We start from the raw sequence: 57,671 nt of genomic DNA on the forward strand, positions 1-57,671 counted from the left end.
AGATGCACACCGGGCAGTTGTTCCTGCAACAAAATGCTCCATTAACCGTAATTGCTTAGACCAACTTATTCGACTCTTTCTCATGCAACCCTTTATAACACTTCTTGGCGTTATCTAGGACAGCCCCAGATTTAATTAAAAATCACTATAATAAACTTTTTGCAGAACAAAAATTTACTTTTCAAAATGATGGGGAAATTTGGGAAGTGAGCGTCGCTGAGGTAGATCCCAGATTGGATATTAAAGCAATTAATGACTCCAAATTATCTTATTTTTTTAATCATACATCAGATTGGTGTATTGTTGATTTTATTATGGAAAAAAGCATAGAGTGTAAATTTGGAACCATATTGATAGACCCACAAAAAATATTAACTCTTAATTTTACTCAACAATATTGGATACCTCCAGGAATTTAAAAGAGCGTGTTCAGCCATAATGTCTCAATGCTCAGTTAAGCAACAAACTCTAGTTGGTATCTTCTTGCAATGATTACCTCAAACCTTAAGATGTTGTCTGATCTGTTCCCTTTGCATTATTTCCTGTTGTTCTTGTATTTGTTTCTCTTGCTGCATTTGAGTTTTTGATTCTGGTGTATCTCCTTGGGGCTTTTCTTTTTGAAGTTGGGCTGAGAATTCCTCATAGGCCTTGATGGAAATATCAGCAGTTGTTGGAAAACTATGGTCTTTGATGGCTTGTTCTACAAACAACTCCCCCGCGATCTTGGTGAGTTGCTCAGCCATTTTGCTGATGGTACCCTTATCGGCATCGGTTGGATTGCGTCCATATCGTTCAGAGAAGTGAAAGAACTGGCACACCGCTTGGTACTTTTCATGGTTCTCCACTTCAAACTTAGAGCGTGCTTCAGATAGCCCTTCGCTAATTTTAAACAAATCATTCGAACGCTTTTCCTCCGAATGATCAAACGAGCGATAAGGCTCTTGTGGGGGCTTTGTTTCTACTGGTTCATACAAAAATTTTGTAAGTGCTTCCTTAGCTGTGACTTTCACAGCGTTCCACAAGTCACGTCCTTGCTGTAGTTTTTGGGCTGACCACAGAATCTTCACATCGGCTTTAAGCTGTATTTGAACCTCATTTTCATTGAGATAGTCCAAGCCCGATATCTTTTCTTGAATACGCGATAGACGATCGACGTACTTCTCAGGACGCCAGAAGTCTAGGGAAGACCCAAAGACCTCAAGCGTTTGACGATGACGGCTCATACCAACATAAGTGAGATTACGATACTGTTCGTAGGACGCGAGCATCTTCACATGATCGACACTTATGCCTTGAGTTTTATGGATTGTGGTTGCCCAACCATTATCGATATAGGGATAGAGTTTAGGAGCAAATGACACAACCTTATCAGAGTCATCGGTTTTAACCGTAATGTTATTCTGATCAATCTTTACAATCGTCCCCAGTGTCCCATTCTTAACTTTTAGCCCATTATCATTCCGCGTAAATAGAAGACGGTCTCCCTCAGCAAAAGTCTTATTCTCGTATGTTTCGATCTCCTTCCCAAAATCATCGTGAGATAGGTGACAGGTCTTGTAGGTAAAATCTTTTCCTGTAACTACTCCTTGCGCACGCATCATATTGCGGGCTTGTTGGTTTAAACTCGATACATCTTTGTTTGTGAAAGCTAACATGATATGTGATTGAGAAAGGTTGGCCTCTCGACTCCTAGCCCATGCCACGATCATGGCCTGCTTCGTCTCGAGCCGCGTATCCGCCACGGTGTCATAACTCATGGGGCGCAGGGTGTTTTCGACCCGTTTGATGAGCGCTTGGTGTTGGGATGGCTCTGTGGCTTTATCATAATCATATTTAAGCGTCCGGAGATTATTCATATAAACCCCGTGGTGCTCTAATTTATCCGCATATTGGTCAAGGTTCAGAAGAATATCCTGTACGGCGTCTTGCCGGATTTTCTGCCACTCACAATGCAGAGAGATATCAGGATGATTGACATCGGTCTTTTGATCATTAATATCGCGTTGTACCTCCCTATTTATATCATTCTGCATCTCCCTCCAAATCCGCCCCGATACCTGACGCGCCAAGCAAAACCTCTCAAGCGCATCCCTTTCCTTTCCCGGGGATTCATCAATGGTTTTAAAGATGCCTTTATCCTGGTAAATCTCCAGAGCTTTTCGGGTGTTAAGACTCCCAAAGAGGCGTGTTGCATCCCGCTGCCAATCCTCTTGTTGACGAACAATGGTCTCAAGAACAGCTGGTTCTACACGGTTTGTCAACAGACGAAATGCGGGACCAGCTTCGATGGCTTGCAGCTGGTTGGCATCCCCCATGGGGACAATCTTGGCACCAGCTTGTTCAGTAATATGCAGGAGTTGGGCGAATCTTCTGCTGTCCACCATCCCAGCTTCATCAAGAACAATCACAGATTTGTTCGATACCCGTTCACGTCCTTGTTCTTGCGCCCATAAAAACTTATGGACCGTCATAGAGCGTATCCCACACTGAGCCATATTGTCGGCCGCGCGCCCTGTGGGCGCCAATCCGATGACCTTGTATCCCGCTTGTTCCCAAGCATCCTTCGCTGCTTCAAGAGACGTTGTCTTTCCCGCGCCTGCAAATCCTACCACACAAGATATTTGTTCGCTGGAGAGCATATGGCGGATGGCCTTGTGTTGATCAATACTCAATCCTCCATAGGGCTCTAGCAACTTGTTTTGAGCAGCAATCGCACTTTCCACATACACGATATCAACTGGATGTGTTCTTTGTGCTGCAAAATTTTCAGCTCTTTGTACTAGGCCCGTTTCAACGCGCAACATTTCTCGTGTTGTAAAAACTTCTTCCCCCTTATACATATCCAATTGCACCAACTCAATCGATGTCTTGAGCCGGTTATAGAGGTCTTGAAATTGCTCTGGATCATCAATATACCGATTCAAGACCTTGGCAATGTCTTTTGCTGTAAATGTGGAATGATTCGATGTGACAATGGACAATACAAGTTCCGGGTTCTTGAGAATCTTGAATTGATTCTTCAACCTCACAATATCAAACATTTCCATCTTGTCAACTTTGTGAGTGCGGTGATTCTTATCATGGGGAGACACTCCCAGCTTCGGTTGGGGTTCCAAGTCTAAATCTCTATCAATATAAGATCTATGATCTACACGAATGTCGAACCCATGCTCCCTCAAAGCAGCATTTTGATACATGGCATATTGTTCACGCCATTCTTCAACCATTTCTGTCTTATCCCAATCTCTGACTTTATGAGAGCTAAAACCTTCTTCTGTTAATGCACGCGTAGAGAGGAGTACATGACAATGAGGTTTTTCTTCCCCTGTCTTCTCATCAATCTCAAAGTGGTAATTCATGATGGCGAGCATGCCCTTGGATACACAAGTGTCATGAATATATTTTCGCGCCCATTCAATATTTTGTTCTTTGGTAAGTTCTCGAGGCAAAGAGAATTCGATCTCTCGATAGACTCTCGCATCTTTACGTTTCTCAACACCTTCAAAAATATCTGACAATTTCTGTAATGCAGTTTGACGAGACGTTTTACATTCTTCTGAAAGTTCTTGTATCCACAATGGTGCATATTTTGAAAATAATATTTCAACGTTTTCTACATTATGTTTATTTCTATAATCATAGGTTTCACCATTACCTTGATCTATCAGCATTGACGCAGATCGATAGGCAAGCGCAGAGACGCATGAACGCCCACCATTCCTTGAGAAAACCTTAACCGTGAGATGGTAATTTGCCATAACTTCATTGTACATGAATTTAACAAAATTTATAAGATATGTCGCTTGCGAATAAGCGATATTGCAACACAATGTGTAAGCGCGCACTTTGAAATTTTCAAAGAGAACGATAGAACAAAATTATATATTTTGATATACTACATACACAATAAAAGACGCAACAGGGGTGTTAGGGGATGGTATAATCCCCTAACTAAAAAACTTCTTATATAACCGATAGATAGGAGAAAAATAGTGGATCCAATCTTAGAGAAGCTTAAAGCCACAATTAACAAACTTACTGAACAACAACATCAAATTGAAGATAAATATATCGGCGTCGTCTCAAATTTGGTGAAAGATCTCACACAAAAGGGGATTGATCTTCCGGTGCTGACTGGAATGCTTTTAAATGTGGATAATATTATCCAAGACTCCTCAAGCAAAGTGGAGGCATGGCAAGTCGCCGGACAAAAATTTCTGTTCAGAGCAAAAAATAAATATGAGAAAAAAAAGCAAGCTAACTCAAAAAATCAAGCAACTCAGACAGTGCTACCACCAGAAACAGGAAAGGCAATTATATAGGAAAGGGCTCGACAGCATGAGTTTACGCAAAAGCCGAACGCGAACTCTAATACAAGCCGGTGGATTGGTGGAGAAAGCCGGACTATTGGCGATGTTAAACCTTCATTTAGGTGATGATCTTCAGAAAAATGAGTTACATTTTGATGCCGTCGCAACCCTCATAGGGGCATTTTGCGATCTTACGCAAGCGCTTCAAGAAGACGATGCACTAAAACTTTTGTGGCGTGAGAGAGGAAAGAAAGCTTTATCTTCCTAAACCCCCACATCTTAGATTCCCTATATGAAAACCCTAAACAGAGGAAAGTCTTAAAATTCTGATTCAGTTCCTTCCTCGTCAAGCGTTCCTAAAATCGTTTCCAATAGAACATACTTCATGGCGTAGCAATAATCAAAGCACCAGTTTTTAATGACCTCTGCCACATCAAGTTCAGTTGTGACAATCAATTGTTGTGGAGTTAGGTCTCCCGTATAAATCTCAATTAAGTCCAAATGGTTGATGCAGGCCTCATGCTCGATCTCGGTGCACTTGATTCGCTGATCCTCATAAAGGGCTGAGAGTCTTCTATGGGAGTAGTAGACAAAGTTCCATTTCCCTTGGCTGCGAAGGCTGTTGGGATCTAAAACTTTTATATTCTCTTGGCTATTAAAAAAATCCATAACGTCATTAAAGCTCTTGAACTTCCCAATTCTGCGGTGTTTTTCGTCAAATATTTGTATCATCGAAAATTCCATTCCTTAAAAAATAGGTTTTTGAAGCCATAGAGTATTGCTGACGTTTTTAAGGAAAAGAGAGATGTACGGGCCCGAGAGTAGGTCATGAGAAGTTCAAGACATACCCATAAAATGGCATGAGATTACCTTTGAGCCCGTGAGAGTTGCCCTTAAAAACATCAAAATAATGCTATAAACAAGCTTTGATCTTGTCCTAGCCTCGATTATTCGAATATGTTTTAAGGGGATATACCTCTGACGATGCGAGATTTATATGTTTTGAAATCTTCTCTTGCTTGGAAAAATTGCTCGTCTTGAGCTATAGTCATTTTAGCCATGATTAACTTCCTTTGCAGTTAGTTGTGGTTAGCGGCGTACGGGTGTTTCAGCATCCGTGCGTCGCGCTTAATTGAGGAAAAGAAAAAAGTTAAGTCTTACCTAGTTGATTCTTAGACCCTCTCTTGTAGATTAATTTATGAGAGAACAAGAAGCAAGAAAAATTTTGCAAAAAGTTTGCTAAAACGTTATTTCTTGTGGGTTTTATCCGTGTCATCCAAAATGAATGATACTTCTACAAAGATTCGCACTATCCTAATCCTCTATGATCTTAACCCTAGATATCATTAAATTGATATAAAAATACAGTTAATTCATCAAAAAAACGAATATGTAAGCAAAAAATATAGCAAACATATCCGAAAAGTGATATAAAATATTTATGAATTCATCAAAATAATGAATTTTGATAAAATATATGTTAATAGGTGCTCCATGACTCAAAAATCACATATCAGGCAATTGGCTCATGAATTGGGACCCACCTTTCATGTCAAAGAAGCCGCCAAGTCCCTTAATATCACCCCTAATGATGCTTCTAAAACATTGTCTCGTTGGACAAAACAGGGGTGGGTAAAGCGTGTTTGTCGTGGGCTCTATACCATAGTGCCACTGGATGCTGCCAGCCCAGATCAACCTCTTGAAAACATATGGCTTCTTGTGCCAGAAATCTTTTCACCCGGCTACATAGGAGGATGGTCAGCTGCAGAACATTGGGATTTTACGGAGCAAGTATTTCAGCACATTTGTGTTCTTTCAGAAAAAAGGACGCCAACAAACAAGCATGAATACCTCGGTGTTTCCTTTTTCATAGTTCATATTCCCAAAGAGATGAATTTTGGAACAGAAGTTGTGTGGATTGGAAGCAAGAAAGTGCTTATATCAGATCCACATAAGACGATTCTAGATATGCTCTATAGAGTGAAATTGGGTGGAGGCATTCAGCATACGATAGATTGTTTCAAGGCTTACGCAAAGAGTAGGGAATTTGATGCTTTGCGTCTTGTCTCTTATGCAAAACGAATAGGTAATGGGGTTATTTTTAAGAGACTTGGCTTCATATGTGAAAATATCCTAGGGAGTAAACATGACCTTACAAGGATATGTATGGCAGAGATCACTAAAGGTGCATCCTATATTGACCCATCCCATAAAAAAGGACGCCTAGTCCGTAGATGGCAGCTCATTGTACCGAGCACGTTACAGTTTTGAGGAATTCAAATGATAGATAAGAGAGAAATTTTGGAAGCCGCTAGAGTTGCAAAACTTAACCCCCATATTGTTGAAAAAGACTACGTCCTTGGATGGATTTTAGCTGGCATTTATCAAAACAAAACTCTGTTTGATAACTGGGTTTTTAAAGGGGGAACGTGTTTAAAGAAATGTTACTTTGATTCCTATCGTATGTCGGAAGATCTGGATTTTACCTTAAAGGATGCAGCTCATTTGGATAAGGAGTTTTTAGAGACAAACTTTGCCCAAATCAGCAAATGGATTCATAAGAATTCTGGCATTAGAATACCCGAAGAAAGACTGGAATTTGAATTCTATAAAAATCCGCGTGGGAAGCTATGTTGTGAAGGCAAAATTTTCTATAATGGTCCCATAGCACCCAAATCACCTAGACAAATCCCTCGTATTAAAATCGATCTGATGGCAGACGAATATCTTGTGGAGCCATCAGCACTAAATAAAGTTAAACATGGGTTCTCAGATGTTCTGTCAGGCAATAGTCATATACCATGTTATTCTTTTGTTGAGCTATTCGCCGAGAAAATTAGAGCGCTATCAGACCGGACACGTCCCCGAGATTTATATGATGTTATACATCTTTATCGAAGCAAAGAATCCCAGGGAATAGCTCCTGAGGTTAAAAGAGTTATGGCTCTAAAGTGTGATTTTAAGAACATAACCATCCCAACTTATAAAATACTTAGTGAACAGAAAGACTTTTGTGGTGCTGGATGGGATGACCAACTCTCTTATCAAGTCAGTGTTTTGCCAAGTTTTGAATTATATTGGGATGAGCTTTCCCAATTTTTTGACTGGCTTAATGGTGAGGTTAAGTAACGGTATAGATTTGGTCGCTAAATAGTTCCGCTGCTTGGCGCAAAGGTTCATCGGCGAGATGGGCATAGCGTTGCGTAGTTGATGCTTGTGTATGTCCTAAGAGTTTTCCAACAATACTCAGGCTGAGCCCTTTAGAAACTAAGTAAGAGGCATGTGTATGACGCAAATCATGGATACGAACGTTTTCCAATTTTGCGTCTTTGAGAACTGTTTTCCAAAAACTCTGGACCTCTTTGATTGGTTGGCCATCTACTCGTCCTGGAAAAACGTAATTATTGGGCTTAGATTTCATTTGGGCATTCATCTCCCCATGTATCTTTTTTATTTCTTGTAGAACGCTTAAAGCTTTGCCGGATAGGGGCAAATACTCAGTCTTCTTTTGCTTGGTAAGATGGGAAGGTTTTGTCCAGATTCCCTTTTCTAGATCAAATTGATTCCAGGTTGCTTGCATTACCTCACCTTTGCGAGCTCCCGTTAGTAGCAAGAATTTAAAAATATAGGCAGTTAAGTGTTGAGGATACTTATCGAGAGCCGTCCATAGACGTTGGGTCTCGTCCTCACTCAACCAACGATCACGTTTTTCTTCTTGATACTTCTGGATTCCTATTACGGGATTCTCTTTGCACCATCCCCAGGATATAGCAAGTGAGAACATTTTGGATACGAGAGCGATAACCCGGTTGGCTTGATATGGCTTTTTCCCAAGATGTTTATGAAGATCTTCAATGTCTCGACGAGTTATTGCAGTAACTTTTATGGATCCGAAAGCTGGAAGAAGATGGTTTTTTAAGAGTCTCTGATCTTCTTTGAGACTTTTGTCTCTTTTTCTAATGGCATGACGCTCAATGTAATCCTTTGCAAGGTCTGCAAAGGTCGGAAGGTTGCGAATCTGCTTGTTGGTATGTGCCAAGTCCTCTCCAAAAGTAACCTTGCTTAATTGCCTTTTTGCCAAAATCCTTGCTTCTTCAGGTGTTAATTGGCCATGAACGCCAATCTTAAGACGTTTTTGAACATGATTAGCATTCCTATATTCAATACAGTATGTTCGTCTGCCGCTTGGAAGAACAATTACCCCAAACCGTCTAACTTCGTCATCCCAAAATTTGAGGGTTTTTTTGGAATCAGGTACTATGGCGTCTATAAAACGCTTTGTTAACTTTGGCATGTCAAAATCCTTAAATTATCGGTAAGGTAGCTCTATATACCATAATATCCCTCACTTTGACATCAAAAAATTGTCGGCAAATTGTCGGCAACAGAGAGAGAATTTACGGGTATAAAGGGGTATTTTGGGGCTTTTGAGCGCACTGTATAATTCCCTTGCACGCTATAAATAAAGCCAAATTCAAGGGATTTCAAGGAATAGTGGGTTTAAACCATAACTGATTCGTAATCAGTAGGTCGGAGGTTCGATTCCTCTCTTCAGCACCAGGAATTCTGCGGATTACGAGCCATTTGAAAAAACTTAAAATAAATCCGGAAGCATATCGGAAGCAGTTGATAAGGATTGTGTCTGTTTTTGACGAAGTTATATCTGTTTATTTAAACCATTTTCCTGAAGAAATTTCTCGATCCCATGATTTAAGGGTGTTCTCGTGTTCGGCCCAAAATTTATCAAGTGTATCAAGGTTTGCTGTAAGGCAGAAGGCCTTATCCATATTGATTGAAGCGCTACCAAGAAATTCTGGCATCAATGCTGAATGCTTTATACCAAGCAAATGGGCGCTAATAAATTGAAAGAGTTGACAAATTTCTTTATGACATTGGGATATTCTATTTAGAGTAACTTTGTATGACCTCTTATTCGTGCCCTTGTCATCGTCAGCATGTGCAATGAACTTATTCACAACAGGCGCCAAATTATTACAAGAGCCAAGCTTATTAAGCATCTTTTCAACGATCTTGAAAGGTACAGTTTGTTTCCGATTTTTTACTTTTGTTAGTGTTGCTTTGCAGAGATGGTCAAATTGATTATGACGCAAGTCAGAGAGTAAGTTATTATTCAAGCCCATTGATTCAAATGGCAAGCCATTATAGCAAACATAATTTTCCCTTGTTAAAAGGTGCTGGTTCTCCGTTATATCCATAATTAATCTTCTTAATGAAATGACATCTGAGCGTGTGTCGCAAGCAAGCTTACGAATCATACTTAATTGAGATGACGCATATCCATAATTATAGGATTGGAGAAATAACCAATTAAAACCTACATTTTCGTTTGGAACATTTACTGAGAGCTCTCTTGCTAAATTTATCATTCGAAATGTGGCATCATATTGCAGCATTCTCAAAATTTGATTTACGAGAGCATTATGCGGAGCATCAAATAGCCATCTATTCCACCTTAATAGACATGCTCTATATTGTTTTAAGCTCTCTTTATCTTCTACCTCACATGATTCTATAGGGCACAAATCCATGTTTACAAAGACTCCGTTTTTAATTCTTCTTGATACTATAACGAAAATTAGGAGAAAGAGGCAGACACCATTTATTAAGTTATTTCTAACTATCGAGTTGAAAGAAAGTAACAAATTTTTTCTTGATTCTTTCAGGCACCCAACCTAAAGTAGTGGTGAGGTTTGAGATTAAGAGAAATTACGTGCTCTTCTTTGCCTCATTGTTAAGTAAGCGTGGCATCCAGGTGCTTGTAACACCTGAACGCCACTAACCACATCAACCCGTGGAGGTTAATCATGGCTAACGACACTATAGCTCATTCTGAGCGTATTTTCCAAGAACTGATCAAAAAAGATTCCCATAAGTCTGGGCCACCCGAAGTGTGTCTCTCTTAAACATGTGTGTTTGAAGGAGGCGAGGGGCTCCCTTGCTTCCTTATTCTAATCAGGGTTTATCAGGACTCAGATTTTCAGTTAAAAGGATGCTCTTGGCAAGAGCCCGGATCACATAAAGAACCAAACAAATTTACGGAAAAAAAGGCTCTGCCAAAGAGAAAACTTTACTAAAAATTAAGATTATAAATTTCATAATATCTTATAAAGAGTAACGAATGGAGTAAAAGGAGACATGGGATGTTTAATAAAAGTAAGTTCCTAGAAGTTTTCATCATTATTTTCAACCGGTCATTTTTAATATCTCCTCGTACGAGCGCTTTGAAAAGTTTCAAATCATTTGGGAATGCCGCTTCTAAATCAGCCTCTAATCTTTCTCATGCTTATAGTAGGGTCGCAGAACAATTAAAAAGTTTGAAAGTTTGGCAAGGAGAAGCCCAGGAAATATGTGACCATTTCGGTTTTAGGAAAGTATCAGCTGTATGATGAGGAAAAAAATCTTATTTCGCAAGGGAGCATTGCTCGTTATCTCCATGCTGGATGCAAGGTGCTATCCTATCGACTTTGAAAGTAGTGGAAACGATTGTAACGCAACGCAAAACTAGCATCTGGAGTTGTTTGAAAAAAGGGTAAGATTTGGTTCTATTGTCATTTTATAAGAGACTGATTTTTCAAGTTATTGCAGAGAACTTCTTTTGATTTGGATGTTTTGAGGTACGTATGAAAAACAAAACAGATGATGAGCATATATTAGTCGAATTCAAATATATTATTCTAGCAATAGTACTTGGTTCTATAGCTGGACACTTCCTAAGTGGCTTAGGTGATTATTTTGTTACAATCGGAAATAGCTATTTAGCATTAATGCAATTATGCGTAATACCAATAGTTCTCGTAACAGTTATTTCAAGTTTTGAAAAAATAATACGGCACAAGTCAAATTTCCCGAGTGTAGGTAAAATATTTTTGTTATTTATAATAGGTGCATTAATAGCGGCTCTTTGGGGGTTAGCAGTTGGATATATTGCTAAGCCTGGTCTATTGGGAGAGGAGGATAAAATTATATTAGGGAAGGCGTTGATTTCTTTTAAAGAAAACTCCTCAGTGACCTTTAATGTAGATAAAAATTCATTTATTGAATTTTTGTCAAAAATAATACCCAAAAATATATTTGAATCTTTAAGTAAGGGAAATATAGCTTCTGTTATTATATTTGGCATACTATTTGGTGTAACGTTAGGTTCATTGCCTTCCAAGTCTGCAAAATCAATGGGGAAAATTTTTGATATTATATTTGAAACATTTTATGTATTAGCAAAAAAAATAATAAGATTTTTACCTGTTGGTGTGTTCTTTATATTTTCTGGTCAAATTTCACACTTAGGTTTTTCTATCATAAAACATTTATTAATATTGATTTCAGTCATCTATCTAGCGCTTTTAATGCTTGTTATATTGTATACTTTTCTAATGCAATTTTATTACAAAGTCTCATTTTTAAAAATCATGGATGCATTAAAAGAAGCTTTGGTTGTTGGGTTTAGTACGTCAAGTAGCTTTATAGCGATGCCTATAGCTTTGAATTGTTTGCAAAGTCACCTGAAAGTTAACAAATTATTTTCAGACCTTACTTTTCCAGTCGGACTTTCCATTAGCCCTCAAGGAAGCATAGTTTTTATAGCTATTACCATTATGGCATTTTCACAAATGTTCGAGGTTGCTTTGGGATTCGAAGGATATTTAATTGCCATTATTGGTTCTGTAATTTTTGCCGCCTCATCTGTGGGAATTCCTGGGGGTGTTGTTGCATTCTATCCTATCTATTTGGCTCTTGGTATTCCCCCAGAATTAGCAATTTCAATTCTGCTGATCATAGACCCGTTTCTGGATCAGATGATAACATTGACAACAATTCATGCAAACTGTGGTGTAACAGCCATTGGAGAGAAAACCCTTAATATAAAAAATAGAGAATATACAAAATAGAGATAAAACTTATAATGTGAGAGTGTGATGTCGATGGCCAAATTATTTATGTATTTCATAGGACTATGCAATAGGGTTGCTGCATTATTTATCGCATTTTCTATTGTTTATGGTTCTGCCTATTGCTGTACAAAAGGAAATATTTCCTCTCCTCCGGATATTAAAAGAATTCTAGATAGGGGATATTTAATAGTAGCTATGTCTTCAAGCGAAAGAATTCCTTTCTTTACGGCTTCGGATCAGGGTAAAGAAGAACCTCAAGGGCTTGATATTGATCTTGCTAAAGAAATTGCTAGAAATTTAGGTGTGGAAAAAGTTGTTTTCTTAAGAGATACAAGTTCTTTTAATGATGTTGTTAACAACGTTTCAAACTGTAAAGCAGATATGGCAATTTCCAAAATAAGTTTTACCTACAATAGAGCAACAAAGGTTAAATATTCTAAAAGATATGCAACGCTCTATAAAACTCTTATAATTAATAGGACTTCTTTTCCTGAAATATCAAATATTACAGATGATGAAATTAAATCAACCTTTAATGATCCTAAAATAAGTATTGGTGTTATGCAAGGAACTTCTTATGCAGCTTTTGCTAAGCTTCTTTTCCCCAAAGCGCAAATTATACCCATGGAAAAGTGGGAGGAAATCATTGAGGCAGTCCTCAGTAAAAAAATTTCTGCGGCTTTTTGGGATGATCTAGAACTTGAAAAGTATATAGATTTAAATGCTGGTAAATATTTGTTTTTAAAATCACTAAAGTTCAAGGAAGAAAAGGATACACTTCACATTATAATGCCTTGGGATAGTCATCAATTATCTAATTTTATTGAGCTATTTATTGCTTCTAACGATATTAATTACCGCACAAAAGACATTCTCCCAACTTTGAAAAAGATACGGTCAAAGAAAGGCGGGGGATAGAAACATAAGGATATCGCTCCAATGGTCGATTGCGCCAAGGACACCCGTAGTGCCCACTTGAGTTATTCTATAAGTATTGAGCTCATGAGGAATCTGAAAATTCTCACATCCGAGCATGAATTTGCAGCCCTTTACGTGTTAGTTCAAAAGCGTGAGTTGCAATTGTATCACATGACCCCATGGCTTGCTAGGCAGAGCTCTCCTATGGAGTCGCATTTAGTTTAAAAGTAAACTTTAAAAAGTCTCTACCCAGAATAATATTTTTGGTTTTATATGACTTGTTAGGGAAAGAACTCAAGGAGTTTAAGTCCTCTGAACCAACCTCTATTCCAAAATTTTCTATTTTCACTAATTTTGGTGTTTTTTCTCTTTTTGTGAAAGGATTAGTAGTTCTATAGTGAGTAGCGTTTACCCCTTTAATCTTATCTGGATTGCCAGCTGTAGAAACTATCACTCTTAGCCCCCAATGGGGGATGATACATTGTGTATTAAGCAACTTGTTCCATTTCCCAAAACCATAGACCATAGCCTTCCTGACCTCATAAGGAAAGATAACAAGTGATGCTTGAAAAACAAATTCTTTTGATCTGTTCTGGGAGAATATGCTCAGTATGAGCTAAGATGCTTTTAGCCATAATTAACCTCCACGGGTTGATTGTGGTTAGTGGGGTGTAAGTGTTAGTAGCACTTTGGCTCCACCTTTACTTATTTTGAAGTTATGTGTCGTGTCGTTTTGACATCTTCTCTATGAACTCCTAAACTGTAATATCTAAACTGTAATAAATCAATTTTAGCTTAATCATGGAGCCCGTCATGTTGCGTTACATATACTTATTATTTTTTGCGGTTAGTGTTACCGCTATGCACGCCTCTGAAGAAGGGGGAAGGCGGGATTCTGCCTATGTACCTCTTAATGCAACGCGATTGGTAACGGATGCAGATCATACTCGATTTCTAAAGGATACCCTCGCAACGGCAACAAACACGGTCATGATTTCCACCTACAATGTTTCCCCTAAGAGACTCTTTGGGGAAGGTATAGGGCAGGCTATCATAGATGTGGCTGAACGTGGAGTGGCCGTATATATCTATTATGAAAATCGACCCTTCTATTCAAAACAAGATTTTGCAGATTTACAAACAGTAGCTTCTTGTTGTGCCAAATTTGAAGAAAACGCAAATCACTCCAAGTGCGTTGTAAAAGATAAATCTCTTGTCGCTATTGGATCTCATAATTGGCTCTCTGATACCCGAGAGAGTTCATCAAACGGAACTTTGGTTGTTACAGGCGGGTTAGCACTTGGGCTTGTTAACGATGTGTGGCAGGGGATTCGCTTTTACCAAAGTTTAGAATATGGTAACGAACTTGGATTAAAAAAGTTCTTGGGTGATAGAGATGCCTTTTCTACAGGGGAGTATCAATTTGCAACAGGACAGTTTCTTTATACTCTAAGAACACCAGAAGCTCATGGTATACTTTTGAATGAAGCCCTTGAAAAAGCAGAAGGGAGAGTTTTGTTATTTTCTCCTTTTATAAGGCTTCAGAAGCTCCGGGCGACATTCTCTGGGCAGGTACTTAGTAAGCTTGAGCAAAGGGGTGTTGCCATCAAGCTGATTACCCTTCCTTCCCCTTGTGATCGTGTCCCAGGAGAACAGAAAGACATCTTTTCCGAATTAGATGGATTATCTGTACTCTATCCGAATTTTTCCTATATGACGCACTCTAATTTTCATGCAAAAACCCTTATTGCGGGGAATCTCATCTGTGAAGGTTCTTTCAATTGGCTCTCAGCTGTGACTCAAATTGACCATGTTGCCAATAACTTTGAGATGTCCGTTGCTTTAAGAGGGGATATTGCGTGTGAATTAATTCGTTCCTTTGAAGCAACTAATTTTGGAAAACTCGTTTTAGCAAAGCCCGTGGCAATCCCACACTCACCTTTTCTAGTCCAATCTCGAATTGAGAAGGGGTCTCAGCAACAGCTGCCAGCAGAAAAGAAAGCCTCTAGAGTGCGAGATGCATCTGATGTAGATGAACAACCCGCTGAGCAAAGGAAAAAAAGCAGAACTGTGCAAGCGCAAGTTCCTGTAACTTTTGAGAGGGAGATTAGAGTTTTTTCAGGTGAAAAATTTGGTAAAGCTGGGTTCTGTGTCCGTTTTAACAGAGGTGACTATCTGAAAGAAGGAAAGGATACACTTTATTTTGAAACACCTGATGTAGCTAAGCAAGCTGCTTATGATTTCTGGAAGAAGTAAAAAACAATGAAAAAATGCATGTGGATCCTTTTAGTATTTTGTTCACTAAGCAGCTCTGCTATGGCTGCACAGCAACCGGAGATTTCAATATCTGGTCCTGAAGGGGCTTCAAGTAAACCCAAGGAAAGCTTTCTCCTTGTGCGAGAAAAATTTTCAAATTCACAAGACATTGACTACGATGGCTTGGAAGACCACATTCATTATAAATTTAGTAACAGAGAATTGTTGAGGGATGCTCTTTACCCATTAGTTCCAAAGAGACTGAACGCAGCTAAGCTAAAGTTTGAGCATCTTGAATTTGTGGGTGACTCTGTTCTGGGGCTTATCATAAGAGAACGGCTGGTTACTTTATTTCCCAGGGAAGAACGAGGAATTCTAGCCGAATTATATAGCTTATACGTCTATGGACTGATAGGCCCACATATGAGGTATGTGTTAAAGTAAATGCAGATAGAGTACCAAGCTTTTCTGCAATTGTTTCAGGTGCCCAAATTGGAAGAGTTTTGCAAGGGGAGGGGAATACAAGTCAAGAAGCTGAAGAAGAGGCGGCACGTAATGCTCTCAACTTTCTTGCGAAAAGAGAGTTATTGCAAAAAAAGAATCAAGAAATAGTCCCCAAGACATTTAGGACGCGCCTGAAAGAGTATCTTGATATATTAAACTATAATTGGGAATTTGAAAATGTGACGCCGCAAAGCCTTTTTAGAGTGCAGATAAAGTTTAAAGGTCGGGTTATTAGTGAAGGTACCGGAAGCTCTCAAGAGGAAGCTAAAACAATGGCTGTACAACAGGCCTGTCATTTTTTTGAAACGACCTCAATTTCTCATGAGGACGGACTTCAAGGGGGGAAAAGTTATAGAATTTTATTGAAAGAATTTTTTGAGCTTTCAGGGCATTCAAATTATAAAATTGGTGAACCCATACTTTCTCAAGGCGCCTATAATTGCCAAATTGAAGTGGATGGTATTGTTGTTGCAACCGGCGCAGGTCCTAGTAAAGTTGATGCAAGAGAAGACGCTGCAAAGAAAGCCTTCTTATTTTTAAGGCAAGAGAAGGCCTCAAAGTTTAGCCCATTGTTACAATTGTTTTTAAAGTTGGAAGGGCTTGATCGTTGTGAGTTTAATAATATCACTTCGTGCCAACCTTTCTTATACAGAGTCATTGAAGGGGATAAAGTTATTTGCGAAGGAACTGGTCCTTCAAAGATTGAAGCTAAAGAAAATGTTGCACGTGAAGCATATTTTCTCCTCATAAAATTAGAAACAGAGAAAACCGAGTGCCGTGAAAAGTTGAAAATTGGTGTGCGACCAAAGCCTCCCGCTTCAAGGGTCCCAGCTCCAATAAAACATCCTTTATTAGACTCAAGTTCATCCGTGACAACTGCCTCTCAAAATCCTTCCGGTTCGGGTGCTATTTCTTCAGGAGAAGCCCCAATTTTAAGTTCTACATCTACTTCCTCTTCCTCTTCCTCTCCCTCTCCCTCTCCCTCTAAGCAGGGTCAAGATGGAAGCACTCGTAAAAAAAATATAAGGAAACGTACAGGAAAAGCTGCGCAGTCACAAGAAAGACCAAAACTTGATGAGCGGGCCAAATCCTCTGCCTCCAAATTGCCATCGCCCAAAGCATCTGCTGGAGGAAAACCTCCTTCTTTTTCTGCTCCAAATTTATCTCAAATACCAATCCCGAGGGATGGTTCTGCAAAATAGATTCCAAAAAGCAGTTCAGCTAAAAAATAAGATGTTAAAAAGCCAACTAGAAGTTTGGATGATTACTAACTGTTTACCAAATCAGAAATAAAGTTCTTAGATTTATTAGAGAATACCTAAGTGACTTTAATGCTAAATAATTATAGTTTTTTCTTTACCGCATTTAACCCCATAAACCATTCTGCGAAATCTTTATCCACCTTGTTCAGTCCTTTTCGGAGGGAGTTGAGGTAGGTTTCTTCAACGCAAGTTAATGCTTGATGGTGCCCAATTACATTTTAGGATAATCAACTTACAAATTATATTCATGCCCCCCTTTTATTTTCACAAGTGTTCTAAAAGGAATATCAGCTTCGATTTTTTCCCAAGTTATTACATATTTAACTGGAAGGCTTTGTCGAGAAATCGTGTCTTCTAGAACCTCTCAATATAAATCTTGGTGACGATCTGCAGAAAGATTCCAACTGTTTAGAAAGCGCAACCATGCTCATTGCGCGTTTTCAGAAATCATGGATCGATTATATGAAGAAGAAACTGTAGTTCAAAAATGATCTGACTTGTGAAAGGAAAAAAGATGTTGGGGAAGTAATTAGGTAGCCATAAATAATCCGCATGTGACTTCATGTCACTGATAGATAACTTAGTTACTAAGGGGATATAATATTTTTTTTAAAAAAGGAGATTCCCTTTATCTAATAGGCCCCCTATTATTCAAATCTATTTTTAATTTATGTTGCGTGGGTTGATCTTGAAAATTTTGCTGACCGGGTGTGAAGGTCTTATAGGTAATGCCTTAAAGGATGCTCTTCTTAACCAAAATATCTTTGTGCAAGGATTTGATCATAAGTGGCCTCGTGTGCATCCAGACTATGGTGATATTTTAGATTCAACGAAATTGGATCAGGCCGCAAACAATTGTGATGGTATTATACATCTTGCAGCAGTTTCACGCGTGATCTGGGGCGAAAAAGACCCGGATCTATGTTGGAGGACCAATTTTGAAGGGACTCAAAACATATTAAAATGTGCGTCTAATTCGCTTAAGCGTCCCTGGGTTCTTTATGCAAGCAGTCGTGAAGTATATGGTAATCAAGATGTACTGCCGGTTAAGGAAACCGCTGATTTAAAACCTGTTAATATTTATGGTCGTTCAAAGAGTGCAGCCGAAGAGGTAATTCTTGAAGAGCGCGATAGAGGTTTAAATACAGCTATAATAAGGTTTTCAAATGTATATGGATCTATAAATGACCACCAAGACCGTGTTATTCCGGCATTTTGTATTGCGGCTGCTACAGGTCAAAACTTAAAAGTGGAGGGATCTCAAAACACATTCGATTTTACTCACGTTAGAGATGTTGTTGCTGGATTATTAAAAATTGTAGAAAAACTCTCCCAAGGGAATCAAAATCTTCCCCCCTTTCACTTTACGACAGGTCGCGCCACAAGTTTGAGAGAGGCCGCAAGGATAGCTAATAAGGCAGGGGGAAACAAATCAGAAATAATTGAGGCCCCTAGTCGTTCCTTTGATGTATCAAATTTTTGTGGAGATGCTACGCAAACAATGGACTTATTGAATTGGCGACCGACGATTTCTCTTGAAGAGGGGATAAGCCAACTTCTCCACAATTATTCAAAAGATTTGGGTATAGCACAAAAAATGAACACTCATGTAAAAGGAGGGCATTCGGATGAAAATACTCAAAGTAATTCACGGCTATCCTCCACGATATAATGCGGGTTCTGAGGTTTATAGCCAGACCCTTTGTCAAGGGTTAGCGGATGCTCATGAAGTGCATGTGTTTACCCGCCAAGAGAATAATTTTGAGCCCGATTATAAACTTCACACAGAAATAGATCCCTCTGACCCCAGAATCCTTCTTCATGTTATTAATATGCCAAAAACACGCAATCAAACTCGTTATCGACACGAGGAAATTGACCGCCTTTTTTCTGACCTACTTACCAGGATTCAGCCCGATGTAATTCATATAGGGCATTTGAATCACCTTTCGACCTCAATTCTTGAGGGAGTTAAAAAAAAGAATATCCCTCTAATCTATACATTGCATGATTACTGGCTTATGTGTCCTCGCGGGCAGTTTATTCAAAGAAATTCAGAAATTCCTTGGCAAATATGTGATGGTCAAGATGATGAAAAATGTGCTCAAAAATGCTTTAAGGGGTTCTTTTCGGGTGCATCAAATGAAGCAGAAACAGATCACGAGTATTGGACAAGATGGGTCGGAAATCGCATGGACCACATTCGGGCAATTGCCCCTCTTGTTGATTGCTTTATTGCTCCCTCTCAATACCTTTTAGAACGCTATCGGGATGATTTTGGTCTTGAGGAAAGCAAACTTGTTTATATGGATTATGGATTTGATTGTGACCGATTAAAAGGACGAATCCGCAAAGAAGGAGAACCATTTGTTTTTGGTTACATTGGCACTCACATTCCCGCCAAAGGTATTCAAAATCTTATTCACGCTTTTAGCCACATTAAATATGAATGTAAGCTTCGTATTTGGGGTCGTCCTCGAGAAGAAACACAGAACTTAAAAAACATAATTTCTACATTTCCAATGAACATTCAAGATCGGATTGAATGGAAAACTGAATACAGAAATCAAGAGATTGTCACTGATGTATTTAACCATGTTGATGCTATAGTTGTTCCCTCTATCTGGGTTGAAAATTCCCCCCTAGTGATTCATGAAGCTTTACAGGTTAGGTTGCCAGTTATTACAGCAGATGTTGGGGGGATGAGTGAGTATGTGCATCATGAAAAGAATGGCTTGCTGTTTGCCCATCGAGATTCGGTGAGTCTCGCGCATCAAATGGAAAGACTTGTAAAAAATCCCAAGTGGGCTATAGAACTCGGGAAAAAAGGTTACATACAATCGACCACGGGAAACATCCCAGAAATCAAAACTCATATAAAGAATGTTGTGTCTCTCTATTACAAAACTCTAGAAGAAAAAGGCAAAAGCATGGCTAAAAAACCAGGACCATGGCGGATTACTTTTGATACAAACCCAGATCACTGCAATTTCAAGTGTGTAATGTGTGAGTGTTTTTCTCCCCATAGCAATGTAAAGAAGGAACGCGTAGCGGCTGGAATTCCAAAGCGGGAGATGAGCATAGATCTTATTCGGAAAATTCTTGAGGAATCACGAGGTTCCCCTCTTCGAGAAATTATCCCCTCTACAATGGGAGAACCTCTTCTTTATCAAGATTTTGAGCAAATTATCGATATGTGCCAGGAGTTTGGTGTTAAACTCAATCTAACCACAAATGGATCATTTCCGCGTAAAGGAGCCGAGGAGTGGGCCAAACTGTTAGTCCCTGTTTGCTCAGATATAAAAATTTCTTGGAATGGGGCCACGAAAGAAACACAAGAAAAAATTATGATCGGCTCTCAATGGGAGCGTGATTTTGGTAACCTTAAAACCCTAATTCGTATTCGAGACGAACATGCAGAACAAGGTAAAAATTGGTGCCGCATTACTCTTCAATTAACCTTTCTTGGAACAAATGTGGATGAGCTTGCGGATATTGTTCGTCTAGGACTTTCTCTTGGGGTCGATCGAATTAAAGGTCACCATCTATGGGCTCACTTTAAAGAAATCAAAACACTTTCAATGCGCCACAATGCAGAAGCGATTGCGCGTTGGAATATAGCAGCACGAAAAGCTCTTGAGGTAGCAGCAACACAATTACTCCCTAATGGAAAACATATTTTGCTTGAGAATATATACCCTCTTGAGGAAAATGCGACAGTAAATTTATTGCCTGAAGGGGTTTGTCCGTTTCTTGGAAAAGAAGCATGGGTTAATACAGAAGGGCGGTTTAATCCTTGTTGTGCGCCAGATCAAGAACGCTTAAGTCTCGGAGAGTTTGGTAACCTGAATGAGAATACCATGGAAGAAATTTGGCAAGACTCGGCCTATCAAGACTTGCGCCAGAATTACCTTAAACATTCATTATGTATAGGCTGTAATATGAGGAAACCTGCGGAATCATTCGTTGCATGAATAAAGCTCTCGTAAGAAATATGGAACCATACTCCTTATGGAAACAAACAACAGTATCTGGTTGTGAAACTCACCATTGTATGGATGAAGTGCCTTGTTACGAAAAAAGATTTGATAATGTGCTCAAATTTCATGAGCCAGGTTACGCGCCGGTTAAGGATAAAACCGGCAGTTATCATATCGACATATTCGGGAATCCTATCTATGATCAGCGATTTTTAAGGACTTTTGGCTTTTATGAAGGGTTTGCAGCTGTTGAAACAGAGTTAGGATGGTTCCACATTTTACCAAATGGTAACCCTGTTTATGGAGAACGATATACTTGGTGTGGGAACTTTCAAGAAGGGTTCTGCCCTGTTAGAGATCAAGTAGGAAACTATTTTCATATCAATAGAAATGGTCTACGCCCTTATATTCAGAACTATCGATACGTGGGTGACTTTAAAGACGCAATAGGTGTGGTTTGCCGAGATGATGGCACAAGTAGCCACATTGATGCCGCAGGCAACTTTATCCATTCTCATTGGTACTTGCAACTTGATGTATTTCATAAAGCGTTTGCACGAGCAAAAGATGAGCGGGGGTGGGTTCATATCAAAAAGGATGGATCACCCGCTTATTCAAATCGGTTTTTAAACATAGAACCCTTTTACAATGGGCAGGCCCATGTTGAAGACTTTGAGGGGAATCTTCTCGTTATCGATGAAGAAGGTCAAACGATAAGAGAAATTTTTAAATCCCAGAAAAACTATATTGGCAGTCTTTCAGGAGATCTTGTGGGGTTTTGGAAATCGGAAACCATAAAGCTTGCTGTGGAGTTAAACCTTTTAGATAGTTTGCCGGGGTCATTAGAAGAAATTGCAGCAAGGGACTTGATGCCTAAACAAAACCTGGAGAGGTTTTTACGAGCCCTTTGGGAAACGGGAATTCTTGAAAAACAAGATAAACAGTGGAATCTAACTGAAAAGGGGAAGCTGCTTGTTCCCAAGAATCAGGCATTTATGGCATCCGCATGTCTCATGTGGCCGCAAGTCCAAAAAGTATGGGCTGGTCTAAAAGAGAAATTAACTACGAAAGAAATCTTTCACCATCCGACGTTTAAAGAAGTAACAACTGATGAAGAATCTTTACAAGTATTTCGCCTTGCTTTGAAAGGGTACGCTGAAGAAGATTTTTCTGATATTTCTACTTGGCCCCTTTGGGAAAGGTATTCAACTATTTTAGGGCTTGGTCAAACCGCAATTACTGTCCTTACTGACATTCTTGTAGCACATCCATCACTTAAAGGAATTATCCTCAATGAAAATTGTCCCCTTTATCATGTTAAATTGGAAGATTCCATAAAACCAAGGCTTCAACAAATTTTCAATACGCTGGATAAGCCCTGGAATGTGAAAGCGGATGTTGTTTTGCTGCCAAGGTTTATGCATTATTTCCCGGACGAAGAAGTTCGTCAAATTTTACCCCGTGTTTATGATGTTTTGTCCTCTCAGGGGAAACTATACCTTTTTGAAATGTTTCTTGATCCTTTACAGCCAGCCGGAGGCTTATTAGATTTGAATATGTTGGTAGAATCAGGCGGAAGATTGAGGACTTTGTCACATTGGAAAAAGCTTTTATCTGAGGCTGGCTTTTTTATTGAAAGCTATCAATCACTAAAACCTCATTTACAGCTTGTTGTTGGAACAAAATCATGAGTGAGTTTCATACCATTAATCACCAGGGTATTACGCAAAAATTTCATGAAGAAGGTTATGCTGTTGTCAAGCGGGTTATATCAAGAAAAACTGCTGTAGATTTAAGACAAATAATAGAGCTTAAAATAGATTCCTGTGCGCAACAGTTGGGATGCCTAAAAGAAGACTACTTAACATCAGTCAGTAGGTGGGTGGACCCTTCTCCTGTAACAGCTGCTGTAAGTCGCGTTGTTTTAGAAATATTGCGTCAAGCAGCACACAAATTGATCAAAAGACCTGTTCACCTAAAAAAAATGAATGTTATTTGCAAGAATGCACATTGCACGGGGGCTGTCCCTTATCACCAAGATATTTCTTATTCTCCACAAGATCCGTACGAGTTTTCAATGTGGGTGGCTCTTAATGATATAACAGAGGACTCTTCTCCTTTAGAAGTTATCCCTGAAAGTCATTTGCTGCCTCTTCAACCCGCTGTTGATTTTTGGTCTCCCCATTATGAACCGAATGTTTCCTTAAAGCTTCGTGCTAAAAAACTTATTTTAGAGGCAGGAGATGCTGTCTTTTTTGATTCTCGCCTGTGGCATGGAAGTGGAATAAATAAAGACCTATTATCCCGTTATGCTTTAGCCGCACGATGGTCGAGTGAAGATTGGAAATTTAATCAACCCATTCCTGCTATACAGCCAAACTTTTTTGGCTTATGGACGAGCGGTAAAATGACGGAGGATCTTTTGGCGGAGGGCTTAAGCGTTCTTTTTAAAAGATCAGAGACTGACTTTATTAAACTCCTTGATGTATGGATGCAATGTTTACAAGAGAATTCATTACCTTTTTGGGTTGATATTATTAGGGCTCTTGCATCCTTTAAGGATCTCAAAATTCTCCATTTGGCTCATATCCATCATAATGGGGGTGACGCGGTAGGAACAGTTTATAGAAATATTTGGGAGATGTTTTTATCTCCTCTTAAAGATTATGTATCAGCTATAGAAATGGAAAGGAATCTACAATGACTCAATTAAAAGAAGAATTTCAAAAGCAAGGCTTTGTTATTATCCCAAAGGCATTAGAGCCCTCGTTAGTCCAACAATTAATCGAAGCCACAGATCGTACACTGAATAATGAGAAATTTTCTTATGACCTTTTGAAAATCAATAAGAGTCAGCACATTCATAAAGCTAAATATATGTTTGAAAAAGAAGAAATTTTTCTCAAAACTTTGGTGCACGATTCATTACTTTCCGTTGTTCTTGAGTTTATTGATGATCCGCAAATGGTTGTTCCTACTTGGGAGGATATGCTCATTAAGATTCCCAATGAGGGGATCCCGGTTAACGTTCACCAGGATTTGGCCCTTCAATCGGTGAAAAGCAATGTATTTAGTCTTGCGATTTACCTACATGATTCCCATCATAATCCGGTTTACTATTTACCGGAGAGCCATAATATGGGGCATCTCACACGAGATGCATTATATGAAGTCTATCATAAGTACAAAGATGACTTTGTCCCCTTAAATGTGAAAGCCGGTGATATAACGGTCCATAATGTAAAGACAGTCCACTATTCTGATGAGAATATAACACCTTATCCTCGGTATACCTGGTATCTAGAGTTTCGGACTGTGGAGCAACTTCTCAATGATAGTCCATGGGACGCTGAATGGATTAATCGACGTCGAGCAATTTGGGTTAGCGCTTTAAAAAATTACAAGAATGGAATAGATGAGCTTATACCAGATTATGAGGATCTGAAAGAATATATGAATCCTCTACAGTTGCGTATTTCTCATACCAATGAGAAAGTTCAGTATGACATGGAAAGTCCTTATAACCATTTTATTTGATGTGAAAAATGATTGATCTTAGAAGCGATACGGTTACGAAGCCTTGTGGACAAATGAGAGCATATATGGCAGATGCCCCTGTGGGGGATGATGCCTATGGAGAAGACGACAGTGTAAATCTCTTACAAGATTATTGTAAAAAACTTTTCCAAGTAGAAGATGCCTTATTTGTGACCAGTGGGATGATGGCTAATCGTCTAGCCTTTTTGTCACAAACGAATCCAGGTGACGAAGTAATTACGGATTATTCCTATCATGTTAATTTCTTTGATAGTGCCCCCATGGCGGCCATTGCTGGAATTGTCATGAATACGTGTCATAGTCCTGATGGCATCTTACGCCCTGAACATATTGAAGAAGCTATAAATTCAAAGCAGAGATATGACTATTTTGCACAAGTAAGATTGATTAGTATTGAGAACTCAATTAACGGATGGGCAGGAAAGGTATTTCCCTTCGAAGACCAAAAAGCACTCTATGGTCTGGCTCAAGAGAAAGGCATTTCTATGCACCTTGATGGAGCTCGGTTGTTCAATGCCCATATTGAGACTGGAATTCCTTTATCACAATATGCCTCCCACACAGACACCTTATCAGTTTGCTTTTCAAAGGGATTAGGAGCTCCGTATGGTTCGATTTTAATGGGAAGTAGGAAAATAATCCAAAGCGCCCGTAAACATCGGATTTGGTTGGGGGGTGGTGTTCATCAAGCAGGGATGCAAGCTGCAGGCGCGTATTATGCACTCACTCATAATCTCGAGTTTTTAAAGAAAGATCACGAATTAGCAAAATATTTTGCAAAGAAGCTTTTAGACATCCCTGAAATAGGCATTAATTACAATGAAGTTGAAACCAATATGGTGCAAATCACTCTTAAAGAGCCTATGAATGATTCTGGCATCTTTCTGGATCAATGTGCAAAACAAGGTCTTTTCTTATTTCCCTGGGTTCCTGGTGTTCTTCGAGCCGTTATACATAAGCATATTACGCACCAAGATTTGGAACAAGCTACCTCTATAATTAAAGATGTTGTGAAAACTCAAAACAAAAATATGAAGTTAGTAGGATAAATTGTGAAAAAATTTAAGTTAGACTTTTTTAGTGATACAAACACCAATCCTAGCGTTGAAATGAGACGCGCCATGTGCGAGGCGGAGGTGGGAAATGAAGTTGCGGGGGAAGATCCTACGGTTAATAAGCTTTTGGAAAGAGTATGTGAGCTTTTGGGAAAGGAGGCCGCTGTATTTTTACCTTCAGGGACTATGTGCAATGGAATAGCTTATCGAGTCTTTTGTAAACGTCCAGGCGACCTCATTATCTTAGACCAAACCGCGCATCCAGTGACCAAATCTTCAGGGCTCATTTCGGGATTAGCTCATGCGCAACCTTATTTAGTTGAAGGGGAACAAGGCATATTTTCTGCCAAGCAAATAGAGCCTATTATTTCTGCTGCGCGTGGATATAACATTCCTTGTCCTCGTGTTGTTTCTGTTGAACAAACCACAAATTTTGGGGGAGGGGCGATTTGGCCCCTCAAGACAATTGAAGAAGTTTGCTCACTTGCTCATTCCTATGATGTTTTCACACACATGGATGGCGCTCATCTTCTCAATGCTGTTGTGGAAACGGGTATCACAGCCTCACAATATGCTGAAACATTTGATTCGGTATGGATCGATTTTTCCAAAACCTTAGGTGCACCGATGGGAACAGTTCTGGCGGGCTCAAGATCTTTCATTGATGAAGCTTGGTATTATAAGTTTCAACAAGGAGGGGGGATGCATCAAGTAGGTATTTTGGCAGCGGGTTGCTTATATGGGTTGGATCATAATGTTAAAAAAATACCCGAGATGCATCGACTGGCTAAAGAGCTTGCGAAATTATTAAATGAATTGTCATTTATAAAGTTAGACCCAACTAAAGTTCAAACGAACATCATTATATTTGAAGTTAACCATCCTCATCTATCTGCTTTTCAATTAGAAAAGGGCCTCCATGAAAAATTCATTCGGGTTTTAGCCCTCGATGGAACAAGAATTCGGATGATGACTCACTTGGATATTTCATTGTCAGATATTCATGAAGTTTTCTCAGCAATTCGCGAAATAGGGGAAGAAAAGTCATTGAGGAAGGCTATATGATGGTTCCTGATTCATCTTTCTGGAATTTTGTTAAGCCCTTTTTAAAGCCTTATAAAAAATGGCTGATTGCTCTTGCCATATTTCCTATGATTTGGTGTTTAGTCGAAACGATAGCGCCATTTCTTATCAAGATTATTATTGATCATTTAGCAAGTGATTTATCATTTGGTACAAAGACGCAAAATATACTTTTATACACCGTTTTTTCCTATGCTTTTTTGATGCTAGCTTTAGAAGTTGCGACGCGGTCATGTGGTTATGTTTGGATCAAAACTTTTCCCAAAATTCGAGCGGATATGCAAACTATGGTGCTGAAACATATTCAAGCTCGAGATTACAATTTTTTTTACAATCAGCTGTCAGGTGATCTCATTAGTAAATACCGTAATTTAACGACTAGCTTTGAGAATATATCTAAGAATTTACTGTACGGCTTCTATCCAACCACACTATCTTTCATTTTTTCTCTCATTTTTATAGCCTTCATCAATAGTTTTTTTTCAATTATTTTCTTCTTCTGGTTTGTCGCCATGAACCTCGTAACAGTTTTCTTTTTCAGAAAAAGTATCGTGGCTTCTCAAGAGCAAGCTAAAAGGCAAAATCTTCTGTTGGGCTATGTGGGTGATTTTTTGGCAAATGCCATTACAATGATAGCTTATCCTCGTGATCTTTACGCTGAAGAAGGATTTCTTAAGCTAAAAGAGAAAGGTATTTCTTCCACAGAAAAGTCAGAATTTGTGACCTTTAAAGCTGATATTTGGCGCAGTTTTTTCTCTTGGATTTTGTTAGTTTCCATGATTGCATTTTTGAGTTTTGGGTGGCAAAATAAGTGGATATCAGTTGGTGATTTTTCATTTATAGCAGCTATTTGCTTTTATATGCGTCGTTCCATTTGGATGACTTCATCCCAACTTTCAGACTTTTTCAAAGAAATTGGAACAGCCAAAGAAGCCCTATCCCTTCTCTTAGATGTTCACCAGCAAAAAGCTGTTGGAGCCCAGAAAAGCACACTCATGCAACTTACAAATACAATTGATTTCTCGCAAATTCGTTTCGGTTATAATCATGATAGACCCCTTTTTAACAATTTAACTTTCCAAATTTCACCAGGTCAAAAACTAGGAGTTTCTGGTAGTTCTGGAGCGGGAAAAACATCTCTTATTCATTTACTGCTCCGTCTTCATGATCCTGATCAAGGAACCATAATGATCAATGGAGAGAATTATAAGGACTTGCCTGTAGAGAATTTGAGGAACTTTTTTTCATATGTTCCCCAAAATGCGATGCTCTTCCACCGTTCAGTTTTTGACAATATAGCCTTTGGAAAAGTTGCAGCTTCCAAGGAAGAGGTTTATGAAGCTGCTAAGATTTGTTTGTGTGATGAATTTATACACTCTCTTGAACATGGTTACGATACGATCGTTGGGGAAGGCGGCCACAAGCTTTCTGGAGGCCAACGTCAGCGTATTGCTATTGCCAGAGCATATCTCAAAAAAGCTCCCGTGTTCATATTGGATGAAGCAACTTCCGCTCTTGACTTCGAGTTAGAAGAAAAGCTCCTGGATCAGCTTCTTCCAAAACTGCAAGACCACACAATCATATTAATTTCTCATCGGGCATCTTCATTAGAGAAAATGGACCGTGTGATTCAATTTAAGCATGGTCAAATCATCCAAGATAGTTTGCAAGATGAAGTCATTTAATATGAGTTATTCTCATAACGTGGAGATTCCCTTTGGTGCTTTGCATGAATTGGGCTGTAAGATCCTCCAAAAGAACGGAGCGTCGCCAAAGATTGCGAGTCAGGTGGTTGATGAATTGATTAAAAATGAAGTAAGTGGATATGATTCCCATGGCATTTTACGACTTATAGAATATGTCCAATCAATCACCCAAGGCCAAACAATTCCAGGCAACCAGCCTAGGGTGAAACAAACCAATAAATTTGTCAGCGAAATTGATGGTCAAAAATGTTTTGGCATCCTAAGCTCAGATGCGGCAGCAGAGGCTTTGATTGACCACTTAGAACGCGATCAACTAGGTTTTGTTATGCTGACAAATAGCGGTCATATTGGTCGGCTGTGGCCAATTGCATCATCTGTGTGCAAAAAGGGTGGCATTCTTATTGGATTTAGTAATCTTTCCGGCGCTGGTCAAAATGTTCTTCCTTTTGGAGGTAGCGACGGAAGATTATGTACAAATCCGATTGTTATAGGAGTTCCTTCTGATCCTCCAATAATATTGGATATGTCGACGAGTGCCGTATCTGAAGGAAAGCTCAGGAAACTATGGTTGCAGGGAGAGAAAGCGCCTAAAGGGTGGTTGTTTGATAAGAATTGGAAAACAGTTTGTGATCCCAGAAGATTTTATAAGAAGCGAAAAACGGCCTTTTTAGGGCCTCTGGGAGGAAAAGAATTTGGATATAAGGGCTTTGGACTTGCTTTAATGGCAGAAATCTTTGCAGGCATTCTAACAGGAGGGGGATATTCCCAGCCTTTAACTAGCAAGATTAATAATAATGCTTTATTTATAACCTTTCATCCCGATCTCTTGGGGCAATCCCTTAACCAATTTAGGGAGCGCGTTGAGGATCTTCTCAAATACCTTAAATCATCCTCTTCAAGTAAAGAATTCCATATTCCAGGTCGGGGGACCGTAAACCACCTTAAAACCTTTGATAAAAAACACCCCATATGTGTGAGTTTTAGACTATACCAAGAGTTGCAGGAGTTGGTTGCTTTCCAAGAATGATTCAGGAAAAAAATAACTTGTTGAGAGTGCGACATCAAACAAAACTATAGGAAAAATTATTATGAGAGTGTTCAGAAATTTTAGTATTCTTCTTAACATTTATGTTCTCGCCTGTTTTAATTGCTATGGTGTTGATAAAGCATTTGAAGATAAAAGAGTTGCTATTACTAAAGCATTTAGAAAAGCGTTTGATGTTTCTCTACCAAATGAATTTCAGCCATTAACGGGGGGATTGTCATCTCCAGGCATATACAAAGTTGTTATTAATAAAACACCCTACGTTTTACGTCTCAGTCACCCAAAGCGTAAACTTGGAGATGAACAAAGAACCATGTCCTGTATAAGATTAGGTGCTGACACAGGCTTATCTCCAAAAATTTATTATACAAGTGCAGAAGATGGTATCATCATTATGGACTATATTAAACAAAAGCTCTTAAATTGGGAGGAACTTACCCACTCTAACCATCTTAAAGCACTAGCCGCAACGCTGAGAAAACTTCACGCAGGACCCAAGTTTCCCGAATTTGTAACGGTATTTGAAGTTAGAAGATCATTTGAACGGATGTTAGGAGAGGATAGACCTGAGTTTCTGGAAGAGCTCTCAGTCTCATTAGATAAAATTGAATCCTCGTTAAAAGAGTTTAAGATAGATGAATGCCCATGTCACCACGACTTAAGGTTCGATAATCTTCTTTTGGATGGAGAGAAATTTTGGATAGTAGACTGGGAAGCAGCGGCTCAAGGAAACTTCTTGTTTGATATTGCAACAGTTATTATTTTTATGGCTATCACGGCCACTCAGGAAGACTTATTTTTGGAAACATATTTTGGGCAATCACCTACAGACGTTCAACGTTTGCAATTAGAGCTTATGAAGCAGTTTGTCTTAAGTTATTATGGTACAGCCTATCTGATGGTGGCTAAAACTCGATATCAACTGTCTCCAGCTAGACAAGATATTTCAACTTTACCGGATGCACAGCTTTTCTTAAGAAATCATATTAGGAATTCATCTTCCTCTATTTCCCCCCAGAATATTCAGGAATTTGGTTTGGTGCTGTTATACCAGGCATTTAAAAATGCAAGAGCAAGGCATTAAAATAAATTATGTCGACTTTCGATCGAGAGAATCGTGCTCTAAACGACACCTTAGTCCTATAATTAAGTTATCATTTCAGGAGGAGACAGAAAATAAGTTATATCTATAAAACCATGGAGTCCCCAGTAGATACCTTGACTTTAATTGCAAGTGAGAGGGGGTTAGCAGCCGTTCTTTGGAATAACGATAATCCGAAGCGGGTGCGGGTGGACTCTCTTGTGAAAAATGAGGGCCACGCGATGCTTCTGGAAACTGAACGTCAGCTGAAGGACTATTTTGAAGGAAAATTACAAAAATTTTCGCTGCAACTCGATTTCAAGGGCACAGCGTTCCAAAAACAAGTTTGGGAAGCTTTGTTAACTATTCCTTATGGAGAAACGCGAAGTTATGGGCAATTAGCAAAGCAAATTGGTAATCCTAAAGCGGTTCGAGCTGTGGGCGCTGCCAACGGAAAAAATCCTATTTCGATCATTGTACCCTGTCATCGTGTTATTGGGGCCAACGGTACGTTAACAGGCTTTGCAGGAGGACTTGAGAAAAAAGCTTATTTGCTCGAAATAGAATCTGAAAAGAAATTCTAAAAAAAGAAAACTCTATTGAAAACACTCAATCAAAATTTAGATCCGCCCCATAAAAATTCTATTAATTGTGTTGATTGTCGTTCACCCCAAAAATAAAGGATCCATCTGTTATTTTGATATCGTTGGGGTGCGAAGTTCTATGAGCCCAAACTTCAATATGTAAGGTGAGGGAATTATGATTTTTATGAATAATTTCAGCGTAATAGCTGACTTCATCACCATCGAGAAGAGGCTCATAAAATACGAGATCATTAACGGATAGCACGTTCACATCGCTACTGGCTTTACACGCGGCAATGTTACGCCCCGCTTGGTGCATTTGTGACAATACCCAGCCGTTATAAGCCTCTTTACTCACATTATGATTATGAGGTAAAGCAATGGCTTTAAGTGATAATTGCCGATTTGGGGGTAAATATGTTTCCATTTTTATGGCCTTTCAACTTACATAACCGGTAAATCGTGGGGAAAATGCAATACGGACGATAGATTGAAAAGTCTCTTCCAATCGCTTAGCACTCTTCATCCTCGAGTATTATAAATTTCCAAAGCTCTTAAAGCTTTTATGATTTACATTTTTATCAATTTTGGATTTGCCCGATGTTTTAGATAAGAATTTTTTATTATTGTCTTTTATCTATAAGGGCAAACAATATGTAACATAAATTTGCTAAAATTGCAAGAGAGTGATAATAAATTTAGAAGTTTTTATGAAAATTAGAAATTCTTGAATTTGATAAAAATGCGAAATCGCTTTTCCCAACGATTCCTGTGTATAAGGGGAGTTGGTTGGGGAAGTGTTTTAGAATCTATGCCCTTCTGGGGGCATAGATTTAGCTTTGCGCGGCGACAATCTAAATTGTCACAGGTCTGATGAGCTTAAGGTTTGTTTTTTTTGGCGGCGTTTTCTAATGAATCACCGGCCCCTTTCATATCTTTGCCAACGCCTTCCATTGTATTGCATCCTGCGAGAGCGATTCCCATAAAAACAGTTAAAATCATGATTTTTGACATGTTATCTCCTCTATTTTTTCGATTTTTCTTTTCAATATCCGGCTTGCATCTATCGCGCTTTTATTGGCTCGGTTTTTAATATTTGAACCTCGCTTGGATTTTGGATATCTGTGATAAAGTATCGAGATCATTAAAGAATAACAAGAAAATTTATAATTCTTAATTAAACTGGATTCAAAAAATTCTCCAAGATAAACTTAACGTTAATCGTAAGGATGGCGAGTTCTTTAGCTAAAGTTCCTATGCTGTTTCCTATATAAATTCCTCCATCCATGGTATTGCGACTTCTGACGATAAGCGCATCCAATTCGAATGGATCTCTATGAAAGAAATAATTTCTCACTTGGTCTGTATCGCGCAAACTCTTAAGCTCCGGATAATCACTGACTTCCTTAAGAAGTTCATAAATAGCACTGAGAAAGAATTCATAAGTGGAAAACCGGCTCTCGTCCGCTTTAATTTTGGCTAATAAGATATTTTCAATATGAGTTGGCTTATGAAAACGATGATCACTTTTAACCTGTTCTCTTTTCATAAAAGCCTGCATCTGTATTGCTTTTTCGCCCCGCGTTTGCGCAAGAAGTTCTTGTTTTATAATATCAATTTTCCTTGATTGCTCAGCTGAGGGGGAAGGGAAGTAGGCAGCGTATTGGGTTATAAAGGCTTGAATATAGGAATGCGCATTCTTCATGAGTTCAGTGACTTCACCTTGAGATACTGCAGCTTTAATTTTGTTTTCAAGCTCACATAATGCCTCGTAAATTTTCCAAAAAGTCGGTAGGGCACTTCCATTATTGTCTTTAAGGGCGTGAATGCTGTTGCTCACGAGACGCGCTTTCCCTGAAACAACTCTGGAATATCCTTCTTTATATGATTCAAATTCTACAGTTGTTTGGACGTCTAATTCATCTCTAAGGTCGTTAATCAGCTCGAGAACGCTTTGAATGCGGGTGCGTCGCAAGCTATCTTTATCAGATTTAGAGGTAAGTCCTGTCCGGTGAGTTTTGTGAAAAGCTCTTTCTAGAGCGGTTTGTGGGGGTTGGCTCCAATCAAAAGATCCAACAGGAACTATGACCCCCGCACTTCTAACTTTATCACAAAATTCATCATATTTATCGCTAAGATTCCCAAATCCATTACACGGACGTATACCTTGCAAAACTTCTCTTAACCGGTTTTGAATTTCCTGAGCTACTTTTGCTTGCTGTTCTTGATCTTTATAAATTTGAGCTTGAGCATCTGTAATACCCGCAAGTTCTTGATATATTTGGTCTTTTAGTAGACATAATTCTTGCTTCTTTTGTTCAGCTTCTTGCGTTCTATTGGCTATAAATAGCTGTTTTCTCTGTGCTTGAGCATCAAAAAGTTGCGTAAATATTTCTTCTGCACGCTCTTGTGTAACGGCTACGCCAACAATTAAGAGTTCCTGGCGGAGTTGTGGGGAATTTTTAAGGGGGTTTCCTATTCGCGTTAAAACTTTATAAGTTTCTGTCCGTTTCAGCTGGTATTGTTTGTGGTCTTCTGAAACTGCTGGTAAGGGAGCCAATTGTGGAATTTCAGTTTCATAAGTTAGAGGAGGAGATAAATTTGTCGATGTAGGAGATATATCTAACAAATTAGCGAGAGACCTAATCCCTGGCCACTGAGACGTAGATTGGCGCTGAACACGATTGAGGTTGAGGGATTTTAGGTATGTCCAAAGTTGAGGAGGAGACAAAGTATCTGTAGCGTTTTGATATTTAACTCCAAGACTTATAAACAGAGTTTGTAAACGTGTAACTTCGTCAAGCACGTTGGTAAAAATGACATGAGTCTCTGATGTTAGGGCGAAGAGTTTTCTAACTTTAGGTTTGCTTAAATGAGAGAGTTTGTCTCGTAAGGCCTCAAGAAGACCGTCATCGGGTATTGCTGTCTCAAGGGCTAAAGTAGACGGCATCATTAATTTAAACGTTTCTCCACATAGCTGTATAATTCTAAGAAGGGCTATTCTGTCTTTTAGTTGCGTGACATCTGGTTTGACGTCTAAAACACGTTTCGTTGTTGAACTCAAATACTCGATAGCTTTTTTATCGTAGAAAAATCCGGCTAGATTACGATATAGGCGAAGGCTTTGTTCTTGTTCTTGGGATAATCTTTTATTTTTCTTCAATCCTTGAAGAGAATCTGCAAGAGCTGCCAACCCTTCAGTGGGCTCAGCAAAAAGATCTTGAATAGCGACATCTAACAGGCTTTGAAAATTGCCGATAACGCGAGGCTGTTCCAAATATTGCAATGTTGAGGGGAATTTGAAGGAAGCCTCAGCCGCTCCGACTAAAATAGATAACAAAGGAGCTTTAATTTTTTGTTCAAAAGCGACACGTCTCTCTTCGGGACATTCAGAATAAAATTTCACGAAAGGTAAAGCTTTACCGTAATTCATATTTTGGAAATTTAGCGCGGGCGCGGGGTTTGTGGTTGTATCATCCAAAATAACAGGATCGAACTCATGAATTCTTTGAATCTCGCAAAGCGACTCTATGGCCTTGTCAAGTTTGGCATCCCTGATTTTTTGGGAATTAGGCGCCTCCCTCATCGTTTCAGGAATGCCAGGATTTTCATTTTGAAAAGGGAAATTCGCAGCATTATGAAAAGGTGAATATTGAGATGCCCAGCAGGGATGTAAAAATGAATTCGGTAATATCAGGGTGTTTGTGAGGATGCGTAAAAATTTTCTGATCAAGGTATTGCGCGCATATAATTTCATGTTGGCCTCCTATAAAGGGTGGTGGCTATAAAAATGTGGTGACAGGTCTTTTTGCTCATTGTGTAACACGACCACTGAGGAAATTAATTTATGTGGTTCTTCTTTTAATTATTTTCCCCCATGCTTCCTTGGTTTTTAAATTCTATTACGGGTTGCTATGGTCTGTTACACACTTGCAAAGTCGTTCAGCATGACAAGTGCTGCTTTTTTATCTCTTATTTAGATTTTGCAAACTGAAACTATTTTCAAAAAACCTAATGTAGTCTTCAAGTAAATCGAAAATATATTCATGTACTTAAGGATTAAAAGAGAATGGCCAAATTTTCTATCCGTAGAACATGCGTAAGCAGCTTACGTAAGTATTGTATACGCATAAGAATCCTCAAAATAGGCGATGGTATCTTTGAATTAAGAAATTAAAATTGTATTCGGGAGGAAATGAATGAGGTCGGGGATAAAAGCGATTTATAGTGATTAATTGAAACTTTCCATTACGATATATTTGTTCGTCTTGCAGTAGTCAATGCACCATTGCTTTTTACAAAAGGGGGCAGTTTGGGTAGAGGGGGTATGAGTTGGTGAAACACTTATGTCGCTTAGGCTGGAAACGTTAAGTTTGTAGAGGCATTGAAAGAGTTCATCATAGCTATCACAAACCCCCCCACTTGCTCTTTCCATACTAAAAAACCAGATCATATAGCAAATTTCCTCTTCGTTTATTTTTTATTTTTAGATCTTTTTTTTGCGGTTATTTTTGATGTCCCTATTTTTGGCATCATGGCGCGTTTGATATTTAAAATGAGGGATTGGATAAATCTTGACATAAAAATGAATGACAGAATGATTATGGCGGCAAGAACATACTTTATGTTCCAACATGCTATACACCCTCCAATTTTTTCCACCATAGGCCTATACCCAATAATTATTGCAAAGAATCTCAAAACTTTTTATGAACATTATCTTACTTATTCGACGCGGTTTTTAGGGATTAATACAACTTCGATTAACCCCTTTTCGTTAAGATCGATGCCCTATCAATTCATCATACCAAACTATGATTTCCCATATTATAGGAAAAACTACTTATAACTTGCTTAGGTAAAATCACTTACTGCCAGAGTGGCAAGATACGTGGAGTGAAATCAGAATAAAGGCGATAGAGTCTTTAGATAATCTTAGAGATATGGACAATTCTAATTGTTACCTTCCGTAATTATGATGGGAAAATGTTGATAGAGATGTAAATGAGTTGTTTTTATGAATACGTCTTTCGCAGAACACTGTTCTTGTGCTAATAAGGAGCTAATAAAAATTATGAAGTTGCCAGGCTTCTTGAAAAAAAAAGGCTTAAGATAAAAGTTGTATACCTAAAATTTGTTATTCCTTCACGCAGGATATAACCATTATTCTTGGGGATTTATATATGTTATGACGAAATATAAAGCTTTACTCCCCCAAGAAATTTATTTTGCAAGTCTCTGTACCATTGGCGGTATAAAGTTCTCTCAGCGTGAAATTGAAGTTATCAGCTGCATCTTCCAGATGCGAAAAGCAAAAAAAATAGCTTCTCTATTGTCAATTGCTCCCAAAACGGTTGATAGTCATATTCGAAATATTAGCCAAAAGTTGGATTGTAATTCTAGAGATGGCATTATAGATTTTATTGAAAAATCCGATAAGTATCTGGTGGTAAAGGCTTACTATTCTCAATTTATACTTCTCAAAGAATTTGAAGACATTTGCGAGAAAATCTCTAGAAATATCTTTTCAGGTCCCCAAGTTCCGCAATACTCCATTCAAGGAAAGAAAGTAACCTCAATTCACTTGGAGGTAGAACATGCCCAGTTTTTGCCCATTCTGAAAAAGCACCTTTATCTTCTAGGGCTTACGGAAATACCCATTTCTTTAGATGTACCTGCAAATGATGATGTTGTAAGCTTTTCGCTCCTCATGAAAGAGAAAGAAAACTACTATGAGGCCTTATTTGATCTGCTTGCAAAATTTTTTCCAGAGCAAGATTTTGCTACATATAAATCTTATTTTGAAGATCAGTCTGCGCTTCATTTAGCTCCAGACACGGTCTTGATTCACCAGACACCCAACAATTCAAGCTCTGAACAGGCTGGATTTAAAAGATCATTTATGAAATTAGAGTCCTTTTTCTTAACGGTAGGGCTTCTTTTAATATTTATTCCCATATTATACGCTACGTTTTATCCACATAGAGAACCAATTTTCGTTCGCTCTGACTTACCTATTCCTGCAGAAAATTGTTTGTTAAAGCGCCCCGAACTCCTGAATCAAATTGAAGAAAAGCTTCAAGGACAAACTGGGATTCAAAGGATAGCGCTAATTGGCGTTGTTGGAATTGGGGGTGTTGGGAAAACGACTCTCGCCCGTCAATTCGGTGTCAAACAGCATTCATCTGTTGTTTGGGAGATTAATGCTGAAACAAAAGAAACTCTTGTTAATTCATTTAAGGACTTAGCTTATGGTTTGGCGAAAACAGAAAGTCAAAAGAATGAATTAAACTTCATTCATAACATCAAAAATAGTAAAGAAAAGGAAAAGCAAGTCCTCTCTTTTGTCAAAAATCTTTTGAAACAGAGTCCGAATTGGTTGTTGATATTTGACAACGTTGAAACCATATCTAAGATAAAAATATATTTACCGCAAGATGCCGAAATTTGGGGTAAGGGAAATGTTATTATCACAACTAGGGATAGTATTATAAAAAATAACAGTTACCTAAAACCCGAACACATTATTCAATTGGGAGAGTTAAGCGACGCAGAAGGTTTGTCACTTTTGAGTAAGATACTCTTCAATTGTGAGGCCAGTAAGCTTGATGCCACGCAAAAAGAAGAAGCATTACATTTCTTGCAATACATACCTTCATTTCCCCTTGATATTACGATTGCTGCATATTATTTGAAAGAAACAAAATGTTCATATTCTAAATATTTAGATTATATAAGAAAAAATAGTGAAGAATTTATAAAAATACAGAAAGTATTTTTAGAAAGTATAGGAGACTACGTTAAAACTCGTTATGGTATTGTTACTCTTTCCTTAAAACATTTAATTGATTCAAGTCCAGATTTTAAGGATTTGCTGTTTTTTATGAGTTTATTAGATTCTCAAAACATACCTAAAAAATTGTTAAATAAATACAAAAGCGAATTGGTAGTTGATGACTTTATTTATAATTTAAAAAGATATTCCCTTATCACAAACGAATCTTCAGGGGATTACAATACAATACCTTCGATATCGATCCATCGCAGTACCCAACATATTAGTCTTTGTTATCTTAGCCAAGCAGAAGAATTAAAAGGAAATTTGCCCCTATTGCAACAAATCAGTACGACGCTAGCAAATTTTATTGCTGAAGTTGGAGATACGAAGGACACAGCTTCGATAAAACTTCTCCTCAACCATGGGAATCAATTCTTAAGTCATCGAGAAATATTAAGTGCTGATAATGTTGGAGTCGTAGGGAATGAATTAGGAATAATTTATTTCTACATGGGTGATTTTGTAAAAGCTGTTAACTTGTTTGAAGAGAGTTATGAGATTTTTAAAAGCAACCCCAATGAACAAGTTCGAGCGGCCAAAATTGCTTTATATATGGGGGCGTACTATCGATTACATGAAGGAGATTTGAAAAAAGCAAAACATTTGACCGAACAAGCCTTGAAAATTTACGAAAAGATATATGAATCAAATGATCCTGAAATAGCCAAGTCATTAATGTATAAGTCATTGGTGCATCGTTGTTTAGGAAACTATGGCGAGGCACGGCAACTTCTTGAACGTAGTCTTGAAATTTATATCCAAAAACACGGCCAAGACAGCATTATTACGGCAGAAGTCATGGTTTACTTGGGTCGTATTTATTCCAGATTAGGCCTTTATGCTGCGGCTAATGAGATTTTGGAAAAAGCTGTGGCAATATTCAAGAGTAATTTAGGCGAAGATCATATCGAAGTGGCTTGGTCATCTGTATATTTAGCTGAAGCCTATTCTCATATTGGTTACTATGATAAGGCCATACATCTTCTAGAGCGATGTAAAGTCATTTATAAGAAGCATGAAAAACATACTTATGTCTCAACGAATGCCATTTTTATTCATTTGGGAAGTGCCCTTCTTCTCGCAGATAAGAATCAAGGGGGTAAAGAATTAATAGAAGTCGGGATTGAGCATCTTAAAGATAGAGGGATAGAGAATGATTTCAGAATGCCTTGGGTTTTTACAAATCTTGGTATAGCGTATATGCATTTAGGTAATTATGAAGAGGCAGATAAAATTTTTGCAACTTCATATAAACTTTCAGAAAAGCACTACGGTGAGAATCATATTGAAACCGCAAAAATTTTATTGCAAATGGGAATGAATTATTGCCGGGCAGGGGATTAAGATAAAGGTGTAAACTATTTAGAGAAAAGTTTAAAAATATTGCAAAAAGCAGAGCATGCAGATGCGTATATGGCCTTGGAAGTCTTAGCTGATGTTTATTACCAAAAATCACAGAAACTGGCTAAATTGGATTTAGTAAGATCAAGAGAATCATTAAATCAATCCAATGTCTTCTTAAAGAGCGCGTTTGTAATTGTTCAAGAAAAGTTTCCGAAAAATTCTCCCCATATCGAAAGAATAAAAACTAAGTTAGTACAGCACAATGAAGTTCATGAAAAATTAATTTAGAAATTTAATGCGTATTGATGAACCGATATTGTATTTTTGATTATTTTAATATAATATAATGTCGATTGGGAGATTTTTAATAATAATTTTGAAGATTGTTCCTAAAATTAAATTTTATTAGAGAGTAATTTAAGCCGCTATAATATCAGTTGGAAATAGCCTTAATTTTTAATCATATCTCCTTGAAAAAAATTTTATTAGGGACGATTCTAACTAAGCAACGAACATTAAATTCTTTATATATTCTTTAATGATTTAATAGCGTTTTCTAGCATGCCTTAAGGAGGGAAAATTAAATGATTATCAATATATTTATAGTCTTTCTATTAAATTTGTGGATTTCTCATTCTGAAGCTTATGACTTTAGAGACACTTCAATGGAACCTTCCCTGAAAACACTTCGGTCTTCCTTCCCTAATACGTCAATCTCCAATAAGACTAAAAATAAAATTAAACAGTCAAGTGCAGTTCTTTCAGAAGGAAGCGAAAGAAGTAATAAAGGCCTCAGGCGTCTTACAAATCCTCTTAACGGTAAATATTATGTATCAGTTGAACAAGATCTTGTAGGCTTTCGCGTTCTTAAAAATCAATCGGGTGAAGCCTATAAACAAATAAAAATTAAATCAAATGAAGAAGGGGATAAATATCCTGTTGGAGCAGCCCCAAGAAGAATGCTTTCAAGGAAAGCAAATCCCTATGAGTCTAGTTTTAATTCGAGTTCTAATTCTAATTCTAATTCTGGTTTTTTGCCCCCCATAAGTGAAGAGGATAATGCAAATCAACATTTCGGACGGAGTGCATCTCTGCACCCTAATGTTTTTATGGGGGTCAATATAATTTCCCGAGCCGTTGTGGAAGCAGACTTGGTTCATTTAAATAGGTTGATGTTAGAATCAAAAAGAACGGCGGGAGGAGATAATTATAGTACAGAATATTTAGATGAATTTATGCGTAAACTTTCTTTCACGCCCGAAATTTTGAAGGTTTCAAAAGCTGAAGTTCTTCTAAAGGACGCAACTAGAGTTGGTTTTTATTCACTTTATATTAATGAAGATGGAGAATTAGAGTTAGATAACTTCTTTGTAGGGCCTCAGTATTTATATAAAGGTTATGGGAAAATGTTATGGGATCTTTGTCTTGCTATGGCTAGAACATATGGAAAACACAGTTTTATCTTATGGAGTAGTAAAGAAGCTGAAGAATTTTATAAAAAACGGGGGTGTGTAAAAATCGGAGAGAAGCCTTCGCCTGCAGACCCAAAACGTATACAACCCTTATTAAAATATGTTTTGGGCATTTCGAGGGAAAATCCTACAAGCATGTCAGCTGCTCGAAATAGTTCGTACGATAAAACCTATCTTACCTAATGTGGAGAGAACGCAACTACCCTTTGCTACCCTTATAATAAATAAGGATAATTCTCAAGAATTGTATAAATAAACTCAAAAGCCTATCTATTATTTTTAATTTTTTTAACTTGCTTTTTTGGTTCTACTTTCATTTCTTTTTTGCATTCGCTTTTACATAACCAATTACAATCGCTCTTGCATACCCTTCCGGCTCCCCATAACAAAAGGACTGTAAAAGATGCATTTATCACAATCATGTATTTGTTCATTGTGGGCGTCATGACCATAAATTTCATCTCCATAGGTAAGGAGACGAAATATGATAGGAAAACATGATGCAAAGTATGGAAAAATTCTGCACCTGCAAAAAAGAGAAGAACGTCGCGTAATTTATAACACATGTCATTCACCTCCATTCACTGTATAATATAGGACTTTCTTCTTAAATAAACAGTCTGTGAGGCCAAATTACGTTGGAAAAGAAAGACGATTGGAGAGTCACTTCATAACAAATTATTTTAGGATATCAAATTTTTTAAAAAGGGTTGCAGACGGCATAGTTACTTTTTCATTTTTCGTATTTTTGTCCAATCCCACCAAGGGGTTTTCTCACCTGTTTTTGCTTCATGAATGATGGCCGCAAAAACATCCCAAACACAGGGGTCTTGAGCATGACCTGTTAAAATTTCTAGTCGGCCAAAAAGGTCATCGGGTTCAGCTTGACTCAGTTGAATAATGGAGGTAATTCCTAACAATTCCAGGTCTTTATAAGTAGCTTTGCCAACATTTTTAAGTTTTAAGAGTTCATGCTTCATATTGCGGGCCTTTTTCAAAATTTTGTGTGCCAAAAAGAGACTGATTTTTAGGAAGGATGGGAATTAACATTTTAGAAAATCGTCAGCAAAGGGGCTAAAGGTAAAAGAGGGGAGAGGAACAACAAGATTTTCACCTTGCCATAAAGCAGGGAGAGTTTGAAGAATCAGGGAAGGAATATGCCTCAATTGTTCTTTTGATTTTTCGTCTAACAGCTGGAGGCCGTTACTTAATGTGTCAATTCGACAAGGAATATTTTTATGAATTTCAATAATGAAACGATCATCCCAATGATAAGTACCAGGTGATTCAACAAAAATTTGGGGTCCAACAGCTGCAGGTTCTCTTATAATCCACCATTCATTCGTTTTGTTCAAAATTTGACATCCTGCCAAGGTTATAGATTTTTCTGCCGTCAAAGCTGCCATCGCGCGATGCAAAGCTTGGCGTCGAACAGGATAATTTTTTGTGCCCATGAGTGTAAAAACTCGTTTTAATATTTCTTCAAAAACTTCCCCAGATTCTTTGGTAACTGTTTTTTTTAGAATGATGTAGCCATAGGGAGAAAAAGTCACATGGTGCTGAAGACAGGATGAGATGTATTGATCAATCAATCGTTGAGAATGCCTCAATCGCTCAAGAGTCTCCTGAAGACTTTTGGGGCTCAGTCCCTCTTCGGCGAGGATGGGCAGTAATTTGCGCCAGCGGATGCGGGCGAAGTCTTGGTTATTATTGCTGGGATCTTCAATAAAAGGCTGTCCAAATTCATGAAGTGTTTCTTTCAAACTTTGTGAATCAATGGTAAGGAGGGGGCGTAATATTCGTCCAAAAGGTGTAGAAATTTCATCCTGAATGCCCGTAAGCCCTTTGAGCCCGGATCCTTTAGCAAGACGAATCATAAACGTTTCAAGTTGATCTTGACTGTGATGTCCTGTTAATAAATGTTTGATACCATGGTCTTTGCACCATTGTCCCAATAAATGGTAGCGTGCTTCACGAGCTTTGGCTTGAAGTGCGGTTTCAGGGATCTTTCCCTCAGGGCCTCTTTGCCAGGTTAAAACATAATGATCTATTTTTTTTTCTTTCATCCAGCCCTTTACTTTGTAGGCCTCTTCAGTTGATTCCTTTCGTAATTGGTGATCAACCGTAAGAGCAATAGCTTTGCCATCCTGATCTTGAGCCCATTGATGTGCCAATAGGGTTAAAGCTAAACTATCGGGGCCGCCAGACGTGGCAACGGCGATTACGGGGGGTGAATCAAAGGGGGTAAAACGATTCATCAATTGTTTAAATTCAAAATGCGAAAGTGAACTCATAATCCAAGAACATCTTTCATGGAATAGAGTCCAGGATTTTGGTGGATAACCCACTCGACTGCACGCAAGGCACCTTTAGCATAAAGATTTCGCGAAAGTCCTCGATGACTTAGTTCAATCATTTCTTCATCATCAATAAAACGAACTGAGTGATCTCCAATAATCAGGCCGCCTCTTTGGACAGAAAAACCAATAGAGCCTTTGGGGCGTTCCCCTTGTCGATCCGGCCAGTTTTGTAAGGATGATAGTTCTTTTTTCCGCCCTTGTGCGGCGGCGTTACCCAGTATGAGTGAGGTACCAGAGGGAGCATCTTTCTTGTGGCGGTGGTGAATCTCTGAAATTTCAATGTCATATGTTTCGTCTAGGAGATTGGCTGATTGTTGAACAAGGTTTGTCAATAAAGTTATACCTACGCTCATATTGGCAGCCACCACCATCGGAATTTTTAAAGCCGCTTCTGAAAGAGTTTTTTCATGCTTTGGTTGGAAGCCCGTTGTTCCAATGACTAAAGGTTTTTTTAAGGTTATGGCTAGATTGATATAAGTGCTTAATGATTCAGGAGAGGTAAAATCAATAATCACGTCACTTTGTTCAAAAAGAGAGGAAACATTATCCCTTCTGCCGGCAATACTTAAGCGGCATCTCGGATGGTTTTGGAGTGCATTCAATATCGTTTGGCCCATGCGGCCTGTAGATCCTAATACGCCAACGTAAATCATGTGACAATCCTTATAGCTTTCGAATTTCCTTCGTCATTTTAGGAAGCGATAAGTTTAGGGAAACGAGTGTCTTTTCGTTAACCACTACTTCAGAAGGTGTGTCATAGACAATGGGGATATCCAAAGGTTTCTTACCCTTTAATATTGCACTTACAATCTCGCCTGTTTTCCGTCCCATTGCGTATCGGTCATAAGCAAGGGCTGCCAAGACTCCTCTCTCAACAGAAGCAGAATCATTGGCAAAAACAGGTACTTTATGCTTTAAAGCAGCTAATACAATAGCACCAACTGCAGCCATGGCTGTATTGTCATTTGGAAAAAAAATTGCGTCAACTTTACCGATTAAGCTTGTCGTAGCGCTCGTGGCATCTGCCGTATTATTTAGGGCAGTATAAATTAATCGAATCCCTTTAGTTTTTGCAACTTTTTCCATTTCATTTAAAAAACTGACGGAATTAACTTCCGCAGGGTTAAAAAGTACACCTAGGGTGGCCAGATGTGGTAAAAAAGCACGCATCATTTCAAGTTGTGGTTCAGGTTCCATAAAATCGCTGACGCCTGTCACAAGGGGCAGAGGTTCTGATTTTTTAGTAATTAATTTTGCAGCTACAGGATTGGTAACAGCCGTAAATACAAGCGGAACTGACATTGTTGAAACCAAGGGCAACAGTATTTGTGCTGATTGGGTCGACAAGGCTACCAAAATTTTAGGATGAAGAGAGGCAAATTTAGTGCCAATTTGAGTGGCTGTAGAAACATTCCCGTGAGCATTCTCATAAATAATTTTTGCAGATTTTTCATCAAAGCCATTAGCAGCAAGTTCAGCCAACAACCCTTTACGAACCGTATCAAGAGTATGATGCTCAATAATTTGTGTAATGGCAATGACAGGCAAATTCTTCGATTGGAACGAAGAAGAATAATGTTTAGGCCAGAAAAAATAAAACGTGCTTCCGACAATAATAAGGAAAAAAAGTAAAAGCCGTTTAAAATTTTGCGTCATGACTCACTTTTCTTGTTATTTTGGGAGGCCGTATCTTCTGATGACTCAAGGGTGATCGGCTTTGCTGGTGAGTTAAGTTTGTCTAACATAGAGCCATCTAAATCAGAATAACCTCCAATATATTTATTATTAATAAAAATTCTGGGAACAGTCATTGATTCTTCCATGGGGCGGCGCTCACTTGGCGGCATTTGTTCATAAGCTCTTTTTTTCATTTGATCATAGAGATCACGGCGACCTGCCAAACTAATTTCTTTATAAGGGATTGAGCGATCATCAAACATTGCTTTTGCTCTTCCACATCCCCCACATCCCGGTATGGTATAAATTTCAACGAGAACTGTAGAATTATTGACTGATGTTGGGAGAACAGGTTTGGCTAAACTCGGGTTTGTGATGGCGGAAATAATGAAAAGTAAGTAAGCTAAATGACGCATAGTCTGGTAATCCTCTTTTTAAAAAATAAACTTATCCTACTCTTAAAATAAGGATAATGAAAAAAAAATTCAATGGTTTAGATAAGTATTTAATTCTTGGGCTACATAAAGTGCGTAAAGATCATCAAAACCACCGATATGTACGTCACCAATAAAAATCTGAGGGACGGAAGTTCTACCGTTTGACCGTAAAATCATTTCTTTCCGTAAATCGTCACTTGTTGATACATCAATAATTTTATAAGGCACACCTAATTTATCGAACAATGCTTTTGCTCGAACACAATAGGGACAAATGGGGGTCACATAAATGATAACATCTTGCATAATATAGCCTCTTATTTATAGAGGAGTTATAACACGTGCGAGGGTTAAGATGCGAACTTCTTTTGCGCCTCCTTTTAGTAAAATTCGGGTACACTCTATTGTTGTTGCTCCTGTTGTAAAAACATCATCAATTAACGTGACAGATTTTCCTGTAAGAAAAGATAATTTCTGGTCGGGGATTATAAAAGCCCCCCGCACATTTGCTTGTCTTTCTTTGCGATTTTGATGTGCCTGCTTTTGAGTTGAGCGCTGCCGTTTGAGAAGATCGGTACGTGTAGGGATGTTTGTGAGATGTGTGAGATGATAAGACAAAAGGGCTGCTTGATTATATTGCCGCATAAATAAACGCTTCCAATGCAAAGGAATGGGAATTAATAAATCGGTTTGAGATAAAATATTTTGGCCTGCAATCAACATCAATTTACTTAAACCCGGAGCTAAATAGGTTCCATCACCTTGTTTAAATTTTAAGATAAGAGAGCGGGAGCTATCTTGATAGGCGAGGGTGCTTCTGCATTGCTTAAATAAAGGGGGAAGGCGGTGGCAGTGAGGGCATAATGTTTGTTCTGGTGTCTCGAAAGAAAATGGCCATCCACATAAAGCGCAGCAAGGAGATGATAAAAAAGTACACTCTTTCCAACAATGAGAACAAAGTGTGTGATGTTCCAAGACAATATTTGCGCACCCAATACAACGAGGAGGGAGGATCAAATCTAAAAAAGACGAAGCGTAAGACTGAATAAATGGAGAGTGATGTGGCATAAAAAATTCCCCCAAAGGTCACCTTTGAGGGAATCATGGCAAAATTGGGATAAAGATGAAAGTCTCTATACTGGCGCAGCTTCTTCATCTTCTGAACTCGTTTCTTCTTCTGTCGTTTCTTCTTCCTTTTTATCTTCCTCAGTGGATTCTTCTTCTGCTTCTTCAGTCGCTTCGGGCTTAGCGACTGCAGCACCAACAGTCATTTGGGCTTGCGCTCCGGGAATGCCATTTACCATTTGGGTACTAACCATTTGGGGATTTCCCGGCATTTGTTGAGGCATCATTCCTCTTTGCTGCATTTGTTGCATCATTTGAGGATTCATCTGAGGGTTCATTTGAGAATTCATCATTTGGGGATTTCCCCCCATTTGTTGAGGCATCATTCCTCTTTGTTGCATCTGTTGCATCATTTGTGGATTCATCATTTGCGGATTTCCTCCCATTTGGTGCGGCATCATTCCTCTTTGTTGCATCATTTGTGGATGTCCGCCCATTTGCTGAGGCATTCCAGGAGAATGTTGTATCATTTGTGGATTCCCAGGTGTTTGAGATTGAGGGAAGCTTCCAATAAGGCGTTGTCCGACTTGTCCAAGAAGACCTTGTTGTTGAGCACCAATGGTCATAGGGGCAATAAATGTGGGATTGATAAGGTTACAATTACCTTTATCACAAATATTTAGAGTTCGAGACTTTCTATCAAAGATAGATACAAAATTACCATTACTTGTTACGACGAATTGATCTTGGTCATACCCATAGTAAATGACAGCAAAAACACTTGTAAGTATTGTTGCGCAGATTAAAAATGTGGCGCGGATGGTATTCATTATTCCTCCTCGTGATCGCACTTCTTTTGAAGTATAGGGACTTTCGTCGTATAATTGATCGTATTCCATAATGGCTCTTCGATAATTTTCACTTAACTATATTTCTATCTTAAGGATTCTTTATTAAAATATCGTAAATGATATAGGTAAATTTTAGTGAATAATACTTTGTGTCGTGCTATAGGTTGAGTGTGGAAAGAAATCATGCTACGACTCAGTGAATAGCATATACGTAGGTTTTTTTCATGAAACGTCATTTTTTGTTTTTCTGGCTTTTTATTGTCAGTTTTTCGCCTATTTGCGGAAAAGACCGTGCTGAACTTTCCACTGTTTTGCCTATTTTGGAAACTTACATAAATCAAGCTATGAGTGCGGAAGGTGTTCCTGGGGCGATCGTAGTTATTGTTAAAGATGGTAAAGTTATTTATCTAAAGGGCTTTGGCGTAAAGATTTACGGAAAAAAAGACTCGGTAGATAAGCACACACCCTTTGCAATAGCTTCTTTAACAAAGAATTTTACCAACACACTCATTGCTCGTTTGGTGGATCAAGGTAAGCTTCACTGGGACGACAAAGTCTCTAAATACTTACCTGACTTCCAGTTGGGAAATGCGAAAATTTCCCAAGAAATGACGATAAGAGATATTTTATCTCACCGCACGGGTTTGCCGGGTTTTTCGGGAGATACGCTTAATGAATTGGGATGGAGTGCTCCGGAGATTGTTAAGGGTATGAAAAAAATACCTCTAGAAGGAGGATTTGGAAAGACCTTTACCTATCAAAACATTCTTGTAGGCCTTATGGGGGCTATTATTGAAAAGGTGACGGGAAAGTCCTTATTGCAAAATTATCAAGAAGAAATCTTTCAACCTGCTGGTTTAGAAGAAACCAAATTTGGAGATAGAAATCCCCCAACATTTTGGCAAAAATTTTTTAGAGCTTTCCAAAGAAAAGATGAGCAACCAACCTTTCATGATATTTTTCAAGGAAAAACGCGTTATCTACCCCAAGGGAATCCAGCACTCTATACATTTCCTGCGTCAAGTGGCCTCATTTCGACCGGAGAAGATTTAGGCAAATGGATGATATTTCAGCTTAATATGACGCGAGTGAATGGTAAGCCTACCATTAGTGAACTTAATTTGAATCAAATGCGGACCCCTTATGTAGATGTTCAAGTACAAGGAGGGCGCCAGTGGCCACAAAATCGTGTCACAAGGCTTCAATATGGCATGGGTTGGTTCATTCATGATTATGCAGGTGTTGATGTTTTAAGTCATATGGGGGGAATGGAAGGCACACGTTCATTCCTTATGCTTATTCCCGAAGATAATATGGGTGTTGCAATTGTGGCAAACCTAGGGGGTATGCGGGTCAGCCTTTTTCCGGAAGCGATTCGCAGTAAATTTTTGGATTTATATTTAAATGTCAAGGAAGAGATTGATTGGGCAAAAAACTTGCGTGTCGATCATCAAGACCTTATGCAAAAATATATTACAGGGCGTCGGGAACAAATGATGCAAGGGTTAGCGCCCGCTAGAAGTTTAAATGATTACGTAGGAATTTATGAAAATGATCTCTATGGAAAAGTGGAAATTGTAAATAAAGACAATAATTTAGTTCTTATTTATCGCGATCTACCCGAAACAAAGCTTACGCATTGGAATGGAAATGGGTTCCAATTTGAAGGAACGGCCTTCGCCAGTGGATTTTCTGGGACGGACTCGGGTGAAATTACATTTTCTGATGATCATGGAAAATCCCAACGTTTGATGATTAATCTTCTGCGCGAGGGGGAGGATCCCATCTTTAATAGGGTTCATTAGTTTACCGTAAAGATAAAATCACACCCTCACTATTTGTGATGTTCCCTCTTCTTTATTAGTCTGAGGAAGAATATTCCAGATGCTCTTGTTGGCGTTGCCACATAACGGCATATAACCCTTTTTGCCCTAAAAGGGCTTTGTGCCGTCCTCTCTCAACAATTTTCCCTTGATCAAGAACAAGGATTTCATCTGCATCAATAACTGTTGAAAGTCGATGTGCGATAATAACAGTACTATGGTTGGCTGAAAGTTCTTGAAGATTAGCTTGAATTTGTTTTTCTGTATGCGTATCCAAGGCAGACGTGGACTCGTCAAATAAAAATATTTGAGGTTTTTTGAGTAATGTCCTTGCAATAGCAACTCTTTGCTTTTCGCCTCCCGATAATTTAAGCCCTCGCTCTCCCACGCGGGTTTTGTATTTTTCAGGTAGACTCATTATAAATGTGTGGATATGGGCCTGACGGGCCGCGTCTTCAATTTGGGAATGCGAAGCACGAGGGTTGCCATATGCAATGTTATATTCAATTGTATCGTTAAACAAAACGGTATCTTGGGGGACAACGCCAATACTTTGGCGCAAGGATTTTTGGGTGACTTCTCTGATATCTTGATTATCAATAGTAATACTTCCATCCGTTACATCATAAAATCGGAAAAGAAGGCGACCAAGGGTAGATTTTCCTGCACCACTCGATCCTACGATAGCAATGGTCTTGCCGGCTTCTAAGCGAAAAGAAATATGTTTTAAGATGGGGCGGTCAACCGTATACGAAAAACTAACATTATCAAAGACAATCTCCCCACCCTCTACCACCAATGCAGGGGCATTGGGCTGGTCTTGAATTTCTTCGGGCACGCTGAGTAGGTCAAACATAGCTTCCATACTCACTAAGGCTAACTTCACTTCGCGATAAGCAAATCCTAGAGTGAATAAAGGAATATAAAGCTGAAGGAGATAAGTGTTAACAGCAGCAAAGTCTCCGACTGTCATTTTTTGGGTGCTTACGGAGGCGGCGGCCAAAAGCATAACAGCTACCAATCCCAAAGAAATTATAACAGCTTGCCCTATGTTAAGGAGAGAAAGGGAAGTCTTACTTTTAATAGCCGCTGATTCATATTTTTTAAGAGCAGAGTCAAATCGTGAGGCTTCATGCTGTTCATTGTTAAAATATTTGACTGTTTCGAAATTCAATAAGCTATCTATGGCCTTTGTATGGGCTTCCGAGTCTGTAGCATTCATAGTTCGGACAAAGCCAATGCGCCATTCTGTAATTGTAAGGGTGAAGACAATGTAGATAATCATGGTCAAAAGAGTAATGAGTGAGAATCGATAATCGTAAAGCACCCACAATACAATGGCGACTAAAAGAATTTCAACAAGGGTGGGAATAATATTAAAGGTTAAAAATTGGAGGAGGGATTCAATCCCTTTGGTTCCGCGTTCTATTGCGCGACTGAGACCACCGGTTTGGCGTTCGAGGTGAAAGCGCAGTCCTAAGGTATGCAAATGATGAAATATGGACAACCCAACTTGCCGAATAGCTCGTTGGGCTACCGTTGCAAAAATGCCATCCCGAATTTCCGCAAAAAGAGTGGAAACAAGTCGTGCTATCCCATAGGAGATGATGAGGATGACGGGAAGGGTTATAATACCTTGCTGTAGGGGAGAAAGCGCATCAATGCTCCCCTTAAATAGAAGCGGCACAATAAGTGTTGCGCCCTTCGCAATAATTAAGGAAATAAAGGAAAAAATAACTCTTGCTCGAATTTTAGGCAAAGTTCGTGGCCATATATAAGGTAAAATTTTTCTTAATGTTCTCATATTGGGGGTTAAGGAATCTTTTTTTAAGTTTGGTGTGGTGGTCATAAAATACCTCAGATTGAGCTTTTGACCTCATTATACGGGGTCTAATCACATAAGGCACAATATTTTTTCTTTTTTTTCAAGTTGTGTTAGGATAGGGTGTGGAATTGATATCAACAAGGATTGTTTGTGATTGCCTTTTATGATTATGAATTCAATACAGCTTCACCTACAATCTATTTTCATATACTTCAAATAAGTTAGGAAGAAAGCATGAAACAGATGCACAGTGCTAATGTGGCTTCGTTTGAGGATACAATTGCCATTTCCACCGTTGAAAATGAACCGGAAAAAACTCTCCGGGAGCGGTATTCTTATTGGCGTATCCGCATACTTTACAGTATGATATTTGGCTATGCGGCTTTTTACTTGGTTAGAATGAACTTTTCTATGGCTTTACCGGCGATCAGCGCCGAGTATGGCTATACCAAAACTCAGCTTGGAGCCATTATTACCTTATGGTCCATAATTTACGGTGTTGGTAAGTTCGTGAATGGATATTTTAGCGACCGTTCAAATGCCCGCTATTTTATGACATTGGGGTTGTTGGGAGCAGCCGTAAGCAGTTTTTTTATGGGATTTGGCTCAAGTCTTTACTATTTTGGATTTTTTTGGGCCATTAATGCCTGGTTTCAATCTATGGGATGGCCACCGGTTGCACGACTCTTAACCCATTGGTATAGCCCCACTGAACTGGGGACAAAGTGGGGTCTGACCAACATGTCCCATCAAATTGGGGGTGCTGCAATCGTGTTGATTGCAGGTTATTTGGTTCAACATTATGGATGGCAGTCTGCCTTTATTTTGCCTGCAATTCTTGTTCTGGGCATTGCGGCCCTCCTCTTCAACCGATTACGAGACACTCCCCAATCCATTGGGCTTCCTTCCATTGAGCAGCATAAAGGTTTGGTGAAAAATCCTTTAGAAACGGAAGAGGAACATCTTGCGCCCAAAGCCCTTATCATGCGTGTTTTGAAAAATCGTTTGCTTTGGTATGTTTGCCTCGGGAATATGTTTTTATATGTTGTTCGTATGGGAGTATTTAATTGGGCGCCTACTTTTTTAAGTGAGTTAAAAGGCGCCTCCTTAATGTCTTCAGGACGGCAAGTTGCTGGATTTGAGATTGCGGGAATAACGGGTGGTATTGCAGCAGGTTGGGCTTCTGATCGGTTCTTTTCAGGTCGTCGCGGGCCTGTAAGTGTTATTTACATGGGACTTTTGACGGCAAGCTTATTCTATTTTTGGTGGGTACCGGCAGGTAATCATCTCATGAATGGTATTGCCATGATGGCTGTTGGCTTCTTGGTATATGGTCCTCAAGTTCTAGCAGGTGTTGCTGCCGCTGACTTTGCTTCCAAGAAAGCCGTTGGTATGGCCAATGGTTTAACAGGTACATTTGGTTATTTAGGAAGTGGTTTATCTGGTATCTGCGTGGGGTGGGTTGCTGATCATTATGGATGGGGCGGAGGCTTTGTTTTCTTTATTGTTGCCTCACTTTTGGCAACGTTTTTCTTCTCTTTAACCTGGAATAATCGCGCCAAAGTTCTTGAAGAGCAGGCAGAAGCCCATATTGAGTAAAGATCCCGAGCTGCAAACCCTTAATCAGTGAGCCGTACGCATCTCTCACGATTTCTTTCTTGAGTTGATGACGGGAGTGCTGTATATTTTTCAATCATGAAAGAAGAATCGAATTATCGCCCATCGGGAGCGCCCCTTAGCTTTCGTCCTCCTAAGACAATTGTTCTGGTTGGCCTCATGGGGGCCGGCAAAACGAGCATTGGCAGACGTCTCGCTAAACGCCTTGAAGTTCCTTTTTACGACTCTGATATGGAAGTTGAATCCGCAGCAGGGTGTCATATTAAGGAAATTCTTGATATTTTTGGAGAAGAAGCCTTTGTTAATGGTGAATTTCGCGTCATTAATAGATTGCTCGAGCAAGATCCTCATGTCCTTGCAACGGGAGGAGGGTCTTTCATGTATCCAGCCACCCGAGAGCAGATTAAAGAAAAGGCAATTTCTGTTTGGTTGAAAGCAGATCTAGACACTCTTGTAGCCCGAGTATCTAGACGTACAGATCGACCTCTGTTAGAAGATGCAACCCGTCATCGAACAACTTTAGAAGAATTTATTGCCGAGCGATATCCTATTTATGGCGAAGCCAATGTCGTTGTACAAACCTTTGACGAGCCAACCAACACAACCGTTGATCGTGTAATTGCTGCTTTAGCTGAATATATTCGTGATAATTATCCAGCCCAGTATGTTTTAAAAGCGTTTTAGTAAGGGTTTACCCCAATGATTAAGTCCATAAGTAATCAGTGCTTCCTTTACTCTTTGTAGAAAAGTTCTTATGATTAAAAGGCTAGGGATGTAGATATGGTTGAACAATTGAGAAAAAGAATAGAGTTCAGAATGCAATACAAAAATGCTTTTATGTCGTTTCTATTCATGATGGGCATGACATTGTTTTTTAGTGTTTTGGCAAATGCTGAAACTTCTAACTCAGATCATATAGATCAATTTTCCCAATGCCAGCATTCATTAAAGCGCTTTAATACTCATTTAGAAAAATGCTCTAAAACAAGGTCTGCACAACCATATTACGAAGCTTTGTTCAAACAAATGCAAGAATTCTTGAGTATGACAAGCGTTCCTACCAATTCATCACAAGTCGCCAAGTGTGAGAATCTGCTAAAGGTCATTCAAGATATTGTTGGCACGCACCACGAAGGTCCTGATTTAGAGCCTATGCCTGCTTGCCCTACACCAAGCCAAGGAAAACTCACAAATTCTGTTCTGGATACCGGATCTCGTAGGCCGCTGCGAAAGAATATTCAGTATGTATATAATGAAGGAACACAAAAGAAGATAAAAGTGAGTGAGGAAAGTGAGGAACCTAAGAAAGAGGGAGAAGAAGAACATTATCTGACTTCAAAGTCAACTCGCCCCTCTACACCATCGAAGCTGGATCCTTCTGGAGTGCCGAGAGAGCTTGAATAAACTACTACCCTACAATTCGCGTCCGTTAATCTATTCTCTGCACAGGATGGTTCAACTTAAAAAATGACCTTTTTATTGGCTTTCATCATTCTTATATTACTCATTGGGGCAGGTTTTCTGTCTGCTTCTGAAACAGCAATTACTGCAGCTTCAAAGCCAAAACTCCATCATATGGCAAAACGAGGGGATAAGAAGGCTGTTCATATTCGCTTACTTCAACAAACCCCGGGTCTTACCTTGAGTGCTCTTTTGATGTGTGCCACTGTTTTTATTACTTTTGCTACCTCTTTAATGACAAAACTCATTGATACTCTTTTTCAGGAGGGAAATGGCATCATTTATGCACCGATAATTGCCAGTGCTCTCATCGTAATTTATGCAGAAACGATGCCAAAGATTATTGCAGTCAATCAACCTGAGCGTGTCGCTGTATTTTTGGCTACTCCTATGAGATTTATTTGCAAAATTTTTCGTCCCCTGACTATAGCCATTAATTTTATTGCACGGGTGACCTTAAAGTTATTCCGTTTTAATGTGCGAGTGACCTCAACGTCTCATGCAACTGTTGAGGAACTGCGTGGCGTCATCGATCTTCATCATGGTCCAGGACAAGATGTTCCTCATGAGCGTGCCATGCTGAAAGGGATATTGGATTTAGGGTCCGTACAGGTAGGGGAAATTATGGTGCATCGTAAGAATGTAACCATGATTGATGCTGATGACACTCTGGAAACGATTGTTGAGCAAGTTTTGGCGTGTCCATTTACCCGTGTCCCCTTATTTAGAACTGACCCAGACAATGTTATAGGCATCATCAATGCTAAGGCTCTTCTGCGGGCGGTACAAGCCCAAGGGGGCCAGGTGGGTAAATTGGATATCACAACGATTGCAAGCCCACCCTGGTTTGTACCTGAAAGTACGGATCTACTTGAACAACTTCAAGCTTTTCGATTGAGACGCGAACACTTCTCCTTAGTGGTTGATGAATATGGCTCTATTATGGGTATTGTAACCCTAGAAGACATTTTAGAAGAAATAGTGGGTGACATTTCAGATGAACATGATGTTACAGTTAAAGGAGTAAGAGCCCAAGAAGATGGATCATTCATCGTAGATGGAAATGTAACCATTCGGGATCTTAATCGTCAATTCGAATGGGACTTGCCGGATGAAGACGCCGCCACAATTGCTGGTTTGGTTTTGTTTGAAGTTCGGTTGATTCCTGAAGTCGGGCAAGCTTTTATGTTAGCTGACTTCCGTTTTGAGGTTATGCGACGCCATCGCAATCAAATCACTCTTTTGCGGATCACCCCCCCCGAGAAGAGATAATAAGCAAACCCAACAAGGGTGGCGAAATGTCGCAACAAGGGCGTGAAATTACTTTAAATGTTTTTATTCAATATGTTAGTTGAGTGTAGGCTCAGGAAAATTTCTGAAGTGCGCACAATTATCCTAAAATTATAGTGCAACTTTGGGTGTTATTTTATTAAATAAGTATGGATATAAGGGTTGCTAACAATGCAGTATCCACTTTGATATAAATGTTTTTTTGATGGAGTTAGATCATGGAAAAAATTAATTGTGAATTAAAAACTGCAAATTGTGTTTATGCCCCTATTTTTGCAAAATAGCAAAAAACAGGCTTATGAGTGTGGAAAAATAATCAAAATTATATATTACACTCGTTTTTAGTGTCCATTTGCAGCCCTGGTTGGTATGCTTAATTTGATCATTGTATAAATCAATATTATTATTGTATATCAATGAGTATAGAATTAAGTGGCACTTCAAGGATTAACTAGTGGATTTTAACTTAAATCATCTTAGATCATTCATTATTGTAGCCCGTACTGGAAATCTTAGTGCAGCAGCTAAAGAGTTAGGGACAACCCAGCCAAATTTAGGCCGTCAAATGACGGCCCTCGAAAAAGAAGTAAATCTCATACTTTTTGTTCGACATTCTCGCGGACTTGCTCTTACAAAACACGGGCAAGATTTTTTAAATTTATGTCAGGAAGTGGTGGGAAGACTAGCCCAAGGTACGGATGTAATACGTGAAAAAGATTCTGAACCTGAGGGAATGTTTAAGTTTACAAGTGGAATTGGTTTGCTTGAGACTGTTTTAGAAAATATTGCTTTATTCTCCGATAAATACCCCAAAATATCTTTTAGTTTTTCTTCAATAATCAATATTTACCAATTGCAAATAGGGGATGCAGATGCATCGGTTGGTTTGTATTCACAAAGTACTGCCGATTCAAATTTTATTGCCCGCCATCTGTACGATACTTCGATGCGTGTATATGCATCTCCCGAGTATTTAGCCAAGAATTCAACACCGAAAACGTTTGCAGATCTTCAACATCATAAGGTTCTTATATTTGGTGGTAATGAATTTGAAATTATGAATCAGCAGATTATGAAGCATACTTCGCCCCTTGTTATAACCCCTTTTGTAGAAGTTTTTACAGGCCCTGGAATGCGGACTCTTCTACTTTCAGGGGCAGGCATTGGATGCTACGGTTACCACAAGGAACTTATAGAAAAGGGCCTGCTGATTGATGTTTTTCCTGATCTGCCAAATAGTATAGTTTCCTATTATTATAGCTATCACAAACGGCTTGAAGGATCCCCCAAAATTAATGCATTTTACGAGTTTTTAAAAGAGATCACCAAAATCTGGGAACACCCGAAGGAGTAAGAATGTGGTCGTCCATTTATTGCATTTCAACGGTTGTTCAAGAAGTTAAACAGTGATTTTATACGATCCGGCCATTGCAGCTTTCACGCATAAAATCATAGTCATTTTAAGTTAAAGTCAAGTTTCACTAAAACCTATTGTAGCTAAAACCACCAGCGTTGGAGTCAATGGTTTTTAAGCGATCTAGGGCCCCTTGAAGAATGTATGTTGCCGCTAACTTATCTACGACTTCTCCGCGACGCTTGCGAGACATATCCGCGCTTAACAGCGTTCGATTCACAGCCGCAGTTGATAGACGCTCATCCCACAAAGCAACGAGCACTTGAGACAGCTCAGACATTGATCTGGCAAACTCTCTCATTTTTTCAGCTTGCGGCCCATATGAACCGTTCATATTTATGGGAAGGCCAACAACGATGCCTAAGGCGTGATATTGGTTACCAAGACTCAATATGGAAGCAATATCGGCATTTCTATTGGTGCGTCGAATCACGGTAACAGGTGTAGCAATACACCATGTTTCGTCTGAGATTGCGACCCCTATAGTGTTTTCGCCCAAATCAATACCCATAATTCTTCGGCCGCGTTCGCGATAACTTGCAAAGCTATTTAAGTCATAAAGTGGCATAATACTCTCCTCTTATTTAGATTTAACAGATTTTCGTAAATTATTCCAGTATTCCAATCGTTTAATAATGTCACGCTCAAATCCTCGTTCAAAAGGAATATAATAAGTTTGTTTTCCCATATTTTCAGGAAAGAAGTTTTGTCCTGAAAAACCTTGAGGGGTATCGTGATCATAAATATACCCTTTTCCGTAACCTTGCTTCTTCATCAGCGTTGTTGGCGCATTTAATATATTTTGGGGGGGCATAAGAGACCCTGATGACCGCGCAGCATTTTCCGCGCTTTTCCAGGCCATATAAACAGCATTGGATTTTGGGGCCGTCGCTAGATATGTTGCTGCATTTGCGAGGGCTAATTCGCCTTCTGGTGACCCTAACC

51 protein-coding genes, 1 tRNA gene and 1 pseudogene (1 of these 53 running past the window's edge) are annotated in these 57,671 nt (G+C 38.9%); 31 read left to right on the forward strand and 22 right to left on the reverse strand.

The features are described 5' to 3' along the window. Both FJX03_02865 and FJX03_02870 read right to left on the reverse strand, forming a co-directional pair. Positions 1-84, reverse strand: an 84-nt coding sequence (locus FJX03_02865; protein MBM3632635.1) for an IS1595 family transposase, incomplete at its 3' end; no start/stop codon positions are given. A gap of 413 nt (positions 85-497) precedes the next feature. After that, a complete protein-coding gene (locus FJX03_02870; GenBank protein MBM3632636.1) occupies positions 498-3,773 on the reverse strand; it encodes a hypothetical protein in 3,276 nt (1,091 codons plus the stop codon). A gap of 219 nt (positions 3,774-3,992) precedes the next feature. Between FJX03_02870 and FJX03_02875 the strand changes: the two genes are divergently transcribed. After that, positions 3,993-4,322, forward strand: coding sequence for a hypothetical protein (locus FJX03_02875; protein MBM3632637.1), 330 nt, complete (start codon positions 3,993-3,995; stop codon positions 4,320-4,322). Between the two features lie 16 nt (positions 4,323-4,338). Further along, on the forward strand, positions 4,339-4,578 hold the full coding sequence (locus FJX03_02880) for a conjugal transfer protein TraD (protein ID MBM3632638.1): 240 nt from the start codon (positions 4,339-4,341) through the stop codon (positions 4,576-4,578). A 50-nt stretch (positions 4,579-4,628) separates the two neighbouring features. Here FJX03_02880 and FJX03_02885 read toward each other — a convergent pair whose 3' ends face one another. Next, complete coding sequence (locus FJX03_02885) at positions 4,629-5,042, reverse strand: hypothetical protein (GenBank protein MBM3632639.1); 414 nt, start codon at positions 5,040-5,042, stop codon at positions 4,629-4,631. A gap of 726 nt (positions 5,043-5,768) precedes the next feature. Between FJX03_02885 and FJX03_02890 the strand changes: the two genes are divergently transcribed. Beyond that, positions 5,769-6,581, forward strand: coding sequence for a hypothetical protein (locus tag FJX03_02890; GenBank protein ID MBM3632640.1), 813 nt, complete (start codon positions 5,769-5,771; stop codon positions 6,579-6,581). 9 nt (positions 6,582-6,590) lie between these two features. Further along, entirely contained in the window at positions 6,591-7,439 is an 849-nt protein-coding gene (locus FJX03_02895) for a nucleotidyl transferase AbiEii/AbiGii toxin family protein (protein MBM3632641.1), read from the forward strand. Here FJX03_02895 and FJX03_02900 read toward each other — a convergent pair. Further along, complete coding sequence (locus FJX03_02900; GenBank protein MBM3632642.1) at positions 7,432-8,604, reverse strand: DUF4102 domain-containing protein; 1,173 nt, start codon at positions 8,602-8,604, stop codon at positions 7,432-7,434. The genes FJX03_02895 and FJX03_02900 overlap by 8 nt on opposite strands. A gap of 191 nt (positions 8,605-8,795) precedes the next feature. Between FJX03_02900 and FJX03_02905 the strand changes: the two genes are divergently transcribed. After that, positions 8,796-8,870, forward strand: a tRNA-Thr gene (locus FJX03_02905). A 107-nt stretch (positions 8,871-8,977) separates the two neighbouring features. Here the strand turns inward: FJX03_02905 and FJX03_02910 are convergent. After that, positions 8,978-9,859 carry a hypothetical protein gene (locus FJX03_02910; protein MBM3632643.1) on the reverse strand — a complete coding sequence of 294 codons (882 nt, stop codon included), beginning with the start codon at positions 9,857-9,859 and terminating at the stop codon, positions 8,978-8,980. A gap of 612 nt (positions 9,860-10,471) precedes the next feature. On the opposite strand from FJX03_02910, the gene FJX03_02915 reads away from it, so the two are divergent. The 3 genes from FJX03_02915 to FJX03_02925 all read left to right on the forward strand — a co-directional run bounded on the left by FJX03_02915 (position 10,472) and on the right by FJX03_02925 (position 13,138). Further along, positions 10,472-10,717 (forward strand): hypothetical protein, encoded by a 246-nt coding sequence (locus tag FJX03_02915; GenBank protein MBM3632644.1) that lies wholly within the window; start codon positions 10,472-10,474, stop codon positions 10,715-10,717. A gap of 234 nt (positions 10,718-10,951) precedes the next feature. Next, positions 10,952-12,217, forward strand: coding sequence for a dicarboxylate/amino acid:cation symporter (locus FJX03_02920; protein ID MBM3632645.1), 1,266 nt, complete (start codon positions 10,952-10,954; stop codon positions 12,215-12,217). A 27-nt stretch (positions 12,218-12,244) separates the two neighbouring features. Next, complete coding sequence (locus FJX03_02925; GenBank protein MBM3632646.1) at positions 12,245-13,138, forward strand: transporter substrate-binding domain-containing protein; 894 nt, start codon at positions 12,245-12,247, stop codon at positions 13,136-13,138. 202 nt (positions 13,139-13,340) lie between these two features. On the opposite strand, the gene FJX03_02930 is transcribed toward FJX03_02925, so the two are convergent. Then, positions 13,341-13,664 (reverse strand): hypothetical protein, encoded by a 324-nt coding sequence (locus tag FJX03_02930; GenBank protein MBM3632647.1) that lies wholly within the window; start codon positions 13,662-13,664, stop codon positions 13,341-13,343. 275 nt (positions 13,665-13,939) lie between these two features. Here FJX03_02930 and FJX03_02935 point away from each other — a divergent pair, with 275 nt between their 5' ends. From FJX03_02935 to FJX03_03000, 14 genes are all read left to right on the forward strand, one after another. Continuing rightward, positions 13,940-15,394 carry a hypothetical protein gene (locus tag FJX03_02935; GenBank protein MBM3632648.1) on the forward strand — a complete coding sequence of 485 codons (1,455 nt, stop codon included), beginning with the start codon at positions 13,940-13,942 and terminating at the stop codon, positions 15,392-15,394. A 60-nt stretch (positions 15,395-15,454) separates the two neighbouring features. Then, on the forward strand, positions 15,455-15,838 hold the full coding sequence (locus FJX03_02940) for a hypothetical protein (GenBank protein MBM3632649.1): 384 nt from the start codon (positions 15,455-15,457) through the stop codon (positions 15,836-15,838). Further along, positions 15,790-17,100 (forward strand): hypothetical protein, encoded by a 1,311-nt coding sequence (locus tag FJX03_02945; protein MBM3632650.1) that lies wholly within the window; start codon positions 15,790-15,792, stop codon positions 17,098-17,100. The genes FJX03_02940 and FJX03_02945 overlap by 49 nt, the downstream gene beginning before the upstream one ends. Before the next feature lie 730 nt (positions 17,101-17,830). Continuing rightward, positions 17,831-18,832 (forward strand): NAD(P)-dependent oxidoreductase, encoded by a 1,002-nt coding sequence (locus FJX03_02950; GenBank protein ID MBM3632651.1) that lies wholly within the window; start codon positions 17,831-17,833, stop codon positions 18,830-18,832. Then, complete coding sequence (locus tag FJX03_02955) at positions 18,789-21,134, forward strand: glycosyltransferase (GenBank protein ID MBM3632652.1); 2,346 nt, start codon at positions 18,789-18,791, stop codon at positions 21,132-21,134. The genes FJX03_02950 and FJX03_02955 overlap by 44 nt, the downstream gene beginning before the upstream one ends. After that, positions 21,131-22,831 (forward strand): hypothetical protein, encoded by a 1,701-nt coding sequence (locus tag FJX03_02960; GenBank protein ID MBM3632653.1) that lies wholly within the window; start codon positions 21,131-21,133, stop codon positions 22,829-22,831. Before FJX03_02955 ends, FJX03_02960 begins: the two co-directional genes overlap by 4 nt. Further along, on the forward strand, positions 22,828-23,844 hold the full coding sequence (locus tag FJX03_02965) for a phytanoyl-CoA dioxygenase family protein (protein MBM3632654.1): 1,017 nt from the start codon (positions 22,828-22,830) through the stop codon (positions 23,842-23,844). The genes FJX03_02960 and FJX03_02965 overlap by 4 nt, the downstream gene beginning before the upstream one ends. Then, a complete protein-coding gene (locus FJX03_02970; protein MBM3632655.1) occupies positions 23,841-24,677 on the forward strand; it encodes a phytanoyl-CoA dioxygenase family protein in 837 nt (278 codons plus the stop codon). The genes FJX03_02965 and FJX03_02970 overlap by 4 nt, the downstream gene beginning before the upstream one ends. A gap of 8 nt (positions 24,678-24,685) precedes the next feature. Further along, the gene (locus FJX03_02975; protein MBM3632656.1) at positions 24,686-25,747 is read left to right on the forward strand and encodes an aminotransferase class I/II-fold pyridoxal phosphate-dependent enzyme; all 1,062 of its coding nucleotides are present in this window, start codon (positions 24,686-24,688) and stop codon (positions 25,745-25,747) included. Positions 25,748-25,807: 60 nt separating this feature from the next. Then, a complete protein-coding gene (locus tag FJX03_02980; protein ID MBM3632657.1) occupies positions 25,808-26,818 on the forward strand; it encodes an aminotransferase class I/II-fold pyridoxal phosphate-dependent enzyme in 1,011 nt (336 codons plus the stop codon). Then, positions 26,815-28,521, forward strand: a complete 1,707-nt coding sequence (locus tag FJX03_02985) for an ABC transporter ATP-binding protein (protein ID MBM3632658.1) — start codon at positions 26,815-26,817, stop codon at positions 28,519-28,521. Before FJX03_02980 ends, FJX03_02985 begins: the two co-directional genes overlap by 4 nt. Next, entirely contained in the window at positions 28,478-29,569 is a 1,092-nt protein-coding gene (locus tag FJX03_02990; GenBank protein MBM3632659.1) for an Ldh family oxidoreductase, read from the forward strand. Before FJX03_02985 ends, FJX03_02990 begins: the two co-directional genes overlap by 44 nt. A 61-nt stretch (positions 29,570-29,630) precedes the next feature. Continuing rightward, positions 29,631-30,671: a hypothetical protein gene (locus FJX03_02995; protein ID MBM3632660.1), complete on the forward strand. Its 1,041-nt coding sequence runs from the start codon at positions 29,631-29,633 to the stop codon at positions 30,669-30,671. A gap of 92 nt (positions 30,672-30,763) precedes the next feature. Continuing rightward, positions 30,764-31,252 carry a methylated-DNA--[protein]-cysteine S-methyltransferase gene (locus tag FJX03_03000; protein MBM3632661.1) on the forward strand — a complete coding sequence of 163 codons (489 nt, stop codon included), beginning with the start codon at positions 30,764-30,766 and terminating at the stop codon, positions 31,250-31,252. A gap of 61 nt (positions 31,253-31,313) precedes the next feature. Here the strand turns inward: FJX03_03000 and FJX03_03005 are convergent, their stop codons facing one another. From FJX03_03005 to FJX03_03020, 4 genes are all read right to left on the reverse strand, one after another. Continuing rightward, positions 31,314-31,679: a hypothetical protein gene (locus FJX03_03005; GenBank protein ID MBM3632662.1), complete on the reverse strand. Its 366-nt coding sequence runs from the start codon at positions 31,677-31,679 to the stop codon at positions 31,314-31,316. 452 nt (positions 31,680-32,131) lie between these two features. Beyond that, positions 32,132-32,266 (reverse strand): entericidin A/B family lipoprotein, encoded by a 135-nt coding sequence (locus FJX03_03010; protein ID MBM3632663.1) that lies wholly within the window; start codon positions 32,264-32,266, stop codon positions 32,132-32,134. Positions 32,267-32,429: 163 nt separating this feature from the next. Further along, entirely contained in the window at positions 32,430-35,009 is a 2,580-nt protein-coding gene (locus FJX03_03015; GenBank protein ID MBM3632664.1) for a hypothetical protein, read from the reverse strand. 474 nt (positions 35,010-35,483) lie between these two features. Beyond that, positions 35,484-35,705 (reverse strand): hypothetical protein, encoded by a 222-nt coding sequence (locus tag FJX03_03020; GenBank protein MBM3632665.1) that lies wholly within the window; start codon positions 35,703-35,705, stop codon positions 35,484-35,486. A gap of 735 nt (positions 35,706-36,440) precedes the next feature. Here FJX03_03020 and FJX03_03025 point away from each other — a divergent pair. The 3 genes from FJX03_03025 to FJX03_03035 all read left to right on the forward strand — a co-directional run bounded on the left by FJX03_03025 (position 36,441) and on the right by FJX03_03035 (position 41,089). Then, a complete protein-coding gene (locus tag FJX03_03025; GenBank protein ID MBM3632666.1) occupies positions 36,441-39,434 on the forward strand; it encodes a tetratricopeptide repeat protein in 2,994 nt (997 codons plus the stop codon). Positions 39,435-39,473: 39 nt separating this feature from the next. Continuing rightward, positions 39,474-39,722, forward strand: coding sequence for a hypothetical protein (locus FJX03_03030; protein ID MBM3632667.1), 249 nt, complete (start codon positions 39,474-39,476; stop codon positions 39,720-39,722). A 296-nt stretch (positions 39,723-40,018) separates the two neighbouring features. Further along, the gene (locus tag FJX03_03035) at positions 40,019-41,089 is read left to right on the forward strand and encodes a GNAT family N-acetyltransferase (protein ID MBM3632668.1); all 1,071 of its coding nucleotides are present in this window, start codon (positions 40,019-40,021) and stop codon (positions 41,087-41,089) included. A 182-nt stretch (positions 41,090-41,271) separates the two neighbouring features. Here FJX03_03035 and FJX03_03040 read toward each other — a convergent pair. From FJX03_03040 to FJX03_03080, 9 genes and pseudogenes are all read right to left on the reverse strand, one after another. After that, a pseudogene (locus FJX03_03040) lies at positions 41,272-41,472 on the reverse strand (hypothetical protein). Between the two features lie 159 nt (positions 41,473-41,631). After that, positions 41,632-41,886 (reverse strand): Mitomycin resistance protein mcrB, encoded by a 255-nt coding sequence (locus FJX03_03045; GenBank protein ID MBM3632669.1) that lies wholly within the window; start codon positions 41,884-41,886, stop codon positions 41,632-41,634. A 63-nt stretch (positions 41,887-41,949) separates the two neighbouring features. Beyond that, the gene (gene tilS, locus FJX03_03050) at positions 41,950-43,200 is read right to left on the reverse strand and encodes a tRNA lysidine(34) synthetase TilS (GenBank protein MBM3632670.1); all 1,251 of its coding nucleotides are present in this window, start codon (positions 43,198-43,200) and stop codon (positions 41,950-41,952) included. Further along, entirely contained in the window at positions 43,197-43,919 is a 723-nt protein-coding gene (locus FJX03_03055; protein MBM3632671.1) for a 4-hydroxy-tetrahydrodipicolinate reductase, read from the reverse strand. Before FJX03_03055 ends, tilS begins: the two co-directional genes overlap by 4 nt. Positions 43,920-43,929: 10 nt before the next feature. Next, entirely contained in the window at positions 43,930-44,922 is a 993-nt protein-coding gene (locus FJX03_03060) for an ABC transporter substrate-binding protein (protein ID MBM3632672.1), read from the reverse strand. After that, positions 44,919-45,359: a hypothetical protein gene (locus tag FJX03_03065; GenBank protein ID MBM3632673.1), complete on the reverse strand. Its 441-nt coding sequence runs from the start codon at positions 45,357-45,359 to the stop codon at positions 44,919-44,921. The genes FJX03_03060 and FJX03_03065 overlap by 4 nt, the downstream gene beginning before the upstream one ends. A gap of 69 nt (positions 45,360-45,428) precedes the next feature. Then, a complete protein-coding gene (gene grxC, locus FJX03_03070) occupies positions 45,429-45,686 on the reverse strand; it encodes a glutaredoxin 3 (GenBank protein MBM3632674.1) in 258 nt (85 codons plus the stop codon). 15 nt (positions 45,687-45,701) lie between these two features. Further along, positions 45,702-46,448, reverse strand: a complete 747-nt coding sequence (locus tag FJX03_03075; GenBank protein ID MBM3632675.1) for a ComF family protein — start codon at positions 46,446-46,448, stop codon at positions 45,702-45,704. A 65-nt stretch (positions 46,449-46,513) separates the two neighbouring features. After that, on the reverse strand, positions 46,514-47,344 hold the full coding sequence (locus FJX03_03080) for a hypothetical protein (GenBank protein ID MBM3632676.1): 831 nt from the start codon (positions 47,342-47,344) through the stop codon (positions 46,514-46,516). Positions 47,345-47,520: 176 nt separating this feature from the next. Here FJX03_03080 and FJX03_03085 point away from each other — a divergent pair, with 176 nt between their 5' ends. Continuing rightward, positions 47,521-49,101: a serine hydrolase gene (locus FJX03_03085; GenBank protein MBM3632677.1), complete on the forward strand. Its 1,581-nt coding sequence runs from the start codon at positions 47,521-47,523 to the stop codon at positions 49,099-49,101. 55 nt (positions 49,102-49,156) lie between these two features. On the opposite strand, the gene FJX03_03090 is transcribed toward FJX03_03085, so the two are convergent. Beyond that, the gene (locus tag FJX03_03090) at positions 49,157-50,968 is read right to left on the reverse strand and encodes an ABC transporter ATP-binding protein/permease (GenBank protein ID MBM3632678.1); all 1,812 of its coding nucleotides are present in this window, start codon (positions 50,966-50,968) and stop codon (positions 49,157-49,159) included. 210 nt (positions 50,969-51,178) lie between these two features. Here FJX03_03090 and FJX03_03095 point away from each other — a divergent pair, with 210 nt between their 5' ends. The 5 genes from FJX03_03095 (at position 51,179) to FJX03_03115 (ending at position 56,666) form a co-directional block, all read left to right on the forward strand. Further along, positions 51,179-52,543: an MFS transporter gene (locus FJX03_03095; GenBank protein ID MBM3632679.1), complete on the forward strand. Its 1,365-nt coding sequence runs from the start codon at positions 51,179-51,181 to the stop codon at positions 52,541-52,543. Positions 52,544-52,639: 96 nt separating this feature from the next. Further along, on the forward strand, positions 52,640-53,245 hold the full coding sequence (locus FJX03_03100; protein MBM3632680.1) for a shikimate kinase: 606 nt from the start codon (positions 52,640-52,642) through the stop codon (positions 53,243-53,245). 96 nt (positions 53,246-53,341) lie between these two features. Then, complete coding sequence (locus FJX03_03105) at positions 53,342-53,965, forward strand: hypothetical protein (GenBank protein MBM3632681.1); 624 nt, start codon at positions 53,342-53,344, stop codon at positions 53,963-53,965. Positions 53,966-54,028: 63 nt separating this feature from the next. Beyond that, positions 54,029-55,294, forward strand: coding sequence for a DUF21 domain-containing protein (locus FJX03_03110; GenBank protein ID MBM3632682.1), 1,266 nt, complete (start codon positions 54,029-54,031; stop codon positions 55,292-55,294). A 472-nt stretch (positions 55,295-55,766) separates the two neighbouring features. Next, entirely contained in the window at positions 55,767-56,666 is a 900-nt protein-coding gene (locus FJX03_03115) for a LysR family transcriptional regulator (protein ID MBM3632683.1), read from the forward strand. 127 nt (positions 56,667-56,793) lie between these two features. On the opposite strand, the gene ruvX is transcribed toward FJX03_03115, so the two are convergent. Together ruvX and FJX03_03125 are read right to left on the reverse strand one after the other, a co-directional pair. After that, on the reverse strand, positions 56,794-57,294 hold the full coding sequence (gene ruvX, locus FJX03_03120; protein MBM3632684.1) for a Holliday junction resolvase RuvX: 501 nt from the start codon (positions 57,292-57,294) through the stop codon (positions 56,794-56,796). Positions 57,295-57,306: 12 nt separating this feature from the next. Next, positions 57,307-57,671, reverse strand: the 3' portion of a protein-coding gene (locus FJX03_03125) for a replication-associated recombination protein A (GenBank protein ID MBM3632685.1). 925 nt of this gene lie beyond the right edge of the window; 365 of the gene's 1,290 nt are visible here — the last part of the coding sequence; its start codon lies off the right edge, out of view — the gene reads right to left on this strand; the stop codon is at positions 57,307-57,309.

The organism is Alphaproteobacteria bacterium (genome assembly GCA_016870095.1).
Lineage (GTDB): Bacteria > Pseudomonadota > Alphaproteobacteria > Paracaedibacterales > VGCI01 > VGCI01.

Coding starts and splice junctions, on each gene's coding strand:
- FJX03_02890 (MBM3632640.1), top strand. CDS start 5,769: ATGAATTTTGATAAAATATATGTTAATAGGTGCTCCATGACTCAAAAA.
- FJX03_03095 (MBM3632679.1), top strand. CDS start 51,179: ATGAAACAGATGCACAGTGCTAATGTGGCTTCGTTTGAGGATACAATT.
- FJX03_03010 (MBM3632663.1), bottom strand. CDS start 32,266: ATGTCAAAAATCATGATTTTAACTGTTTTTATGGGAATCGCTCTCGCA.
- FJX03_02960 (MBM3632653.1), top strand. CDS start 21,131: ATGAATAAAGCTCTCGTAAGAAATATGGAACCATACTCCTTATGGAAA.
- grxC (MBM3632674.1), bottom strand. CDS start 45,686: ATGCAAGATGTTATCATTTATGTGACCCCCATTTGTCCCTATTGTGTT.
- FJX03_03100 (MBM3632680.1), top strand. CDS start 52,640: ATGAAAGAAGAATCGAATTATCGCCCATCGGGAGCGCCCCTTAGCTTT.
- tilS (MBM3632670.1), bottom strand. CDS start 43,200: ATGAGTTCACTTTCGCATTTTGAATTTAAACAATTGATGAATCGTTTT.
- FJX03_02880 (MBM3632638.1), top strand. CDS start 4,339: ATGAGTTTACGCAAAAGCCGAACGCGAACTCTAATACAAGCCGGTGGA.
- FJX03_03080 (MBM3632676.1), bottom strand. CDS start 47,344: ATGGAATACGATCAATTATACGACGAAAGTCCCTATACTTCAAAAGAA.
- FJX03_03060 (MBM3632672.1), bottom strand. CDS start 44,922: ATGACGCAAAATTTTAAACGGCTTTTACTTTTTTTCCTTATTATTGTC.
- ruvX (MBM3632684.1), bottom strand. CDS start 57,294: ATGCCACTTTATGACTTAAATAGCTTTGCAAGTTATCGCGAACGCGGC.
- FJX03_02910 (MBM3632643.1), bottom strand. CDS start 9,859: ATGGATTTGTGCCCTATAGAATCATGTGAGGTAGAAGATAAAGAGAGC.
- FJX03_03110 (MBM3632682.1), top strand. CDS start 54,029: ATGACCTTTTTATTGGCTTTCATCATTCTTATATTACTCATTGGGGCA.
- FJX03_02925 (MBM3632646.1), top strand. CDS start 12,245: ATGTCGATGGCCAAATTATTTATGTATTTCATAGGACTATGCAATAGG.
- FJX03_02970 (MBM3632655.1), top strand. CDS start 23,841: ATGACTCAATTAAAAGAAGAATTTCAAAAGCAAGGCTTTGTTATTATC.
- FJX03_02895 (MBM3632641.1), top strand. CDS start 6,591: ATGATAGATAAGAGAGAAATTTTGGAAGCCGCTAGAGTTGCAAAACTT.
- FJX03_02900 (MBM3632642.1), bottom strand. CDS start 8,604: ATGCCAAAGTTAACAAAGCGTTTTATAGACGCCATAGTACCTGATTCC.
- FJX03_02955 (MBM3632652.1), top strand. CDS start 18,789: ATGAAAATACTCAAAGTAATTCACGGCTATCCTCCACGATATAATGCG.
- FJX03_03075 (MBM3632675.1), bottom strand. CDS start 46,448: ATGCCACATCACTCTCCATTTATTCAGTCTTACGCTTCGTCTTTTTTA.
- FJX03_02990 (MBM3632659.1), top strand. CDS start 28,478: ATGGTCAAATCATCCAAGATAGTTTGCAAGATGAAGTCATTTAATATG.
- FJX03_02940 (MBM3632649.1), top strand. CDS start 15,455: ATGGCTGCACAGCAACCGGAGATTTCAATATCTGGTCCTGAAGGGGCT.
- FJX03_02980 (MBM3632657.1), top strand. CDS start 25,808: ATGAGACGCGCCATGTGCGAGGCGGAGGTGGGAAATGAAGTTGCGGGG.
- FJX03_03020 (MBM3632665.1), bottom strand. CDS start 35,705: ATGATCTGGTTTTTTAGTATGGAAAGAGCAAGTGGGGGGGTTTGTGAT.
- FJX03_02985 (MBM3632658.1), top strand. CDS start 26,815: ATGATGGTTCCTGATTCATCTTTCTGGAATTTTGTTAAGCCCTTTTTA.
- FJX03_02935 (MBM3632648.1), top strand. CDS start 13,940: ATGGAGCCCGTCATGTTGCGTTACATATACTTATTATTTTTTGCGGTT.
- FJX03_02915 (MBM3632644.1), top strand. CDS start 10,472: ATGTTTAATAAAAGTAAGTTCCTAGAAGTTTTCATCATTATTTTCAAC.
- FJX03_03035 (MBM3632668.1), top strand. CDS start 40,019: ATGATTATCAATATATTTATAGTCTTTCTATTAAATTTGTGGATTTCT.
- FJX03_03065 (MBM3632673.1), bottom strand. CDS start 45,359: ATGCGTCATTTAGCTTACTTACTTTTCATTATTTCCGCCATCACAAAC.
- FJX03_02975 (MBM3632656.1), top strand. CDS start 24,686: ATGATTGATCTTAGAAGCGATACGGTTACGAAGCCTTGTGGACAAATG.
- FJX03_02930 (MBM3632647.1), bottom strand. CDS start 13,664: ATGGTCTATGGTTTTGGGAAATGGAACAAGTTGCTTAATACACAATGT.
- FJX03_02950 (MBM3632651.1), top strand. CDS start 17,831: ATGTTGCGTGGGTTGATCTTGAAAATTTTGCTGACCGGGTGTGAAGGT.
- FJX03_03090 (MBM3632678.1), bottom strand. CDS start 50,968: ATGACCACCACACCAAACTTAAAAAAAGATTCCTTAACCCCCAATATG.
- FJX03_03015 (MBM3632664.1), bottom strand. CDS start 35,009: ATGAAATTATATGCGCGCAATACCTTGATCAGAAAATTTTTACGCATC.
- FJX03_03005 (MBM3632662.1), bottom strand. CDS start 31,679: ATGGAAACATATTTACCCCCAAATCGGCAATTATCACTTAAAGCCATT.
- FJX03_02870 (MBM3632636.1), bottom strand. CDS start 3,773: ATGTACAATGAAGTTATGGCAAATTACCATCTCACGGTTAAGGTTTTC.
- FJX03_03045 (MBM3632669.1), bottom strand. CDS start 41,886: ATGAAGCATGAACTCTTAAAACTTAAAAATGTTGGCAAAGCTACTTAT.
- FJX03_02885 (MBM3632639.1), bottom strand. CDS start 5,042: ATGATACAAATATTTGACGAAAAACACCGCAGAATTGGGAAGTTCAAG.
- FJX03_03085 (MBM3632677.1), top strand. CDS start 47,521: ATGAAACGTCATTTTTTGTTTTTCTGGCTTTTTATTGTCAGTTTTTCG.
- FJX03_02995 (MBM3632660.1), top strand. CDS start 29,631: ATGAGAGTGTTCAGAAATTTTAGTATTCTTCTTAACATTTATGTTCTC.
- FJX03_03055 (MBM3632671.1), bottom strand. CDS start 43,919: ATGATTTACGTTGGCGTATTAGGATCTACAGGCCGCATGGGCCAAACG.
- FJX03_02920 (MBM3632645.1), top strand. CDS start 10,952: ATGAAAAACAAAACAGATGATGAGCATATATTAGTCGAATTCAAATAT.
- FJX03_02965 (MBM3632654.1), top strand. CDS start 22,828: ATGAGTGAGTTTCATACCATTAATCACCAGGGTATTACGCAAAAATTT.
- FJX03_03025 (MBM3632666.1), top strand. CDS start 36,441: ATGACGAAATATAAAGCTTTACTCCCCCAAGAAATTTATTTTGCAAGT.
- FJX03_03105 (MBM3632681.1), top strand. CDS start 53,342: ATGGTTGAACAATTGAGAAAAAGAATAGAGTTCAGAATGCAATACAAA.